The sequence below is a fragment of the Sporomusa sphaeroides DSM 2875 genome (genome assembly GCF_001941975.2).
GTDB lineage: Bacteria > Bacillota > Negativicutes > Sporomusales > Sporomusaceae > Sporomusa > Sporomusa sphaeroides.
The window spans coordinates 452,501-510,171 of the sequence record NZ_CP146991.1 but is presented as its reverse complement, the minus strand read 5'-3'; the positions used below and the strand labels follow the sequence as shown (position 1 = coordinate 510,171).

Annotated in this window: 50 protein-coding genes, 6 tRNA genes, 2 rRNA genes and 2 other annotated features (1 of these 60 cut by a window edge); of the genes, 9 read left to right on the top strand and 49 right to left on the bottom strand. The window is 47.7% G+C overall.

Annotation, left to right across the window (positions count from 1 at the left end):
• From rpoC to gltX, 32 genes are all read right to left on the bottom strand, one after another.
• On the bottom strand, positions 1-1,342 hold the beginning of the coding sequence (rpoC, locus tag SPSPH_RS02280) for a DNA-directed RNA polymerase subunit beta' (protein WP_075752810.1). It extends 2,615 nt beyond the left edge of the window; only the first 1,342 of its 3,957 coding nucleotides appear in the window; it begins with the start codon at positions 1,340-1,342; its stop codon lies beyond the left edge, outside the window.
• A gap of 21 nt (positions 1,343-1,363) precedes the next feature.
• Entirely contained in the window at positions 1,364-5,176 is a 3,813-nt protein-coding gene (rpoB, locus tag SPSPH_RS02275; protein ID WP_075752808.1) for a DNA-directed RNA polymerase subunit beta, read from the bottom strand.
• Positions 5,177-5,644: 468 nt separating this feature from the next.
• Positions 5,645-6,019, bottom strand: coding sequence for a 50S ribosomal protein L7/L12 (rplL, locus tag SPSPH_RS02270; RefSeq protein WP_075752806.1), 375 nt, complete (start codon positions 6,017-6,019; stop codon positions 5,645-5,647).
• A gap of 60 nt (positions 6,020-6,079) precedes the next feature.
• Positions 6,080-6,610, bottom strand: a complete 531-nt coding sequence (gene rplJ, locus SPSPH_RS02265) for a 50S ribosomal protein L10 (RefSeq protein WP_075752804.1) — start codon at positions 6,608-6,610, stop codon at positions 6,080-6,082.
• 25 nt (positions 6,611-6,635) lie between these two features.
• Positions 6,636-6,792: a sequence feature (ribosomal protein L10 leader region), on the bottom strand.
• Positions 6,793-6,833: 41 nt separating this feature from the next.
• On the bottom strand, positions 6,834-7,538 hold the full coding sequence (rplA, locus tag SPSPH_RS02260) for a 50S ribosomal protein L1 (protein WP_075752802.1): 705 nt from the start codon (positions 7,536-7,538) through the stop codon (positions 6,834-6,836).
• An 87-nt stretch (positions 7,539-7,625) separates the two neighbouring features.
• Entirely contained in the window at positions 7,626-8,051 is a 426-nt protein-coding gene (gene rplK, locus SPSPH_RS02255) for a 50S ribosomal protein L11 (protein WP_075752800.1), read from the bottom strand.
• A gap of 15 nt (positions 8,052-8,066) precedes the next feature.
• Positions 8,067-8,609, bottom strand: coding sequence for a transcription termination/antitermination protein NusG (gene nusG, locus SPSPH_RS02250; protein WP_075752798.1), 543 nt, complete (start codon positions 8,607-8,609; stop codon positions 8,067-8,069).
• A gap of 37 nt (positions 8,610-8,646) precedes the next feature.
• A complete protein-coding gene (gene secE / locus SPSPH_RS02245) occupies positions 8,647-8,862 on the bottom strand; it encodes a preprotein translocase subunit SecE (RefSeq protein WP_075752796.1) in 216 nt (71 codons plus the stop codon).
• Between the two features lie 25 nt (positions 8,863-8,887).
• Positions 8,888-8,963: transfer RNA gene (locus SPSPH_RS02240), tRNA-Trp, on the bottom strand.
• Between the two features lie 31 nt (positions 8,964-8,994).
• A complete protein-coding gene (gene rpmG / locus SPSPH_RS02235) occupies positions 8,995-9,144 on the bottom strand; it encodes a 50S ribosomal protein L33 (protein ID WP_075752794.1) in 150 nt (49 codons plus the stop codon).
• 221 nt (positions 9,145-9,365) lie between these two features.
• Positions 9,366-10,568, bottom strand: coding sequence for an elongation factor Tu (gene tuf / locus SPSPH_RS02230; RefSeq protein WP_075752792.1), 1,203 nt, complete (start codon positions 10,566-10,568; stop codon positions 9,366-9,368).
• Positions 10,569-10,919: 351 nt separating this feature from the next.
• A tRNA-Met gene (locus SPSPH_RS02225) sits at positions 10,920-10,996 on the bottom strand.
• Positions 10,997-11,010: 14 nt separating this feature from the next.
• A tRNA-Thr gene (locus tag SPSPH_RS02220) sits at positions 11,011-11,086 on the bottom strand.
• Positions 11,087-11,200: 114 nt separating this feature from the next.
• Positions 11,201-11,276 (bottom strand) — tRNA-Met (locus tag SPSPH_RS02215).
• 6 nt (positions 11,277-11,282) lie between these two features.
• A tRNA-Tyr gene (locus SPSPH_RS02210) sits at positions 11,283-11,367 on the bottom strand.
• Positions 11,368-11,473: 106 nt separating this feature from the next.
• A tRNA-Thr gene (locus SPSPH_RS02205) sits at positions 11,474-11,549 on the bottom strand.
• A 102-nt stretch (positions 11,550-11,651) separates the two neighbouring features.
• On the bottom strand, positions 11,652-12,452 hold the full coding sequence (locus SPSPH_RS02200) for an undecaprenyl-diphosphate phosphatase (RefSeq protein ID WP_075752790.1): 801 nt from the start codon (positions 12,450-12,452) through the stop codon (positions 11,652-11,654).
• Positions 12,453-12,465: 13 nt separating this feature from the next.
• Positions 12,466-12,978 (bottom strand): NUDIX hydrolase, encoded by a 513-nt coding sequence (locus SPSPH_RS02195; RefSeq protein WP_075752788.1) that lies wholly within the window; start codon positions 12,976-12,978, stop codon positions 12,466-12,468.
• Between the two features lie 87 nt (positions 12,979-13,065).
• Complete coding sequence (locus SPSPH_RS02190) at positions 13,066-13,770, bottom strand: DUF421 domain-containing protein (protein WP_075752786.1); 705 nt, start codon at positions 13,768-13,770, stop codon at positions 13,066-13,068.
• Positions 13,771-13,842: 72 nt separating this feature from the next.
• Entirely contained in the window at positions 13,843-14,940 is a 1,098-nt protein-coding gene (locus SPSPH_RS02185; RefSeq protein ID WP_075752784.1) for a 6-phosphofructokinase, read from the bottom strand.
• Between the two features lie 66 nt (positions 14,941-15,006).
• Positions 15,007-15,747 (bottom strand): RNA polymerase sporulation sigma factor SigH, encoded by a 741-nt coding sequence (sigH, locus tag SPSPH_RS02180; RefSeq protein WP_075752782.1) that lies wholly within the window; start codon positions 15,745-15,747, stop codon positions 15,007-15,009.
• A gap of 173 nt (positions 15,748-15,920) precedes the next feature.
• The gene (locus SPSPH_RS02175; protein WP_075752780.1) at positions 15,921-16,439 is read right to left on the bottom strand and encodes an NYN domain-containing protein; all 519 of its coding nucleotides are present in this window, start codon (positions 16,437-16,439) and stop codon (positions 15,921-15,923) included.
• Between the two features lie 19 nt (positions 16,440-16,458).
• Positions 16,459-17,877: a VanW family protein gene (locus SPSPH_RS02170; protein WP_075752778.1), complete on the bottom strand. Its 1,419-nt coding sequence runs from the start codon at positions 17,875-17,877 to the stop codon at positions 16,459-16,461.
• On the bottom strand, positions 17,874-18,626 hold the full coding sequence (gene rlmB / locus SPSPH_RS02165; protein ID WP_075752776.1) for a 23S rRNA (guanosine(2251)-2'-O)-methyltransferase RlmB: 753 nt from the start codon (positions 18,624-18,626) through the stop codon (positions 17,874-17,876). Before rlmB ends, SPSPH_RS02170 begins: the two co-directional genes overlap by 4 nt.
• Positions 18,627-18,857: 231 nt before the next feature.
• Positions 18,858-19,913 carry an HD-GYP domain-containing protein gene (locus SPSPH_RS02160; protein ID WP_075752774.1) on the bottom strand — a complete coding sequence of 352 codons (1,056 nt, stop codon included), beginning with the start codon at positions 19,911-19,913 and terminating at the stop codon, positions 18,858-18,860.
• 196 nt (positions 19,914-20,109) lie between these two features.
• The gene (locus tag SPSPH_RS02155) at positions 20,110-21,258 is read right to left on the bottom strand and encodes a phosphatase PAP2 family protein (protein ID WP_233138632.1); all 1,149 of its coding nucleotides are present in this window, start codon (positions 21,256-21,258) and stop codon (positions 20,110-20,112) included.
• Positions 21,259-21,284: 26 nt separating this feature from the next.
• Complete coding sequence (locus SPSPH_RS02150; RefSeq protein WP_075752772.1) at positions 21,285-22,910, bottom strand: putative polysaccharide biosynthesis protein; 1,626 nt, start codon at positions 22,908-22,910, stop codon at positions 21,285-21,287.
• Between the two features lie 101 nt (positions 22,911-23,011).
• The gene (thyX, locus tag SPSPH_RS02145) at positions 23,012-23,689 is read right to left on the bottom strand and encodes an FAD-dependent thymidylate synthase (RefSeq protein WP_075752770.1); all 678 of its coding nucleotides are present in this window, start codon (positions 23,687-23,689) and stop codon (positions 23,012-23,014) included.
• A 21-nt stretch (positions 23,690-23,710) separates the two neighbouring features.
• On the bottom strand, positions 23,711-24,196 hold the full coding sequence (locus SPSPH_RS02140; RefSeq protein ID WP_075752768.1) for a Mini-ribonuclease 3: 486 nt from the start codon (positions 24,194-24,196) through the stop codon (positions 23,711-23,713).
• Positions 24,193-25,632 (bottom strand): cysteine--tRNA ligase, encoded by a 1,440-nt coding sequence (cysS, locus tag SPSPH_RS02135; protein WP_075752766.1) that lies wholly within the window; start codon positions 25,630-25,632, stop codon positions 24,193-24,195. Before cysS ends, SPSPH_RS02140 begins: the two co-directional genes overlap by 4 nt.
• Positions 25,622-26,293: a serine O-acetyltransferase gene (gene cysE / locus SPSPH_RS02130; RefSeq protein WP_075752764.1), complete on the bottom strand. Its 672-nt coding sequence runs from the start codon at positions 26,291-26,293 to the stop codon at positions 25,622-25,624. The genes cysS and cysE overlap by 11 nt, the downstream gene beginning before the upstream one ends.
• A gap of 143 nt (positions 26,294-26,436) precedes the next feature.
• Positions 26,437-26,645 (bottom strand) — a binding site (T-box leader).
• A 140-nt stretch (positions 26,646-26,785) separates the two neighbouring features.
• Entirely contained in the window at positions 26,786-28,246 is a 1,461-nt protein-coding gene (gene gltX / locus SPSPH_RS02125; protein WP_075752762.1) for a glutamate--tRNA ligase, read from the bottom strand.
• Between the two features lie 316 nt (positions 28,247-28,562).
• Here gltX and SPSPH_RS02120 point away from each other — a divergent pair, with 316 nt between their 5' ends.
• Positions 28,563-29,429: an IS1380 family transposase gene (locus SPSPH_RS02120; protein WP_075752760.1), complete on the top strand. Its 867-nt coding sequence runs from the start codon at positions 28,563-28,565 to the stop codon at positions 29,427-29,429.
• Between the two features lie 105 nt (positions 29,430-29,534).
• Here SPSPH_RS02120 and SPSPH_RS02115 read toward each other — a convergent pair whose 3' ends face one another.
• On the bottom strand, positions 29,535-30,710 hold the full coding sequence (locus SPSPH_RS02115) for an IS110 family transposase (protein ID WP_075754228.1): 1,176 nt from the start codon (positions 30,708-30,710) through the stop codon (positions 29,535-29,537).
• A 321-nt stretch (positions 30,711-31,031) separates the two neighbouring features.
• Between SPSPH_RS02115 and SPSPH_RS02110 the strand changes: the two genes are divergently transcribed.
• Positions 31,032-31,463, top strand: a complete 432-nt coding sequence (locus SPSPH_RS02110; protein ID WP_075752756.1) for a transposase — start codon at positions 31,032-31,034, stop codon at positions 31,461-31,463.
• A gap of 269 nt (positions 31,464-31,732) precedes the next feature.
• On the opposite strand, the gene SPSPH_RS02105 is transcribed toward SPSPH_RS02110, so the two are convergent.
• Together SPSPH_RS02105 and SPSPH_RS02100 are read right to left on the bottom strand one after the other, a co-directional pair.
• Positions 31,733-32,008, bottom strand: coding sequence for a hypothetical protein (locus SPSPH_RS02105; RefSeq protein ID WP_075752754.1), 276 nt, complete (start codon positions 32,006-32,008; stop codon positions 31,733-31,735).
• A 128-nt stretch (positions 32,009-32,136) separates the two neighbouring features.
• On the bottom strand, positions 32,137-32,625 hold the full coding sequence (locus tag SPSPH_RS02100) for a flavodoxin family protein (RefSeq protein WP_075752752.1): 489 nt from the start codon (positions 32,623-32,625) through the stop codon (positions 32,137-32,139).
• Positions 32,626-32,795: 170 nt separating this feature from the next.
• Between SPSPH_RS02100 and SPSPH_RS02095 the strand changes: the two genes are divergently transcribed.
• Positions 32,796-33,431, top strand: a complete 636-nt coding sequence (locus tag SPSPH_RS02095; protein WP_075752750.1) for a LysE family translocator — start codon at positions 32,796-32,798, stop codon at positions 33,429-33,431.
• A gap of 114 nt (positions 33,432-33,545) precedes the next feature.
• On the opposite strand, the gene SPSPH_RS02090 is transcribed toward SPSPH_RS02095, so the two are convergent.
• Together SPSPH_RS02090 and SPSPH_RS02085 are read right to left on the bottom strand one after the other, a co-directional pair.
• A complete protein-coding gene (locus SPSPH_RS02090; protein WP_158027037.1) occupies positions 33,546-35,648 on the bottom strand; it encodes a putative bifunctional diguanylate cyclase/phosphodiesterase in 2,103 nt (700 codons plus the stop codon).
• A gap of 364 nt (positions 35,649-36,012) precedes the next feature.
• Positions 36,013-38,058 carry a methyl-accepting chemotaxis protein gene (locus SPSPH_RS02085; RefSeq protein WP_075752748.1) on the bottom strand — a complete coding sequence of 682 codons (2,046 nt, stop codon included), beginning with the start codon at positions 38,056-38,058 and terminating at the stop codon, positions 36,013-36,015.
• 189 nt (positions 38,059-38,247) lie between these two features.
• Here SPSPH_RS02085 and SPSPH_RS02080 point away from each other — a divergent pair, with 189 nt between their 5' ends.
• Positions 38,248-38,544: a helix-turn-helix domain-containing protein gene (locus tag SPSPH_RS02080; RefSeq protein ID WP_198930879.1), complete on the top strand. Its 297-nt coding sequence runs from the start codon at positions 38,248-38,250 to the stop codon at positions 38,542-38,544.
• A 485-nt stretch (positions 38,545-39,029) separates the two neighbouring features.
• On the opposite strand, the gene ispD is transcribed toward SPSPH_RS02080, so the two are convergent.
• Both ispD and SPSPH_RS02070 read right to left on the bottom strand, forming a co-directional pair.
• Entirely contained in the window at positions 39,030-40,205 is a 1,176-nt protein-coding gene (gene ispD, locus SPSPH_RS02075) for a 2-C-methyl-D-erythritol 4-phosphate cytidylyltransferase (RefSeq protein ID WP_075752744.1), read from the bottom strand.
• A 62-nt stretch (positions 40,206-40,267) separates the two neighbouring features.
• A complete protein-coding gene (locus tag SPSPH_RS02070) occupies positions 40,268-41,392 on the bottom strand; it encodes a PIN/TRAM domain-containing protein (protein ID WP_083945495.1) in 1,125 nt (374 codons plus the stop codon).
• 298 nt (positions 41,393-41,690) lie between these two features.
• On the opposite strand from SPSPH_RS02070, the gene SPSPH_RS02065 reads away from it, so the two are divergent.
• From SPSPH_RS02065 to SPSPH_RS02055, 3 genes are all read left to right on the top strand, one after another.
• Positions 41,691-42,089, top strand: a complete 399-nt coding sequence (locus tag SPSPH_RS02065) for a DUF1573 domain-containing protein (RefSeq protein WP_075752742.1) — start codon at positions 41,691-41,693, stop codon at positions 42,087-42,089.
• 205 nt (positions 42,090-42,294) lie between these two features.
• Positions 42,295-43,467, top strand: a complete 1,173-nt coding sequence (gene spoIIP, locus SPSPH_RS02060; protein WP_075752740.1) for a stage II sporulation protein P — start codon at positions 42,295-42,297, stop codon at positions 43,465-43,467.
• A 12-nt stretch (positions 43,468-43,479) separates the two neighbouring features.
• The gene (locus tag SPSPH_RS02055) at positions 43,480-43,800 is read left to right on the top strand and encodes a stage II sporulation protein P (RefSeq protein ID WP_075752738.1); all 321 of its coding nucleotides are present in this window, start codon (positions 43,480-43,482) and stop codon (positions 43,798-43,800) included.
• A 19-nt stretch (positions 43,801-43,819) separates the two neighbouring features.
• Here the strand turns inward: SPSPH_RS02055 and disA are convergent, their stop codons facing one another.
• The 8 genes from disA to SPSPH_RS02015 all read right to left on the bottom strand — a co-directional run bounded on the left by disA (position 43,820) and on the right by SPSPH_RS02015 (position 52,752).
• Positions 43,820-44,911 (bottom strand): DNA integrity scanning diadenylate cyclase DisA, encoded by a 1,092-nt coding sequence (gene disA, locus SPSPH_RS02050; protein WP_075752736.1) that lies wholly within the window; start codon positions 44,909-44,911, stop codon positions 43,820-43,822.
• Entirely contained in the window at positions 44,908-46,272 is a 1,365-nt protein-coding gene (gene radA, locus SPSPH_RS02045) for a DNA repair protein RadA (RefSeq protein WP_075752734.1), read from the bottom strand. The genes disA and radA overlap by 4 nt, the downstream gene beginning before the upstream one ends.
• A gap of 95 nt (positions 46,273-46,367) precedes the next feature.
• Complete coding sequence (locus SPSPH_RS02040) at positions 46,368-48,818, bottom strand: ATP-dependent Clp protease ATP-binding subunit (RefSeq protein ID WP_075752732.1); 2,451 nt, start codon at positions 48,816-48,818, stop codon at positions 46,368-46,370.
• 39 nt (positions 48,819-48,857) lie between these two features.
• Positions 48,858-49,928, bottom strand: a complete 1,071-nt coding sequence (locus SPSPH_RS02035; RefSeq protein WP_083945359.1) for a protein arginine kinase — start codon at positions 49,926-49,928, stop codon at positions 48,858-48,860.
• A gap of 1 nt (position 49,929) precedes the next feature.
• Positions 49,930-50,484, bottom strand: coding sequence for a UvrB/UvrC motif-containing protein (locus tag SPSPH_RS02030; protein WP_075752730.1), 555 nt, complete (start codon positions 50,482-50,484; stop codon positions 49,930-49,932).
• A gap of 17 nt (positions 50,485-50,501) precedes the next feature.
• Positions 50,502-50,951, bottom strand: a complete 450-nt coding sequence (locus tag SPSPH_RS02025) for a CtsR family transcriptional regulator (protein ID WP_075752728.1) — start codon at positions 50,949-50,951, stop codon at positions 50,502-50,504.
• A gap of 225 nt (positions 50,952-51,176) precedes the next feature.
• Positions 51,177-51,704 (bottom strand): hypothetical protein, encoded by a 528-nt coding sequence (locus SPSPH_RS02020; RefSeq protein ID WP_075752726.1) that lies wholly within the window; start codon positions 51,702-51,704, stop codon positions 51,177-51,179.
• A 109-nt stretch (positions 51,705-51,813) separates the two neighbouring features.
• Positions 51,814-52,752: a nitronate monooxygenase gene (locus tag SPSPH_RS02015; protein ID WP_075752724.1), complete on the bottom strand. Its 939-nt coding sequence runs from the start codon at positions 52,750-52,752 to the stop codon at positions 51,814-51,816.
• A gap of 360 nt (positions 52,753-53,112) precedes the next feature.
• Here SPSPH_RS02015 and speD point away from each other — a divergent pair, with 360 nt between their 5' ends.
• Positions 53,113-53,562, top strand: a complete 450-nt coding sequence (gene speD, locus SPSPH_RS02010; RefSeq protein ID WP_223226417.1) for an adenosylmethionine decarboxylase — start codon at positions 53,113-53,115, stop codon at positions 53,560-53,562.
• 158 nt (positions 53,563-53,720) lie between these two features.
• On the top strand, positions 53,721-54,212 hold the full coding sequence (locus SPSPH_RS02005) for a rubrerythrin family protein (RefSeq protein ID WP_075752720.1): 492 nt from the start codon (positions 53,721-53,723) through the stop codon (positions 54,210-54,212).
• A 131-nt stretch (positions 54,213-54,343) separates the two neighbouring features.
• On the opposite strand, the gene rrf is transcribed toward SPSPH_RS02005, so the two are convergent.
• A 5S ribosomal RNA gene (rrf, locus tag SPSPH_RS02000) occupies positions 54,344-54,460 on the bottom strand.
• 176 nt (positions 54,461-54,636) lie between these two features.
• Positions 54,637-57,553: ribosomal RNA gene (locus SPSPH_RS01995) — 23S ribosomal RNA — on the bottom strand.
• Positions 57,554-57,671: the final 118 nt, after the last annotated feature.

Genomic DNA, 57,671 nt, shown 5'->3' with positions numbered 1-57,671 from the left:
CGTTGTAAGCTGTACATACTAACGGGTGAATCTTGATGGCCCGCCCTTCTGACAGTACCGGTTCAAAAGCCTGAATACCAAGCCTGTGCAGGGTCGGGGCGCGGTTTAAGAGCACCGGATGCTCTTTGATAACTTCCTCCAGTACGTCCCAAACCTCCGGACGTACTCTTTCCACCATGCGTTTCGCGCTTTTAATATTATGCGCGTGGCCGGCATTAACCAGCTTTTTCATTACAAACGGCTTGAATAATTCCAATGCCATTTCTTTGGGCAGACCACATTGGTGCAGTTTAAGTTCAGGACCGACAACGATAACCGAACGGCCTGAATAGTCAACCCGCTTACCTAACAGGTTCTGACGGAAACGGCCCTGTTTGCCTTTAAGCATATCACTTAAGGATTTTAACGGGCGATTGCCGGGGCCGGTAACCGGCCGGCCGCGTCTGCCATTGTCAATCAGTGCGTCAACGGCTTCCTGGAGCATCCGCTTTTCATTGCGGACAATGATATCCGGAGCCCCTAAGTCTAATAGACGCTTCAGCCGGTTGTTACGGTTAATTACCCGGCGGTACAGGTCATTGAGGTCTGAGGTGGCAAACCGGCCGCCATCCAGCTGAACCATCGGTCTTAATTCAGGCGGAATAACCGGCACAACATCCATAATCATCCAGGTCGGATTATTGCCCGACTTGCGGAAAGCTTCAACCACTTCTAAGCGTCTAATGGCCCGGATTTTGCGTTGTCCGCTGACCTCTTTCAGTTCTTGCCGGAGTTCACGACTCATTTTTTCCAAGTCGAGTTCTTCCAGCAATTTCTTGATGGCTTCAGCACCCATCCCGACTTTAAAAGCATTGCCGTATTTGTCCCGGTGTTCGCGGTATTCATTTTCGTTGAGCAATTGTTTCTTCATGAGCGGCGTATCGCCAGGCTCAATCACGATATAGGAAGCAAAGTATAAAACCTTTTCTAACGAACGCGGGGAGATATCAAGGATCAGTCCCATGCGGCTGGGTATACCTTTGAAGTACCAGATATGTGAAACAGGGGCGGCTAATTCGATATGCCCCATCCGGTCACGCCGAACCTTGGAACGAGTTACTTCAACACCGCAGCGATCGCAGATAATGCCTTTATAGCGAATCCGCTTATATTTACCGCAATGACATTCCCAGTCCCGGGTAGGTCCAAAGATTTTTTCGCAAAACAAACCTTCCCGTTCAGGCTTCAAGGTACGATAATTAATGGTTTCCGGTTTTTTTACTTCGCCATGTGACCATTTGCGGATTTGTTCCGGTGATGCCAGACCAATACGCATCGAATCAAAGTTATTTACATCCAACAAGGGGGTATCGCTCCCTTCTACCTAGTCCAAATCCTCGTCTATGATGTCGTCAATATAGTCATGCGGATCAGACTTCTTAGCATTTTCCCTGAACTTTTTCGAGTCATTTTTTTTAGAATGGAAATCAAATTCTTCGTCGTCTGCCTGCCGGCCAATGTCTGTATCCATTTCAGCAACTTCAGCAATAATGTCAAGTTCTTCTTCCAATGGATCAATATCGTCACTGGCTTCAAGCTCATCAACCACATCGGCCTCTAAATCCGCGTTCTTACGCTCAGCGGACGGCTGTGGCGCAGTATCTCCGCCGATATTCAATTCCAACTCTTTTGCCGTTTCGTTGATGTCTTCATCTGATTCGCGAATCATAATTTCCTGAGCATCTTCGGTGAGTACCTTGACGTCAAGACCAATGCTCTGAAGTTCCTTGATAAGTACCTTGAACGATTCAGGCACGCCCGGTTCCGGTACATTTTCGCCTTTGACAATTGCTTCATAGGTTTTAACACGGCCAACAACGTCGTCAGACTTGACGGTAAGCAGTTCCTGCAAGGTATAGGCGGCGCCATAAGCTTCCAGGGCCCAAACTTCCATCTCGCCGAAACGCTGCCCACCGAACTGGGCCTTGCCGCCAAGCGGCTGCTGAGTAACCAGCGAGTACGGGCCAGTAGAACGGGCGTGAATCTTATCGTCAACCAAGTGAGCTAATTTGAGCATATATACATAACCGACAGTAACGTGATTATCAAAGGGTTCGCCTGTTCTGCCGTCAAAAAGTTCCGTTTTGCCATCTTCAGAGAGTCCGGCAGCCTGCAGGGTTTTGATTACCTCAGTTTCTGTCGCACCGTCAAATACCGGAGTGGCCAAATGAATCCCGGCAATATCCGGTTTAGGCATGCCATGTTTCTCATGGTCGTAACCGACTTCTTTCAGACGGTCAATCAGGGTCGAATCACCCATTTTAACCTGCATGCCCATGGCGGCAGCGGCACGGCCTAAGTGTGTTTCCAGCACCTGACCAATATTCATCCGCGACGGTACACCCAGTGGATTTAGCACAATCTGCACCGGTGTCCCGTCAGGCAGGAAGGGCATATCTTCTTTAGGCATAATCCGGGAAACTACCCCTTTGTTACCATGGCGTCCCGCCATCTTATCGCCTTCGGAAATCTTCCGTTTTTGGGCAATATAGCAGCGCACTAACTGGTTAACACCTGGCGGCAGTTCGTCGCCATTTTCCCGGGTAAAGACCTTTACGTCAACAATTTTACCGGCTTCGCCGTGGGGTACTCTCAGCGAAGTATCACGGACTTCACGCGCCTTTTCACCAAATATGGCTCTGAGAAGACGTTCTTCTGCCGTCAGCTCGGTTTCACCTTTGGGTGTTACTTTACCAACCAGAATATCGCCTGGGCGGACTTCAGCCCCCACCCGGATAATACCACGATCATCCAGGTCTCTGAGTACATCTTCAGCCACATTCGGGATATCGCGGGTAATTTCTTCCGGCCCCAGCTTAGTATCACGGGCGTCACATTCATACTCTTCAATGTGAATCGAAGTAAAGACATCTTCCTTCACCAGGTCCTGGCTTAACAGAATGGCATCCTCATAGTTGTAGCCTTCCCACGGCATAAATGCAACCAGCACGTTATAACCCAGCGCCAGTTCACCTTTATCTGTGGACGGACCGTCTGCTAGTACCTGACCTTTAACGATTTGTTCACCTTTATAGACAATTGGCTTTTGGTTAATGCAGGTTCCTTGGTTGGAACGCAGATATTTGAGCAGTTTGTAGCTATCCAAGCCGCCTTTTTCGGTACGGATATGGATATCGGTTGCCGTTACTTTTTCAACAACACCGGCATTTTTGGCTAAAGCTACGACGCCCGAGTCACGGGCGGCTTTGTATTCCATACCTGTGCCGACAATCGGAGCCTGTGTCCGTAAAAGCGGTACCGCCTGACGCTGCATGTTGGCGCCCATCAGGGCCCGGTTGGCATCGTCATTTTCCAGGAAGGGAATCATCGCCGTAGCAATAGACACTACCTGTTTCGGCGAAACGTCCATGTAGTCGACCTTTTCTGCCGGAACTACCAAGGTTTCATGCCGGTAACGGCAGGTAACACGCGGCTCTTTGAATCTGCCGTCTTTGTCCAGCGGTTCATTCGCCTGAGCAACAATCATTTCATCTTCTTCATCTGCCGTTAAATAGAGTACTTCGTCTGTTACCTGGCGTTCAGCCTTATTCACTTTCCGGTATGGCGTTTCAATAAAGCCGAATTGATTAATCCGGGCAAAGGTAGACAAAGAACCGATAAGACCAATGTTTGGTCCTTCCGGTGTCTCAATCGGGCACATCCGGCCATAGTGCGAATGGTGAACGTCACGAACTTCAAAGCCGGCGCGTTCACGGCTGAGACCACCAGGTCCCAGGGCACTGAGACGGCGTTTATGAGTAAGTTCAGCCAGCGGATTGGTCTGATCCATAAATTGTGATAACTGGCTGGAACCAAAAAATTCTTTTATGGCTGCCACAACAGGTCTGATGTTAATTAGTGCCTGGGGCGTAATAACATCAATGTCCTGAATGGTCATACGCTCTTTAACCACCCGTTCCATCCGGGCCAAGCCGATACGGAACTGGTTCTGCAGCAGTTCACCAACTGAGCGCAGACGGCGATTGCCTAAATGGTCAATATCATCGGTTGTGCCATGACCTTCCATTAGATTAAGAAGATAGCTGATGGAAGCAATGATATCTTCTTTGGTAATGGTGCGATGGGAAAATGGCAATACTGAGTTGAGTAACAGTTTTACGGGAGTTCCGTCTTTTTGCTTAATCCAGGCAACATGCAGACCCGGGCCGTCAAATATTTTTGCAGCCCCAATACGGTCAAGCACATCCTCTTCCAGGACGGTGCCTTCTTCTACTACAATTTCGCCTGTTTCCTTGTCAACCAACGGCTGACCCAGGACTTTGCCTAGCAGACGGCGGCGCCATCCCAGCTTTTTGCCGAGTTTGTAGCGTCCGACAGTAGCCAGATCATAGCGTTTGGAATCAAAAAATAAGGTTTCCAACAGTTGAGCAGCATTTTCCACTGTTGGCGGTTCGCCTGGGCGCAGGCGCTTATAAATTTCAACAAGGGCTTCTTCCCGTGAGTCGCTATTGTCCCGTTCCAGCGTAGCCCGGATGCGTACATCATCATGAAAAAGCTCCGATATTACGCCATTGGAAACAAAGCCCAGTGCACGAATAAGAACAGTTACCGGCAGCTTCCGGGTCCGGTCAACCCTAACGGACACAACATCATTGGCATCGGTTTCCAGTTCGAGCCACGCGCCGCGATTCGGGATAACGGTAGCATTGTACAGCTTTTTGCCGGTAGTATCGATGGTTTCGTTATAATACACACCCGGGGAACGAACCAACTGACTGACAATAACCCGCTCGGCACCGTTAATAATAAACGTGCCGTTGTCAGTCATGAGCGGAAAGTCGCCCATAAATACTTCCTGCTCTTTTATTTCCTGTGTTTCCTTGTTGTACAGGCGGACGCTAACGCGAAGCGGAGCGGCATATGTAACATCCCGCTCTTTGCATTCTTCAACCTCATATTTAGGTTCGCCCAATGTAAAGTTTTCAAAAGACAGGACCAGGTTGCCGGTAAAGTCCTGGATAGGAGAAATATCATGAAATATTTCCTGCAAGCCTTCCTTAAGAAACCAGTTGTAGGAATTCTTCTGAATTTCGATAAGGTTGGGCATGTCCAGCACTTCATCAATTTTGGCATAACTATACCTGAACCTTTTGCCCACCGGAACAGGATTAAACATTAACCCCTTCACCCCTTAGCCATTTTACACTGACATATCGCGTAAGCTCACTACATATCTTAGCAGCATTCCGCAAATACTAAGTCAGCAAATGAATGATTAAATATACACAAAACAAAGCAAGGCTCCATATCTTAATTAAAGACCTTGCTTCTTTTTTGATGAAAACGATTCATCCTCCATTATATTACTATATCCTGCCATTTCATAATTTATACAGTCCTCAGCTAAAATGTAAAGCAATGGAAACAAGAAAAATATAAACATGTACGGCGATATATAATGGTATCATATATTATTTGCTATGTCAAGAAATTTTACCCAGCTATGTATATTTTTGAGATAAAATAATTTTCTATAGCAAATAAAGCGAAAGCCGTTCTTGCCTTATCCTGTTTTTCGTTATAGTTTTGCTGTCAGGAAAATAAAAGGAGCACCGAAAAAGGTGCTCCTTTTGGTCAAGCTATCTTACTTAACTTCAACAGTTGCGCCAGCTTCAACAAGTTTAGCTTTGAGAGCTTCTGCATCGGCTTTGGAGATTTTTTCTTTGACAGCTTTAGGAGCACCGTCAACGAGCTCTTTAGCTTCTTTGAGGCCAAGACCGGTAACTTCACGTACCACTTTGATAACGTTGATTTTGCCGGCACCAGCGTTGGTGAGGACTACATCAAATTCAGTTTGTTCTTCAGCAGCAGCGGCAGCACCGCCGGCAGCAGGAGCAGCAGCTACAGCAACAGGAGCAGCAGCAGATACGCCAAATTTTTCTTCAAGGGCTTTTACCAGCTCGGACAGTTCGAGCACAGTCATTTGCTCAATGGCTTCCATAATTTGTTCTTTAGTCATTTTAAAATACCTCCATAAACTTTCATTTAAAATTTTTTCTAAGTTAATCGGGAAAACGGGTTATGCGGATTCCTTTTGCTGGCGTACAGCTTCAAGCGCATACACCAGATTGCGCATAGTACCGGAAAGTACGTTGACGAAACCGGCGATAGGAGCTTGGAAACCAGCCAGAACCTGTGCAATGAGAACTTCGCGCGGCGGCAGGCTCGACAGAGCCTTAACCCCGTTAGCGTCAATTACTTGACCTTCTACAATACCGGCTTTTACTTCCAGAGCCTGCAATTTGTTTTCTTTGACAAAGTCTGAAATAATTTTGGCCGGAGCTACAGGATCGGTATAGGAAATTGCGATAGCGGTCGGACCTTCAAGATACGGGTCAAGACCTTCAATGCCAGCTTCTTTAGCAGCAATGCGAGTCATGGTATTTTTAAATACGCGATACTCTACCCCTGCTTCACGCAGTTTGCGGCGAAGCTTGGTATCCTGAGCAACGGTTAAACCACGATAGTTCGTCAAAACGGCACCTTTGGTAGTGCTGAGTTTTTCTTTAATCTCAGCAACTGTCTGAATCTTTTCTTGAGTTACAGCCATTTATATTACACCTCCTTAATCAAGTATCCTAAATTAAAAACGGCCTCCGGATGTAAACACCGGAGGCCGCGTTATAACGTAATTTACGGTTACACGCTGCAAATCCCCGGCCTCGGCAGGCAAGCTTTACGCTTTTTCGGCAATCATGCACCTGCTGTCTACAGCCTTACAACTACTCGCCAATGCCATTTACAGCCTTGTTGAGTAATAGTCTATAGTAATGTTATTCTTTTTTGCCGGGAGCTTTGAGCGGGTTAACCCTTACACCAGGACCCATTGTTGTGCTTAAGGAAATGTTCCGCATGTATTGGCCTTTGGCCGCAGCAGGCTTAACCTTAATCAATGTATCAATCAGGGTGTGGAAATTCGCAAGCAGTTTTTCGTTATCGAAAGATACTTTACCGATAGGAGCGTGGATATTACCCGCTTTATCGGTACGGTATTCAATCTTACCTGCTTTAATTTCGTTAAGAGCACGGACTACATCAAGAGTAACGGTGCCAACTTTGGGGTTAGGCATTAAGCCTTTAGGGCCAAGGATTTTACCAAGGCGGCCTACCAAACCCATCATGTCAGGCGTAGCTACTGCAACATCAAAATCAGTCCAGCCACCCTGGATTTTTTCCACCATATCTTCAGCGCCAACAAAATCTGCGCCGGCAGTTTCAGCTTCTTTAGCTTTTTCACCTTTGGCAAATACCAGCACCCGCTTGGTTTTACCGGTACCAAAAGGAAGCACAACAGCACCACGCACCTGTTGGTCGGCGTGTTTAGGATCAACACCAAGTTTAACAGCAACTTCTACAGTTTGGTCAAACTTAGCACTAGCAGTTTTTTTAACAAGTTCTACCGCTTCTTCCGGCTCGTACAGTTTATTGGCATCAACGAGCTTAGCGGCTTCAACATACTTCTTACCATGTTTCGGCATTTAGTTTTCCTCCTTTGTGGTAATAACGGAAGCACTTAGTCCTCCCACATTCGTCCCACCATAAACCAGACCGTATGGTACTGTTTATTAGTCGACGATTTCGATGCCCATGCTGCGGGCAGTACCTTCGATCATCCGCATGGCAGCTTCAACGCTGGCAGCGTTAAGATCTTGCATTTTGGATTGAGCAATTTCCTGAACTTTATCGCGTTTAATTTTGGCAACCTTCTTTTTGTTAGGTTCGCCAGAAGCAGTTTCAATACCGGCAGCTTTTTTAAGAAGAATAGCAGCAGGCGGAGTTTTGGTGATAAAAGTAAAGGATCTATCTTCAAACACCGTAATTTCCACCGGAATAATGAGACCAGCTTGCTGAGCTGTTCTTTCATTAAACTCCTTAACAAATGCCATAATATTGACACCAGCCTGACCGAGCGCCGGACCTACGGGAGGAGCCGGGGTGGCCTTACCGGCAGGAACTTGCAGTTTTACAAGCTTGACAACCTTTTTAGCCATATATATTACACCTCCTTAATCTACTTTGACAACTTGCATAAAATCAAGCTCTACTGGTGTTTCACGTCCGAACATGTTGACAAGCACTTTGAGTTTGCCGCGTTCCGGATTGATCTCAACCACAGTGGCTGTCCAATTTTCAAAAGCCCCTGAAGTGATGCGCACCAATTGATTAAGCTCAATATCAATTTTCGGTTTAGTTTCTTCCATTCCCATGGACTTGAGAATATGTTTGACTTCACTTTCGCTCAGCGGAATAGGCTTGGTTCCTGACCCGACAAAACCTGTAACACCCGGCGTGTTGCGCACAACATACCAAGAGCGGTCAGTGACAATCATCTCTACCAGCACATACCCGGGGAAAACTTTTTTCTTGGCAATTTTCTTCTTGCCATCTTTTATTTCCACTTCATCTTCCATCGGCACAAGTACCCGGAAGACTTCGTTTTCCATTCCCATGGAGTGAACTTTCTTTTCCAGGTTGGTCTTTACCTTGTTTTCATAACCGGAATATGTATGGATAACATACCAATGTTTTTCGAGTTTTTCGGATTCCATAGCCTTAAGGGACGTATTAGGCCCCCCACCCCCTAGTCTACTTGATGATAGCCTTTAGAACCTGAGTGAAACCAGCATCAACCACCCAAATTAGGACCGCAACAAAAGCAACCGTTACAAATACAATCCCTGTAAAGGAAATAAGTTCTGTTCGGCCCGGCCATGTTACCTTTTTAAGTTCAGCTTTTACTTCCCGAAAAAACTTCTTCCAGCGCGATGCATTCGTCTGGACAGCTGTTTCCTGAGCGGCCATTCTCTCACATCCTGTGCTTACATTTTGGCAGGGGCGGCAGGAATCGAACCCGCAACCAACGGTTTTGGAGACCGCTACTCTACCAATTGAGCTACACCCCTACGCATTGTGACAAACCTAATTATACTAGGCCTACTTGGTTTCTTTATGTGGAGTTTGCTTCTTGCAAAATTTGCAGTATTTGTTAAACTCCAATCTATCCGGGTCGTTTTTCTTGTTTTTATTGGTCTGATAATTGCGTTGTTTGCATTCTGTGCAGGCCAATGTTACCGCGTTGCGCATCCTGTACACCTCTCTTACCAGTAAATATAGCGCTATGAGTCTATTTTGACAAAACTTCTATTAATGTCACTAATACAATTTATCACAATTATATCAGTGTGTCAATAGTCCACACGTTCGGGTATGTCAATAAATAAGCAGGGGTTGTTCCCCCGCTTATTTATTATATCATAGAATCTTCCTTTTATGCAAATACATCAGCTAAAAGACCGTTTGCTCGCCTACTCGGTAACAGCGGTTACAACGCCGGCGCCAACAGTACGGCCGCCTTCGCGAATAGCGAAACGCAGACCTTCTTCGATAGCGATCGGGGTGATGAGCTCGATGCTCATTTGAATGTTGTCGCCAGGCATTACCATTTCTACACCTTCCGGCAGATTTACAACACCGGTTACGTCAGTTGTTCTGAAGTAGAACTGCGGACGATAGTTGGTGAAGAACGGGGTATGGCGGCCGCCTTCTTCTTTGGACAATACGTATACTTCGCCTTTGAATTTGGTGTGAGGTTTAATGGAACCAGGCTTGGCAAGTACTTGGCCGCGCTCGATTTCTTTACGCTCTACACCACGCAAGAGCGCGCCGATGTTGTCGCCGGCTACTGCCGAATCCAGAAGTTTCCGGAACATTTCTACACCGGTTACTACTGTGGATTTCGGTTTATCGGTCATACCAACGATTTCGATGGTATCACTTACTTTTACCACACCGCGTTCTACACGGCCGGTGGCTACTGTACCACGACCGGTGATTGTGAACACGTCTTCTACAGGCATCAGGAAAGGCTTGTCGGTAGCGCGTTCCGGGGTCGGAATGTATTCGTCCACTTTTGCCATAAGCTCGTGGATTTTACCGCACCATTCGCATTCGGCTTTAGCGCAGCCGCAGTTAAGAACTTTAACGGCAGAACCGCTTACTACCGGGATGTCATCACCAGGGAATTCGTAGCTGGAGAGAAGTTCGCGAACTTCCATTTCTACCAGTTCCATCAGTTCTGCGTCATCAACCAGGTCGGCTTTGTTTAAGAATACAACCATGGCAGGTACGCCTACCTGACGGGACAGCAGGATGTGTTCACGGGTTTGCGGCATCGGGCCGTCGGCGGCCGATACAACCAGGATAGCACCGTCCATTTGGGCTGCGCCGGTAATCATGTTTTTTACATAGTCGGCGTGGCCCGGGCAGTCAACGTGAGCATAGTGGCGGTTTGCAGTTTCGTATTCCACGTGTGAGGTGTTGATGGTAATACCGCGTTCTCTTTCTTCCGGGGCTTTGTCGATTTGGTCATAGGCCATGAATTCTGCGCCGCCTTGTTTTGCCAGGGTCATGGTAATTGCGGCAGTCAGTGAGGTTTTACCATGGTCAACGTGACCGATGGTGCCAATGTTAACGTGGGGTTTGTTTCTTTCAAACTTTTTCTTAGCCATTAAGTGTTACCTCCCTTAGTTATCGTTTTTTGCATTAATCATTTTTTCTGGATATACCTGGAATAGACTATCTCTTCTTATATATTGGCATAAATCTTGTTGAGTATACGTGTTGCGCTGTCAGCAGTCTCTGCCTGACAAGCCATATGAAATCCAATAAAGATTTTATCTCAGCCTGCTGTCAACAATGCTCTGCCGCCGGCATTGGACTTGCGTCTATAACAACACAGCCGAATAATCCTTATTGGATGCTATATAGGGTATTCTATCCGACCTATAAAAATCCTCCCGCATTTTGTACTAAAATAAAAAACCTCGCAGCGGTTTGCTGCGGGTTTATTATTACCGGCATGGTGGCGGCGCAGGGATTTGAACCCCGGACACTTCGGGTATGAACCGAATGCTCTAGCCAGCTGAGCTACGCCGCCATATATAGAATTAATGGAGCTAGTGACCGGGATTGAACCGGTGACCTTATCCTTACCAAGGATACGCTCTACCGACTGAGCTACACCAGCATCCTGAAGGCAGATAGTTGGCTTGTCACAGATTGGGGAAACATGTTGTATTCTTTATAAAGCTTCGCTTTATAAAATCAGATTTGATTTTAATATAAGCGAAGCGATAATTCATGGTTGCGGGGACAGGACTTGAACCTGTGACCTTCGGGTTATGAGCCCGACGAGCTACCAACTGCTCCACCCCGCGATGTTATGGTGGAGGGAGGTGGATTCGAACCACCGAAGTCAAAGACGGCAGATTTACAGTCTGCTCCCTTTAGCCACTCGGGAATCCCTCCATATTGACTCACTGCTAAGGATGTTCCGCGCGTTCGCTTGGAACTAAGCGACTCACACGGGTTCTTATTTCGCCTGTCGGCTCGCAAGAACCCGGTTCAAGGCTTGTGGAGCTGGCGATAGGAATTGAACCCACAACCTGCTGATTACAAGTCAGCTGCTCTACCTATTGAGCTACGCCAGCAGCTTTTTTTTGCTCCTAACTCAGTGACAGAACCTATTATATAATAACTGGCGACCTATGTCAACAGCTTTCACGCAGGTATTTTCAACCTATAACCGTAAATCAGCGCATGAAAAAATAGTAATATGATACCCCGGCAATAACAAACCGGTAATAGGCGAAAGAAGCCAGTGTCGAGTTATTCAGGAAACGCAAAAACCAAACAATTGATATGTAAGCGGTAATGAACGCAACAAAAAAACCAATGGCAAACATGACAATATCATCCATACTCAGCTTGTTCCAGATCTTCAATAAGTCATACAGGCACGCCACCAGCATCAAGGGTACCGCAATAATAAAGGAAAATTCAGCAGCAGCTTTGCGGCTCATTCCCAAAAACAAACCACCGGCAATGGTTGAACCGGAACGGGAAAAACCCGGCCATAAAGATAAAAGCTGAAACAATCCGACCCAAAAGGCCTGTTTTATCGTCATTCTGTCAACATCGCAAGTCACCGGACGTTTTGCCGTCTTTTCAGCCACCAGCATCAGGACAGCCCCGGCGACCAAGCCAATAATCACTGTATAAGGAGAGAATAAATAACTCTTTATCGGGCTGTGCAGGAAAAAAGCCACTCCCATTACCGGTACAATGCCAGCCAGGACATGCAAAGCTGTCAGCCCGTTACCGTAAATGTTAATCCTCCTGGGCCTAAGCATGGCCAAAAACTTGTCCCGGTACAAAATGAATACCGATAAAATAGCACCTAATTGAATAAACACCTGAAAAACGCTGGCTTTTTCTCCCTCAAACCCCAGCAGCGACCCAACCAGAATCATATGCCCGGTAGAAGAGATGGGCAAAAACTCGGTTAAGCCTTCGACAATACCAATAATTATTGCAATCATATTTTCACTCATGTAATTACACCTCTTACTTATTTTTCATGTCCGCCTGCAGCATCCTGATGACGTCATGATCGGTAGGAAAAGCCAAATCCGGCACTGAATCGAGCGGAAAATAGTCTACCCGGTCTAAATCATCACCCGGACATAGCGCACCGCCGACGACTTTTGCCTCAAACCATACACCTACAGTGTGAACTGCCGGATTGTGAAAGTTGGATAAAACAGCATATACTTTTCCGAGCTCAATAACCAAACCGGTCTCCTCCAGGAACTCCCGTTTGGCAGCATCACGGATATCTTCATCATATTCAACATAGCCGCAGGGTATGCACCACAATCCGGGATAGCTGGCGGCAGCCGCCCGGCGCCCCAGCAAAATAGCATCATTTTGCCGCACAATAGCGGCTACGCCGACAATTGGATTTTCATACATCGTGGCAGCGCAATCGGTACATACCAGGCGCTGCCGCTCACCAACCGGACGGTAATGCAATTTGCCGCCGCATTTAGGACAAAAGGTATATCGTTGCTTTCTCATTATTGCCTCCTAAAAAAACACTGTTACTATTTTACCATATTTAATCCAAAACCTATACCCACTATGGAATAATAAAAAGCCGGGGCTTCAGTGTAGAAAAACACTTTGCTCCCGGACATCATCATGAATCACGTGTAATTGTTTATTCTGATCCATAAAAGCAATAAAAACATTATGAATAGTATCCTGGTGCAGACGGCGGAACTCCTCAATCTGCTGCGCGGAAAGCCCCATTTTAGTCAGGGCAGCTTCCTGCAGTTTCCCCTCCAAAATTACCGGTACCAGGATGCTGTTAGAGCTGACGTTAAAATTGACCTGACTGGGCGTCAGCGGCATATGCTCCGCTTTTTTAAGTACACTTACCCTGCCATGCGGCTCCAAGACGGCAAGCTCGACTGTAGTTATATCAAATACGTCTCTTTCCCGCAAAAGCTGCAGTAATATCTCAACAGGCATATGTACTCTGCGTAAGTTTTTTTTAATAATCTGCCCGTTTTCCACCAACAGCAGAGGTTTAAAATTCAGTTTGTAATTTACCGGACGTATTTTAATACTAAGCCAGCCAAAAAACAGTTGCAAACCACCAAGCGCCACAAGGGCGATAAGCGAACTGACAAGTTCTGTTTGATGGTCCACAATCAGCGAGCCGGCCACCGCACCAATGGTAAGCGATGTTATAAAGTCAAATGAGCTGAATTCGCCCAACTGCCGGCGTCCGGTTGCCAGCATCATAATAAACAAAACTCCCATACCTGCAAGTACCCGAAACAGGGTAATGCCCAAGGTTTCCATTGCAGCCCTCCATTGCACAGGTACAGCAAACTATGCAAAATTTAGGCTTAGTGTAACCAAAGACAGCCGTTTTTAATCGCCGAAGCAAATACCGATAGACCGGCCTGCCCGTAAGAGTTCATTATCGGCAGTAATATTGTTGGCTTTGCCGGCAATATCATCAATCGGCCTGCGAATAATCCGGTCTTTTTGCAGTGCCACCATATTGCCAAATGCGCCTTCCAGTACACATTCAGCAGCAGCCACACCATAACGGGTGGACAGGATCCGGTCAAAGGCAGTAGGCGTCCCGCCACGCTGCACATGCCCCAATACCGTGCAGCGAGATTCTACGCCTGTGAGCTGCTCAATCGCTCTGGCTAATTTTTCCCCTGCGCCGCCTAAACGGATTTTTTCATGACTGCCTTCCACAATGCGGGATACCGAGACTTCACCGCCTTGCGGATAAGCACCCTCAGCAATAACAATTAAACTGAACTGGCGTCCATGTTGCTGACGTTCCTTAATTTTAGCGATAACCGAATCAATGCTAAAAGGTATCTCCGGCAGCAAAATACAATCCGCACCACCGGCCATACCGGCATGCAAAGCAATCCAGCCGGCATAACGCCCCATAACTTCCAGCACCATGACCCGGTGGTGGGATTCGGCCGTAGTATGCAAACGGTCCAGCGCTTCTGCGGCTACACCGACAGCAGTGTCAAAACCGAAGGTTCGTTCTGTTCCCGGTATATCATTATCAATGGTTTTCGGGACAGCAACTACCGGCAAACCCAGTTGGTAAAATTCCGAAGCAATCTTGAGACTGCCATCACCACCGATAACAACTAAGGCTTCGATACCTGCCTGCCGCAAATTAGCCAGCGCTTGGCCTGACAGATCTTCATAAATAACCTGCCCGTCCCGGACTACAGGATAATGAAACGGATTGTCACGGTTAGTTGTTCCCAGTATCGTGCCACCCCGCGGCAAAATCCCGGCAACACTGTCATTTGTCAGTTCAACCAACTGGTTTTCCACCATACCGCCGAAACCATTCTTAATACCCCAGACCTTAAGTCCCTGACCAAGAGCGGTTCTCACAACAGCTCTGATAACAGCATTCAATCCGGGTGCGTCCCCGCCGCCTGTAAGTACGGCAATTGTTTTCACCTTGTCAGCATTACCCATGCGCTCACCTCATTTATAGTGTGCAAATAAAAATGACACCGGCTGTGGTGTCATTTTTTTGCTGCGTTACTCTTCATAATTATCGCTGTAGCCGGCCAGCTCTGTTGGAGTTTCTTTATTAAGACCGGTAAGGCCTTTATACATTCCACGAATATCGCTATCCTCACCGCGATTTTCCAGATAGCGTTCCAACTTGCGTTTTACCCGTTGCAGTGCGTTATCAATGGATTTGACATGGCGATCAAGCTCAACAGCAATTTCCTGATAGGATTTGCCGTCAAGATAGGACATAAGTACTTTCCATTCAAGATCACTCAAAATCTCGCCCATTTTTTCTTCAATATCAACAAATTCCTCGCGACTGATGACCAGTTCCTCCGGGTCAGTCACTTTAGAACCAGACAGTACATCCAGAAGCGTACGGTCAGAATCTTCGTCATAAATAGGTTTATTCAAAGAAACATATGAGTTCAAAGGAATATGCTTTTGCCTGGTAGCCGTTTTAATAGCAGTTATAATTTGTCGCGTCACACATAATTCCGCAAAGGCTCTAAAGGATGAGAGCTTATCATTGCGAAAGTCCCGGATGGCTTTATATAGGCCAATCATGCCTTCCTGGATGATATCTTCCCGCTCAGCGCCGATTAAAAAATATGATCTGGCTTTAGCCCGCACAAAATTGCGATATTTATTAATCAAATACTCCAGAGCGACCGTGTTGTCATTATCCTTGGCGTCGAATACTATTTCTTCATCAGTTAAGTTGTCAAAACAACTGTACAGATCGCGTTGAGTATTAACCCGCATCGCATCGCCCCCACCAGTGTTATTTTGCTGCCTATAAACGGCCATCGTTGTTTTTTTTAAATAACGACCATTTGTACACATAGAAAAAATAAAAGTGCACTAAACAAAATTTTAGTGCCATACCCGTATTGGTACATGTCTTAACATACTAAATTATACTTGCTGGAGCAAAGTTAGTCAAGCCCATCACGCCGCATAGCATCAAGGCGTTTTAAGATATCTTTGTGCAAACGGCTGCCCAGTTCATGGCGATCCCGTGCCAACACCTTCCGGGAAATATTGGCAGTAATCTCACCTTTAACGGCGGCAACCTCATGTTTCAGCTCCCGCGCCGATATTCTGAAAGCCCCTGCACCTAAAATAAACATTTGCTCAGCCCCGTCCGAAGTAACAACATAGATGCGTTCACCTTGGCGGACAAGGTAGTATACCATTTTCTCAATACAGCTGTCAGCAGTTTCGCCTTCTTTGGTATAAATTACCTCTAAATCACCGGCCTGACTTTGCACAACACCTCTCCCGGGTGTCATATGGGCATCAAATACAACAATTGTCCTAAAGCCCTTATAGGCTCCATATTCACTAAGTATGTCCACAAGCCGGTCACGGGCATATTCTAAATTTTCCTTAACTTCAATGAGTTCAGGCCAAGCATTAATAACATTGTACCCATCAACAATTAACAAATCCATCAGGAAAAAATTCTCCAATCTATTGTGTACCGGCGGCTTCAGGCAGATTTTCCGAAACCCCGGCAGGAACAAGGGGCTTTGAAGCTTGCGGCACTTCTGACTGTACTGCTTTAGGCTCCGGTCCAAATCGCACTACGGTATTATCGGGTGCATACTTATCCCGGGACAATATTTCCCGTTTCAGTTCTTTACCGGTGCTATCGCGAATAATGCGGACAACGGTTACTTCATAGCCTGATTTGCCGGGCTTCTCGATTTTACTTTGTCCCGGCGCCAGCGCGGGATCAGCTTTTTTTACAATCGTCGGTGCAATGGCCTGCTGACGGGTTATCGCAATCTCAATATTTTTATCAAGTGCCCGTTGGCCAAAAATACCCACATTCAGTTTATTACCGATGGCTTCAGCCATAACCATAACCGGAGCCGGACTATTATTAACAAATTTAAAATCAATTGCATTATAAACAACAGTGGCATCCCGCCCCAACGGTACATAGGTGAGCGGTTTGGAATGGTTGGTGCGTTCGACAATGGCAAGGCCTGACATAATTACCGCATTATACAGCGTAGACGAAACCTGGCATACCCCACCGCCGATTCCCGGCACAAATTCACCATTGATGATCTCCATGGCCTCTTTAAAGCCTTGCGATTTTTCTCTTGGACCAACCGTATCGTTATAGGAAAAGATTTGCCCGGGATAAAGCAGCTTGCCATTAATTTTCTGGGCAGATAATCTCACATTGGCGGTTCGGTTGGCATCTTCGGCATTAAATTCCGTGGTGTACACGGCAATCAGTTCTTTAATGCCGTTTTCAGCCAGCTCAGTGCCGGTAATTTCAGGATAGACCGGCGTAACCGGCAGCACAATCGTTCCGGCATCTGCCCGATTAAGGGCGGCCAACACCCGTTCTTTAAGCACGACTATGTCTAGCCGGCGGCCTTCTTCTTCCGGCAGAATGCCGCCTGTCCTAAGACTTAAAGTCGCGTTGCGCGGGGAACGGTTGACGGTTTCTTGCAGTTGTTCTATGATGCTGTCTAATTTATTTTCATTATACTTGATTGCCAGTGGAATAGACCAGCCCTCATTTTTGGCCATACGGATTTTTTTAATCCGTTCCCAAACAGAGCCCTCACGTCCAAACTGCCAGACAGCATCTGCGGTTGCCTCAATATTGATAACATAGTCGATATGTTCCGGCTCAATCCTAAAGACAGCCGTCTCATGGGATAAAAGAATGGGCTTAAGCAGCTGGTCTTGCTGCCAGCCGGCCAAGAGCTGCACTACTTCAGCCCGGGTTTTTCCGCCAACTTCCATCTTACCGACCTTAACGCCGGTATATACTGTTTGGGCAAACAGCGGCTGGGCCAGCCAAAAAGCGACTGCCCCTGTTACAATTACTGCCACTGCTAAAGTAATGCCCGCCCAGCGTCTCATTTTTCCTTCATCTCCCTTTGTCTAAGAGCTTCGTAAAGCAATAACGAACAGGCTACCGAAGCATTAAGTGAAGAAATTTGCCCCTTCATCGGAATACTGACGACAAAGTCACAGGCTTCTTTGGTCAATCGGCCCATCCCCTGTCCTTCACTCCCGACAACAATGACAACAGGGCCTGTAAGATCGGCTTCATAATAGTTCTTAGTTCCGTCCATATCGGCGCCCACTATCCACATTCCCTGTTTTTTCAGGTTTTTTAAGGTTTGGGCCACATTGCCGATCCTGGCAACAGGCACATGCTCAACGGCTCCGGCCGAAGTTTTGGCCACCGTCTGGGTAAGGGGACAACTGCGTCTTTTGGGTATCAAGACACCATGCACACCGGTAGCATCGGCTGTGCGCAAAATAGCACCAACATTATGGGGATCAGCCAACTCATCCAGGAGAACCAAAAATGGCGGCTCATCTTTGGCATAAGCAGCCGATAAAATATCATCAACTTCAGCATACGCCACCGGGGCGGCCAAAGCCACCACCCCCTGGTGACGCACCCCCTTTGACAGTTGCTCAAGTTTAGGCATTTCCACCTCTTGAATCACCAGTCCTTGCTCCTTGGCCTGGCCAATGATATCACGAATAGACCCCTGACGCTCACCTTTGGCGATGAGAATTTTATTTAACGAGCGCCCGGCCTTCAGCGCCTCAAGCACACTATTGCGTCCAACAATTATTTCTGCCTCATCTGACATTATTATCGCTCCTTCGGCATCAGCCGTTTTTTTCTCTGCACTTACATTATTGATAACCACAGTTTTTATTTTTATTAAGGAAGTTCCGCGCTCCGCTTGGAACTAAGCGATTCACACAAGTTCTCGCGTCGCTAACGCTCCTAATAACTTGGTTCTCTGCTTATCTGCTTATATATACTATGAAAAAATGGCAGAATATAATCCTGCCATTGTTCTACAATTATCGCTTTACTACGATACGTCGGCAATATACACAGCCGGGCTTGCTGCCACATCAATGGTCAGCATAGTGTTTACACGGTTGCCGGCTTCATCTTGTGTAATATGAATAATAGGCTTGGTTCTTAATTCATCGGCATAATCATTGACAATACCTATTGACTGATTGTTTAAACGAACAACAGCTCCTAACGGGTAAATAGCTACATTGCTGACAAATACACGGATAAGCTCCGGATTAAAATAAGCGGCTCCCGCTTTTTCCATAATGGCCAGCGTATCATAAACAGACAAGGCTTTGCGGTAAGGCGTATTGGCCGTCATAGAAGAATACACATCCGCAAGCGCGGTAATTTGGGCAAATTCATGGATACTGCTTTCTTTGGCTCCGCGCGGATAGCCGCTGCCGTTAAACCGCTCGTGATGCTGGAGGGCGCAATTGGCTGATGACAGGCTAATGTCCGGATTGCGTTGCAGGATTTCATACCCTTTCTCCGTATGCAGCTTGACAATTGCCATTTCTTCCGGGGTTAACGTCCCCGGCTTGTTGAGTATATCACGCGAAATCGTAATCATGCCCACATCCCGCAGGAGAGCTCCCAGCCCCAGGTCCCGGAGCCGCTGCCCCTCTATGCCGCAGCTCATTCCGGTCATCATCGCGAAAAAATAGCCGCAAACGGCATGATTGAATAAATAGTCATTACAATTTTGCATAGCAATAAACAGGGGCTGTATCTCTTTATGCATACAACACTCGTCCAAAAGGGCCAATACCTTGCTTTTAATCCCCTGTGTCTCGACATACTTGCCCACACGCACTTCATCCAGTGCCTGATGCGCGGCCAGCACAATTTCGTTTTTGGCATGTTGAGCGGCTGCGTCATTCGGGTCAAACATCTGAGATTCACCCTGAATATAGATATACCTGGCATCAAGTTCAGCAATCTTGGAAATATGGAACTCTGTCAACTCAATCCCACTATTTAAGATAATCTGGCCATTAAGTCCATATACCGGCTGAGCCAGCGTCATTCCTGCCTGAATACTCTCCCGAAGCACACGTCGCACGATAACTACCTCCACAAAAACACAACTTGTTATTTCTACTTACTTCTATGTATGATTTATGTCTTCTACTTTTTCATGTTAATTCCTGCCAGATACTGCAGGATGTTTCCTTTTTTGTCGAATATTCGTCGAAGATCTGCCGCCTGATTACATTAATGATAACCACAGTTTTTATGAAGAAAGTTCCACGCTCTGCTTATCGCTCCTTTTCCCACCACATTAGCAGCGAGATACAGAAGGCCAGCCACATGGAACCGGCAGCATAGCCGGCCGCTATATCGGTAGGATAATGAACACCAAGATAAACCCGGCTTACACCAATAGCGGCGATCAGTAAACCGGCGGCACTAATAACCAGCACCCGTCCCTGCCAGCGCTTAAGCCCGCGCGCGAGCAAGAAAGCCGCCATACCATAAAAACATAGCGATACCATGGCATGGCCGCTGGGAAAACTATAGCCTGTGGCTTCAACCAGCCGGAATAGCTCAGGCCTGGCCCGTTCAAACAGATTCTTAAGCAAAAGATTCAAAACAGCACCGCCGGCAAGGCAAATAGCAAGCCCGGCTGCTTCCCGCCAGCGTTTCAGATAGAGGATTAGCAAAAATATCGCAGACACAATGAGAAAATAGGGCTTACCATAACCCAAGTCGGTAATGAAAATCATCACCTGGTCAACACGCGGGCTGGCAAAATAGCGCGTCAGCCAAATCATGACCATATCGAAAACGTCTGTTGTCTGTTGAAACATGGTTTCCCAAGCCAGTTCGACAAACGCCGTTAACATCATCGCACTGATCAGCAGGGTCCCCAAAATATACAAAACCGGCCACTGATGCTGCACAGTAAAAAAAATTGCCGCCACTTTGTTGTAAAACGGCACTTTTTTTAATAAACGGGCAAACCACCAAAGCGCGGCAGGCAGAATCAGCAAGCCGGCTGCTGCCAGGATAATTAAACTGCCTGCCAGCAGGGAAGCCAGCGGAAAGTTTTGCCGTGGTATAACCAGTGCAGTTTCCTGCAGGTCAGCGGCTGGCGAAAAAGCAGCCGTACCACCGATAACCAGCACCTCACCGCTAATCCTGGCCCCCGGCTTTACCGTTAAATTCCCGTCAACAAGAATTATTCCGTCAGTCACCTTGCCTTCCACGATGACATCCGCGCCTTCAGCCAAGAGTTTGCCTACAGTTTGCCCGGCAGCAACAGTTATACTTTCTCTGGCGAAAATATCCGGATGCTCTCTTGCCGTGCCGTTTGCGGCAACCGGCGAAATACCGCCTGCAAGTACAGCACTACTCCAAAGGATAGCTATTAGCATATAGAAAAAACCAGTTCTCAGTGTAACCATTACCACCCTCCCGGATTTTACCTGAGTTACTGCCTGTAACGGCGGAAAATCACCGTAATTTTTGCCAGAAACTCACCGACAAACGGCACTCGCCGCAGGTCCTGCTCAGTAAGTTCCCCTAAAACCATCAGAATAATCCCATATACACCGGCGGCAAGCAATATATCGGCAAAGATAGCCGCCGTTGCCCCGATAGTGTCGAACAGCACAGCATTGGCTTCATATAACACCACTCCCATCACGGCAGCGGCCGCCACAATCTTGGCCAAAACGGCAATATCCACGCGAAAACCAGTATAACGGTACACATAAACCAGGTTAAGCATGGCAGCCACGACAAAATCAGCATTAGTGGCCCAACCGGCACCTAAAATTCCGAGGGACGGCAAAGCGGCTAAAGACCAGTTCAACCCTACCTTTACCACGGCGGCAATCCCCATATTGATCAAAGGCAGTACTGTATGCCCCATACCTTGCAGGATACTTGTCGTCACTTGATGGATACCTAAAAAATATACGCCGCCAGCCAGCACCTGCACCACCGGACCTGCTGCCGGCGCATGATATACAGCAGTGGCAAGCGGTATGGCCAGCACACCCATTCCGACAGCTGCCGGAATGGTCACCAGCGCAGTCAGCCGGAGCGCAGCTGTTGTATGTTGTCTGATCTGCTGCGTATTCCCCATCGATTGTGCCTCAGCTACCGCCGGCACCAGGCTTATTGCCAAAGCAGCCGTGATAATTGTGGCAAGATTGATAAGCGGCACCGCCATGCCTGTCAAATACCCGAATAGCTCAGTGGCCTGCTCAATAGTATATCCTGCCGCTTCTAACCTGACAGGCACGACAAGCAGATCAAGATTGGCTACCAGCGGCAGCATGAGGCTGGATAACGACACCGGCAGCGCCAATTCTACCAGGCGCGTTGCTAAACCGGCATTGGTTTCCGCCCGGTTCTCCAGGTCCCTGATGCTGCCATGGTCATGCCTGCGCTGCAGCCTGACATAATAGTAAAGGAGTACAACCAGCCCTGCGGCGGCTCCCACGCCAGCGCCGATGCTGGCTCCGCCTGCCGCATATTCAAGCCCCCATGGCAGCAGCCAGGCAGCGAAAGTCAGCATAGCCCCAACCCGAAACAACTGTTCAAGAATTTGCGACACAGCTGTTGGCACCATCATCTGCCAGCCTTGCAAATATCCGCGAAAGCTTGCCAGCATAGTAACAAGAAAGACAGCCGGAGCCAGCGCCAGGATAGCCGGATAAGCCCTGGCATCTCTGATAATCTGCTGTTCAATCAGCCAGCCGGCGCCAAAATACACCAAACAGCTTAATACCAGTCCGGAAAAAGCCAGGAAGGCTAATGACAGCTTAAACACCCGGTTAGCCCCCCGGTAATCCCGGAGAGCCACTTTTTCAGCCGTAATAATCGAGATAGCCGTCGGAATACCGGCAGTAGACAAAGTTAGCGCCAACAGATAGATGGGAAAGGCCATTTGATACAAGCCAATCCCTTCCCCGCCCAGAACCCGCGAAAGAATAATCCAGTTTAGCGAACCAATAACTTTAACTACCACACCGGCAACCGTTAAAATCAAAGTTCCTTTCAATAAAGAACCGGATTTACTATTGTCTTGGTTATTAACCCTATTCACCGATTATCTATCCTCTCGGCTAACGAGCCGGCACTTCATAATGTAATAGAAACGAGCGCCCTGCTCACCTTCAGGCAGGGCACTCGGCAGTGATATATCAATTAAAGCGGCTTCTCCCTGTTGACACGCCCACAGGATAAATCGCCTTCTGTACAGTAGCCTCCGGTTACACAAGTCGGCCCGGCTTTGGCAAACAACCGGGGCGCGACAGCCTGCACTGCCGCCAGCATGGCATTGGCCAGGTTGCGGATTTCCCATTGCGCCCGCAGACAGCAGCGTTTTTCAAAAAAGTGCAACAAGGAACGGGCATTCATGGTTACAACAATTTTCGTTTCTGTGGCATTGCCCAGCACATAGCGGGCATCCTCCTGATGGACATCCAAAGCGACCAGTTCGTCATAGGTTTGCTGGATTTGACGCATAAGCGCTTCATATTTGACTTTAGCCTCAGGCTTATTAGCTACGGAAGGCGGCATAATATACTCAAAGCCGTGTTCGGCAACATATCGCTGCGACTGCTGCGAGTAGGAGGCAATGCGGTGACGGACAAGCTGGTGTGTAAGTACCCGGGAAACACCTTCGATGGCAAAGGTAAAGCTTACATGTTCAAAAGTCGACAGATGTCCCATAGTAAACAGCTTCTCGATTAACTTATCCACTTGCGCCTCAGACATGGTTTTTGCCAACTCTTCCGCCCCGGCGGCCGAATAACAGAGACGGGCCGACATGGCTACAGCCCGTTCAGGTTCTGGCGTGTATTTAATCAAGGTTACCTTCATGGCGGCAATTCTCCCTTTTCGTTATTTTTTAGCACCGGCTGTCATTTCCCGGGAAATAATGACGAAAGCCTTGTCGACAATTTCCGCTAAACGGTCTTGCTGCTGCTGCAAATACAGATAACCCACCAATGCTTCAAATCCGGTAGCATAGCGGTATTCGGCAATGGATGCACTCTTAGGCACCGTTGATTTGGCATTACGCCCCCGCCGCACAATATCGGCTTCTGCCGGTATGAGCCCGGCTTCCAGCGCTTTCATTGCCTTGGACTGCATAACCGCCGAAACCATCTTAGCATCAAAGGTATGCAGCACCCTTACCTTGTTCTGCTCATAGCCTAAAAGCCGGGTGCGCACATATAGCGTAAAGTAAGCATCACCGACATATGCCAACACCAGGGCCGGTAAACGTTCAACCGGAATATCGGTATATTTAGCCGGGGATAATTCCCCGGCTTCATTTATAGTAAAAAGATTATCTACCAGTGTTTGAAAATGGTCAAACCTCACTGTTTTTTCCACCTTACGCCCTGGGGTGAGTCTTCCAGGACAATACCTGCTGCTGCCAGCTTATCACGGATTTGGTCGGCTGTAGCCCAATCCTTTTTCTTGCGGGCTTCTTGTCTTATGTCAATAATAATATTCATTAACCCGTCTACCAGACCGGCATTGTTATCCTGAGCGCTGTCACCGGTAATCGAAATACCAAGAATATCGGCCAGCTCGCTGTAGTTTTTGGCAGTCTGAGCCAAAGCGTCGGCATCCAGCCCGGCTTTGCCGCTAATGACCTTGCTGTGATAAATATTAATCTCTTTGGCTAAACCAAACAGCACACTGATGGCCAGCGCCGTATTGAAATCATCGTCCATAGCGGCCTTAAAGGCAACAAGGGCATCGGCTGCGGCTTTAGCTAAGAGCTGCGAGTCTTCGTTGGCACCGGCTGGCGGCAAGCTTGCCAAATGCTTCAGGTTAGCCTCAGCCGTTTTTAATCTTTCCAGACTGCGCCCTGCCTCCTGCAGGCGTTCGTCGCTAAAATCAAGCGGACTCCGGTAATGGGTTGACAGGATAAAGAAGCGCAGTACTTCGGGTGAAAAATGCTCCAATATATCAATTACCAGGAAAAAATTTCCCAGCGATTTACTCATCTTCTCTTCAGCAACAGTAATAAAGCCGTTATGCAGCCAATAGCGGACAAAAGGCTCAATGCCGGTATAGGCTTCCGACTGGGCTATTTCATTCTCATGATGCGGGAATATCAGATCACTGCCGCCGCCATGAAAATCAAAGCTGGTACCAAGGTATTTACAGGACATTACCGAGCATTCAATATGCCAGCCCGGCCGGCCCGGCCCCCACGGGCTATCCCAGGACGGCTCACCCGGCTTGGCGCTTTTCCATAAAGCAAAGTCCATAGGGTGATGTTTGCGTTCGTCCACGTCAATCCTGGCCCCTGCCTTCATATCATCAAGGCTCCGGCCGCTCAATCTTCCATAACCGGGGAACTTTTCCACACTATAATACACATCACCGGCCACAGCATAGGCAAAGCCTTTATCGATGAGCTTTGCGACCATAGCCACAATATCGGGGATATGTTCGGAAACCTTGGGATATACATGGGCCCGGCGAATGTTAAGCTTATCCATCACCTCAAAGTAAGAGGCAATATACCTGTTGGCAATGACGTCCCAGGTAACTTTCTCACCGTTGGCGGTATTAATAATTTTGTCATCCACATCAGTAAAGTTCTGAACATGGTAGACTTCATAGCCGGAGTATTCCAGGTACCGCCGGATTACATCCCAGGTAATAAACGGACGGGCATTGCCGATATGGGGGTGATTATAGGGAGTTACACCACAGACATACATTTTGACTTTGCCAGGTGTTTGTGGCGTGAATTCTTCTTTTTGCTTGGTTAAGGTGTTATACACCTTAAGACTCATGCTGCTTCAACTCCTTTTCCAACTGTTCAATACGAGCTTCCATTCTTTTCATATTACGCTGCATGCATAGCAGCATTTCCGCCACAGGATCCGGCAGGTCATCATGTTCGAGATCAATGCCTTCCTCGGTGCGGCCTACTTTTTGTCCATCATGCCAGACTACCTTGCCGGGAATGCCAACAACGGTGGAATTTGGCGGGACCTCCCGCAGCACTACCGAACCTGCACCAATTTTTGAGTTATCACCGACAGTGAATGAACCTAATACTTTGGCCCCGCTGGCGACAACTACATTATTGCCGATAGTAGGGTGCCGCTTGCCTTTTTCCTTACCTGTGCCGCCCAAGGTCACGCCCTGGTACAGGGTTACGTTATTGCCAATAATACAAGTCTCACCAATAACTACGCCGGTAGCATGGTCAATAAACAAGCCTTCGCCAATGGTTGCACCCGGGTGGACATCTACGCCGGTTAAAAAACGATTAAAATAACAAATCATGCGCGGCACAAGCACCCAGCCGCGTTTAAACAGGTAGTTAGAAATGCGATACAGCCAGATGGCATGCAGCCCAGGGTAGCAAAATAACACCTCAAGCACACTTTTAGCTGCCGGATCACGCTCAAACACCACTTGTATATCCTTTTTTATCCGGTCAAACATAGTATTCCCTCCCATAGCTTAATTTAGAATAACTAAAGAAACCACGGCTTGCACCAAATCTGGCAAAAATGACCGCCAATATTTTCCTGTTCTGCCAAAAGGCAAAGCTTTGTCAGAAAAAGAAAAAGAGCCGCCTTCTCCGGTACAGAGACGATGGCTCGCGGTTCCACTCTGCTTGGGCATAATGCCCCTGCTTGAACTGGTAACGGCAGCAGCCGGGATGACCTACTTCCATTCAGTCAACCTGCTACCAGGTGCATTTCGGCGGAGCCCAACCCAGCATCGCTTACAGCCGGTGGCGATGCCTCTCTGAGGGGGGTGAACGCGTACTTCTCCTGGTCTTCGCATTTAGCTGCCGGCTGCAAACAATGCTAACCGGCAACTATTAAATTATGGCAGTGTTTTTGCACGGCACTTTTATTCCCGAGTATCTGAATCGGTTTTACGAGTAAATTATACTAACAGTGCCTTGAACATGTCAAGAAAATCCGGCTAAATCTTGGCAATCAGACTGTCTATTCTTGCCAGTGTACGGTCTTTGCCAATAAGCGGGATGAGGTTAATCAGTTCAGGGCCGTGCATTTTGCCGGTAACAGCAATCCGCACAGGCATATATACCTTTTTGCCACCCAGCTTTAATTCTTTGACAATACCCTTTAAAATGGCCTGGACGGCAGCCGGTTCAACGGTTTCCAGTGCAGCCAGCTTATTCTTAAAAGCCGCCATGACCTCCGGAATTGCTGCATCCTTCATAATCTCGTGTGCTTCTTCATTTTCAAAGTCAATAGTATCATTAAAGAAAACATCAATATGTTCCGTGATTTGCGCAGCATAGCTGATATAGCCCTGGAGCTCGGCAACCACTTTTACCAGCCACGCTCTCTCCTCTGCAGACAACGCCTCACCAACATAGCCTGCTGCTTTAAGATGCGGCAGAGCCAGTTCGGTAATCAGTTCAGGGCTGGCTTGTTTGATGTAATGGGCATTGATGTGGTTAAGCTTATCAATATCAAATACTGCCGGGTTTTTAGCCACCCGGTCCATAGAAAACTGTTCAATCAGTTCTGTCGGACTGAATATCTCCTCTTCTCCCGGAGGAGCCCAGCCCAGGAGGGCCAGGAAGTTAACAATGCCTTCCGGCAGATATCCCAGGTTTTTGTACTGCTCCACCGAGGTTGCGCCATGACGCTTGCTCATCTTAGTACGGTCTTTGCCGAGAATGAGCGAGATATGACCAAACTTAGGCAGTTCCAGGCCAAGCGCCTGATAAAGCAATATTTGCCTTGGCGTATTGGACAAATGTTCTTCCGCCCGGATAACATGCGTAATTTTCATAAGTGCATCATCCAGCACCACCGCATAGTTATATACCGGGATACCATCAGATTTCACGATAACAAAATCCCCGACACCATTAGAGTCAAAGCTTACCGTATCCCGCACCATATCTTTGAAAATAATTTGCCGGTTTTCCGGTACGCGGAAACGCACGGTCGGCTTACGACCCTCGGCAATAAACCGTTCACGGTCGGCTTGGCTCAACTGGCGACAGCGGCCGGCATAATGCGGGTTTTCCCCTTTATTCATTTGCTCCTGACGTTCAGCCTCAAGCTCTGCTTCGCTGCAGTAGCAGTGATAGGCTTGTCCGCTTGTCAGCAGTTTATCGGTGTACTCACGGTAAATATCCAAACGCTCGGTTTGACGGTATGGGCCATATTCGCCGCCTGCGTCAATGCCTTCATCCCATTCGATTCCTAACCAGCGCAAGGATGCTTTGATATTTTCTTCTGATTCCCGGGTGGAACGTTCTAAATCAGTATCCTCAATCCGTAAAATAAGCTTTCCGCCCTCTTTACGGGCCAACAGCCAGTTAAACAGCGCCGACCGCGCACCGCCGATGTGAAACGGCCCTGTCGGACTGGGGGCAAACCGTACTCTAAGTTGTTGTTCCATGTATATGTACCCCTTCCATGCACTTTGCGAGTAATGCTTTATATATTTCAGTGTCAATCATTGTATATTTTAACAGATTCTGCGTCGTCATGCAAAATATATGTTTCCTTATTAAGATAGGCTTGCAAATAAAAAAACACGACTTGCGCCGAGCCTGTGCGACAGCGAAAGCCGATGTTGCCCTTATCCTGCTCTTAAGAAAGTTATACCTGAATCCGTGAAATAAAAATTAAACAAAGCTAGGAAATAGCCTACGGCACCACGAAAATCAAGGTAGGTGCTTATGGCGAGGGCACCACCCTGGAGGTGCAAAAAAGTGAACCAACGCTTTGTTTTCAAAACTATTGAGGAAAAGCTGACTCCTATTGGTGGTATGACAGCAGTAGGAGCCTGGATTGCGCAAACCAAGCTCAATGCACGGCTCAATGCGCAGGTCTTATCAGGCAGGCCGAAGCCTCAAATTCCCAATGGTGATGTCGTAAGTTCCTATGTGGGACTTCTTTGCCAGGGAAAAAACGACTTTGATCATATAGAGGCCTTTCGGGATGATGAGTTTTTTCAGCTGTCACTGGGCTTGACGGCAATACCATCCAGTCCCACTTTACGGCAGCGATTAGATGAAGGAGCGCAAAATCCTAAATGGATGACAATCATACAGGAAGAAAACACTCGGTTGCTCACCCAAGCAAAGCCTCACTTGCAGGAAATTACCGCATCTGGTCATATTCCGTTAGATCTTGATGTATCGATCTTCGACAATTCCGGCAGTAAGAAAGAAGGGCTTGGCTGGACTTATCTACGGACAATGGGGTATGCCCCAATGTTTGCTTATCTGGGAAAAGAAGGTTTTTGTGTAGCTGTTGAGCTCCGTAATGGCAGCACTCATTGCCAAAAGGGAACTCCTGCGTTTTTGCGAAAAGCGATCCAACAAGCCCAGCAAATCACCAGCAATCCTCTAGTAGTGCGGTTGGATAGCGGACACCATAGCCGAGAAAATTTAGCTATCTTTTTTGAACAGAATGTAAATTTTATTGTCAAACGCAATTTGCATAAAGAAACTCCAGAATCCTGGAAAGCCATAGCCCAAGAACAAGCAGTTGTGGCACAGTCCATGAAAGATGGGCTTACTCGGTACTATGGAAAAGTTACCTGGTGGTTTGTCTTAAGAGAGACTAACTATTAAAAGTCAAGCCCGAATTTGAGGATGGAGGACAAAAAACAGATGGTTCAAAAAAGGGTATAGCAAAACAGACGTCCACAGGACGCCATGCGGGCTATCGAGAGAGAATCAGGCTGCCAGACGATAAGGCTCGCCGGATTTCTCCAGAGCATAAATGAGCCGGACCAGCTTCTTGGCAGCATGAGAGATGGCCACATTGTAATGCTTTCCCTCGGCGCGTTTCCTGGCGAGGTAAGCGGCAAAGACAGGGTCCCAAAGGCAAACAAATTTTGTGGCATTGAAGATGGCATAGCGTAGGTATCTGGAGCCGCGCTTCTCCATATGGGCATAGCAATTTTTAAGCTGCCCGGATTGGTAGGTAGAGGGCGACAGGCCGGCATAGGCCAAAATCTTGTCAGGGGAATCAAAGCGTGAAAAGTCACCCACCTCAGACAGAATCATAGCCCCCATCCTGTAGCCAATGCCGGGAATCGTGGTAATAGGCGAAAGCATCTTGTCCATGATGCGTTGGATGACCTGTTCAATTTCCGCAATCTCGGCATCGAGTTCACGGATGAGCCGGATGGTATGCCGCAGTTCCAGTGATTTCGCGGTCGTCACAGAGCCAATCGATTGCCTGGCGGCTTCACGTATCTCTATGGCTTTGTCCCGTCCGTAACGGCCTTTGGAGGATTCGGCAAGCAAATGGGTGAGCCGCGTCAGATGTGCCGCTGCAATCTGCTTAGCCCCCGGGAACTCATCGAGCAAGGCGTAAACAGAGGCCATATGGAGTGACGATACCAGCTTTTCCAGCTCCGGGAACAGGATGCATACCAGCCTGGCAATTGAGGACTTCAGCTTAGCGCGTACCTTCACCTTGTCGAACCGGTATCTGGTGAGTGACTTTAGCTCCTCATTGTGGTAAGCTGTGTCTGTGTAGGGCTTGAGGCCCACATCAGACATGAGCATAGCCGCAATTGTTCGCGCATCGACACGGTCAGTCTTCGTCTTTCGCAGGGTGAGGCTTTTCCGGTAAAGATTGGTGTGCAAGGGGTTAATGACATAGGTGTCCAGACCATTGTCAAGGAGAAACCCGAGAATGTTGTAGCTGTAGTGTCCGGTAGCCTCAAGCCCTACCTTTATTTTGTCCAGGGGCAAAGAACAGGCACGGATTTTTTCCAACAGGTAGCCAAATCCTTCCATGCTGTTTTGGATGGTGAACACATTTGCAAGGACTTTACCCTCCGAACTGATGATGAAGCAGTCGTGTTTATCCTTAGCGACATCAATCCCGACACAAATCATAGCAAGACCTCCAACGGTATTATTTGATGCTGTACCCACAGAACACTTTGCTCTTGTAACCTTGTTCTACATCAACCGTCTGGCGGTATCTAACTGATTAACAAACCTGCAAAGGGCTGCGGTTGGAGCCTCTCTTGAACCATCTGGTGGTAGGAGATAAAACCAATCCACAGCATCCTTTACAGTGTAGCATATAGCCCTTGGAGAGGGGCTCTAATAACTACTACTCTATAATACAAGGATGGCAAAGTCAAACGGGTCAAGGAAACCCATCCTGAGGCAAAGGCTGTTCACATTGTGTATCGAGTTCAGGAGCGCACAGTGGATCACGATGGGCACCCGCTATTATTTCCTTTATTGGATGCAGACACATGGTGGACCGATCTGGAATCAGATCCGGCTACCATTGATAAGCTATACTGCGAGCATGGAACTAGCGAACAGTTTCACAGCGAAATCAAAACAGATATGGATTTAGAACGTCTGCCCAGCGGTAAAATGAATACCAATGCGCTCTTGTTGAATCTTGGGATATTTGCCTATAACATCCTGCGGCTGATCGGGCAAAAAAGTCTTGAGAAGGAGTCGCCGCTTCGCAAAAAAGCTCAACGCCGTCGAATTCGTACTGTTATTCAGAACCTGATTACGATTGCTGCCCGCTTAATCCGTCATGCTAGGCAGACGGTGCTCGGGTTCGCAGATGGGAATCCATGGTTTTTCCCATTACAAGAAATCTACCGAGCAATTGGTTAACAGGTAAAACATTTTATTTAGAAACTCCTACGAGCAACTGCAGTAAAACGCTGTGGCTGCTTTGCTGTTCATTTCTTGCAGTGGATCATGAAGTTCTGAGTTTAAAGCGACTAATGTCAGTAACTTCGATCAAGTAATGCTGGTTTTACTGCCAGTTTTTTCTTGCTTATCAACGTTTTCTTAGTGGTTCACGGATTTAGGTTATACTTTCTGGTAGGAAAAAAACATGTGCTGCCGTTTTACCGGCAGCACATGTTTGTATTTACCATTTACTCTACTTTAACTACAAACATCCCATGCACAATGCTAGGAACAATAAAGGTGGTATTGGCGTCGGCAAAGCCGCCGGTCACCGGTTTGACGGCATTTGAGAATAACGCCAGCCGCCATACCAGCTTGTCATTGACCCACAACTCACTGCAAGCAGTCCCATCCTGGCGCATAATATTTATCGTAAAGTCTGCCGCCAGCGCCCAGGACGGCAAGCAGCTCATCATCACCCCAAGCAGAAGCGCAACGAACAATTTCCTATTTTGTTTCTGCATAATCAGCCCTCCAAATCCAACATATACTTATTCATAATATGTGTTTTTGTACAGCTTTTATGCACTTCATTTCCCGCTATTAAACTTTAGCCGCCGTGATGGATGCTGTGGGGTAAGCGATGAACCGTTTATTGGTAAATCTCCAGCGTTTTGGTAGCCATTCGCTGCCCATAGAGCAGGAAAGTATCTTTGCTTTCTTCCAACTGGCCATCTAAGGCGACAGGCCCCAAATGAATTACCGGCTTGCCATAAGAACCGCCACCCGAATAAGTAAGCATTCCATACACCAGCATGTGATCAAGAATCAGACGTATACCAAGCTCAGCGCCGCCGTGGACGTAATTAGCAGTGGCAAACGCACCGCCAATTTTCCCTGCCAAGCCATAGGCTTTACAGGGGCCTTCCAGCCAATTCTTGATGACGCCGCATACACTCGCCATGTAAATCGGCGTACCCAAAACCACACATTTGCTTTCCTTGATCCAGGCTTCATCCACCGCTTCAATGGGAAAAGCTTTGGCTTCCACGCCATCCACGGTTTGCATCCCTTCGGCAATCACTTCGGCCATTTGCTTAGTGTTGCCTGTTTTAGAATGGTATAGCACGGTCATTTTCATTGTACATTCCTCCTATTAGTTGCGGTAGTACTCTGGACTATTTCAATCATTCGACGGCGTTATCCTGCCGCCGTCCGCAACATGCAGGTATGTTAATTTATCTTAGCTTCTCATTTTGAGATGGCAGAGAGTATGTTATAATGACACTAAAAATGAGGGAAGGCAGTTTCATGAATATTAACCTGGATAGTCTCGCCATTTTTATTGCGGCATCGCTAGTCTTAGTACTAATGCCGGGACCCAATACTTTGTATGTTATGACGCGGGGAATAACCCAAGGACGAAGGGCTGCTTTAATCTCGGCATTGGGGGCAAGTTCCGGAGATTTATTGTATGCGTTGTCGGCAGCACTAGGCTTAGCATTTATTCTTCAACAATCTGTCATGCTTTATAGTATTATCAAGATCGGCGGTGCACTGTACATGCTGTTCATTGGAATTCAACTTATGCAAAGTAACAAGACTGTTATCGGCGATATTCAACCGGCTAAGCAAGAAGAGTGTAAGAACTTATTTGTAAAAGGGTTTTTGACTTCCGCGTTAAATCCTAAAACAGCAATATTTTTTGTAAGTTTTTTTCCGCAATTTATTGATGCCAATAGTGAGTTTGCCGCCTTTACCATGCTGTTATATGGATTTACTTTCTTTTTACTGGGTTTAATTGTTCTTATTCTTTATGCACAGGCATCAAGTTTTGTTCGGCAGCGGTTACTGTCTAAACAGAAAGTAGAACAATATTTTCGTTGGCTAACAGGAGGATTGTTTATTGGCTTAGGTATTAAGCTAATGGTACCAGACTCCAGATAAAATAACCTGCAAAAAAACAGAGGCATTCAAGCCTCTGTTTTTTGCAGAGAAAACAAGCAAAAGCTTAGCTGCTGGCGACTAAGCCGCCGTGATGGACACTGCGGGGTCAGCAGCTTATCGAAAGGCCAGAAACCTTTCCTCATATTCTTGAATGGGGATTGGTCGGCTAAACAGATAGCCCTGTGCCTGTTCACAGCCGTTTCGCTTTAATATACCAAATTGTTCTTCTGTTTCAACACCTTCCGCAACTACCCGAATATCCATTCTACGACAAATATCCATAATAAACGCAATGACCATCTGCGTTTTTTTGTTCGCCACAATGTTGTCCACTAGACTTTTGTCAACCTTCAGTTCATCGAAGTTGGTGGAGCCAAACAGCGAGAGGTTTGCATAACCAACCCCAAAGTCATCAATAGAGATGGCGAAACCCGCATCCCGGATACTGTCAATCAAGCTGGTGAAATCCATTCCTTCTATGCCCTTGACACTCTCGGTAATCTCAATGATCACCCACTTTTTATCAATGCGGTATTTGCCAAATACCGCTTTCAATTGAGCGAGAAAATCCTGCTCCGCCAGCGTGTACCGTGAGAAATTGACAGATATAGGCACAATTTGCCTGCCTGCTTTGATCCACTCGGAGAGTTTAGCACAGATGAAATCAAGTATGAAAATGTCCAGAATACTGATGATTTTTGCATCCTCCAGAACAGGCAGAAACTGTACCGGCGCTATGACGGTGCCGTCCTCTGCCTGATAGCGCACCAGCGCTTCCGCACCACTCACCGAACGGTCTGCAAAGGATACCTTAGGTTGCAGATATACGATAAAACGCCCTTCCTTAAGGCTTTTTTTTAGTGCGCCGAGTTCAACCAGATCATCGTTATAGTGACGATAACGGTCGCTCGACAGGCTTTTGCAGTAATGCTGCTTCTTATCCTCGTACATCCATGCTTCCGCCGTATGCAGCAAGTGCTGAATATCGTCCGCCCGCTCCGCCCATTGATACCCGACAGCCACATGGAAATTTGTGCTGGCCGCACACTGTGCCTTAAATGAGCGAATCTCCTGCTCAAATTGCGCTTTCGCAACATCCCTGCAAATCACAACAAACTCGTCTCCGCCGATACGATAAAAAAAACCCGAACTGAAAGTCTTTTCGAACCTACGGGCGCACTCAGTCAGCATTTTGTCTCCATATGCATGTCCGAATGCGTCGTTGATACCTTTCATGTTGTTTATATTGACATACACAATCCCTATGTTTTTGGCGCCCCTAAACTTTACAATATCCTGCAAATAGCAATTCCGGTTGCGAATACCTGTCAGACTATCCTCAAAACTCAGCTTTACCAAAAATGCTTCGTATTCGATCCTGTGCATCGCAGATAGCTGGAAATAGCGCAGAGAAACCAGCAGCGGCACAATGCTGCCAATTTTTTCTGCAGAAGGGTTTTCCACCCATCCAACCCCGACAAGCCTTCCGTCCCGTTCCAGCGGCATAATCACCAGGTTTCGGACTCCCCGCAGGCGAAGGCTTTGATGTAGTGCCTGATCCAGTTCCTTCATTTGCTCCATATCTTCTATAACAATGTATTCCTTGGTTTCAAACAGCGCCCTCCACTGAGCAAAGCGGGAAATGTCCAGCTCCCGGAATAGTTCCTCTGGTGTGAGCTGCGGCACACACCATTCGTTGGTCATGAAAAGCTTGTCCCCGGAAGCCTGAAAGAAATAGGCTCTGTCTGCGCCAAAATACCCACCTGTCCGCTTAAGCACATCGTCCATTGCTTTGCTTAACGTTCCCATTTCGTAAGGCAGGCCGATGCAGTGCTTTACAATCAGTTCGTCTTCCTGTATATTTTTCAGCTTATTGTGCTCAGACTCCCGTTCTGTAATGTCTGTTGCAATCTGTATGCGCGCTTTCCTGCCGTTCCAGTACACAAACCTGTTCTTTAAAAGAAAATGCCTGCACAGTATCTTATTTGTGAATTCCCACGAGTAGACACTGTCAAACGTCAAACTGTCATTGACACAAAAAGGACAGGGTTCATCAAGCCCCTGCAGCAGCTTATAGCATTTGGCTCCTTTCCGATTGCCAATCCGATATTTCTCCCGCCCGGCCGAATTGATATATAAAAGCTCGTAGGTTTCAATGTCCACGACATATATCAGTTCCAGCATCTGGTCGAGCATAGCCATTAATATCTTTTGCATAAGACAACCACCTTTTCTCTCTGATATTCCCGGAGTATCTATCTTATCCCCACGGTAATCTATCGCTGTGGGGCAAGCAGGATGTCTGACAAAGGATTTTACCCCCACGAACAATCGCTGGATTTGGGACACGAAAACATGTACGCTGAAGATGAAACCTGGCATCAGCGGCATACAGAACAGCCCGGAAGTAAGCAGAGACGCTGACAGTGGCGTAAGATAACCTGTCAGCGTCTTTATTTAAACTACGTCTTATCCATGTGCCTCTGTTTTTCTGACGACATTCCAGACAGCCGGCAAAAAAACACCAGTAATTATCATTACTATATAATTATTTATTTTGAGTATCCAAATGAGGTGCATATTATAACTGGAATTTAGCTATTGCAGCCTCTAAATCGGCCGCCAAATTCGCCAGGCTTTGACTGGAAGAAGCGATTTCCTGCACCGATGCGGACTGCTCCTCAGTGGCTGCCGAAACCGACTGGGTCTCAGACGCCACTCCTTTGCTGGCGGTATCGATGTTTTCAATTGCTGCGGCCAGCGTCTGATTCTCTTCGGCAATTCGGCGGATTGCAACAGTAATATCCGTAACCTGGCCGGACAGCCGATGGATGGCATCCTCAATTTGTTTAAAGGTTTCTCCTGTATCATTCGCCAGCGCAATGCCGCTTTGAATGCCGCTGATTCCATTCTGAGCGGCAGCCACGACTTGCGTGAGATTAGTCTCGTTTTTCGCCACCAGCGAATTGATTGTTTGCGCGGCTTGATTCGATTCCTCTGCCAGTTTCCTAACTTCTTCGGCAACAACAGCGAAGCCGCGTCCCTGCTCGCCTGCCCTGGCAGCCTCAATGGCGGCATTTAAGGCCAGCAGATTGGTCTGTCCGGCGATAGTGGAGATCAGGGTGACCATTTCCTGAATATCCCGGGAACTGGTATTAAGCTCGGTTATATGGTTCTGCATGGCGGCCGTTTGCTGACCGATTTCATTCATTTGCCGTATAGTTTGCTGCACAACCTGCCCTCCTTGCTCAGCCGACCGGGTAGTGACGGCGGCTGCGCCAGTCACTTCTTCTGCCGCCTGAGACATTTGGGCGACCTGCTCGGTCATGGTCCGGGAAATGGTCAGGATTTGAGCTGCATGCTCCGACTGCATATCCGCAGCGCGGGCAACCTCGGTTATGGAGCCGGCGACTTGATTAGCGGCGTCAGCCGACTGATGAGCACTGGCTGTCAGTTCCTCGCTAGCGGCAGCCATTTGCGAGGACTCGGACTGTACCTGCTGCACCAGTCCTCGTAGATTGCGGTTCATCAGCAGCATGTTGTCCGCCAACTCGCCCAGCTCACTTTGCGACTGAATCGTCTTAACCCGTTCACGCAAATCACCTTCGGCGATTTCTTTGGCAACCTGGTTGATGTGTAGAATCGGGCGGACAAATGACCGGCTAGACCAGAAAGTTAAGCCTAACACCAGTAGTAAACTAAAACCGGAAAGTCCTATAAGCATCCTTGATAATGCCGTAATTTCGCTAGTGGCGTCAGCTTCCGTCGTCGTCATCAGCAAAATCCAGCGTCGGTCGCCAGGCATATCAATGGGAATAAAGGAGCCAACCTGTTCAACATCTGAGGAAGTTGGCTTATACTGCATGCGGATACGGCTGTCCGTCTCTAAAGCTTGCGTGAAAGCGGCACTCAGCCGGGGATCAATGCCATTAATCATATTTCCCTTGTTTTTCAGCTCTGCTGAAATTTCACCGTTTTTCAGGTTCATGTTGCCAGCAAGTTCCGGGCGGGTGGGGTGTACCAAATACAGGCCGCCATCCTCCAGCAAGGCACCGTAGCCGTGTTGTTTAAATTTGATGTCCTGTATAATCGGCTGCAGCTTGTCCAAAGAATACATGCCAAACAACACACCGATCAATTGCCCGTTGCGGCTGACCGGCACGCACAGCGCCACAGCCTGTTTCTGGTTAGTACGTGATAGGAATATCTCAGAAATGTAAGGTTTTTTTGTATTAATCACTTTTTGGAAATATTCCCGGTCGCTGATGTTAATTGAAAAACCAGCATTGTTGATGGTTACACCATCCAAGGAGGCAAAAAGAATATCATCAAATTTGCCAATCCGCTGGTGCGCTTCCTGCAGTGCCGGCTGGATCTGCGTTTTGTCACCACTTTGCAGCCTGGCTATGCTGGCAAGATCCTCAAGCTGCGTAATGGACATCGCAAGCTCCGACCGGACGTAAGCGGCCGCCTTGCCCACTACCGCCTCTTCCGTCTGCTCCATGCTTTCGCGCAGATATTGTTGCGAAAGATAATAGCCGGCACCAGATACCACCAGCAAAGTGCCGATGACCAAAGCACCGATCAGACACATCAACTGAAACCGTATACTATGGATAAGCTTCATAACATGTTCATCTCCTCATTGATTAATTAGCAGCTTCCTGCCATGCCTCCACTAACAGTGTCTCTTTTACTCCCCGGCCATTGGGTAAAAATAACACATAATATGTAGATTTTTAGTAATACTAACATAAGTATATTGCCTACTAATAGTCTACGTCAAGCGGTTACTCTGATAAAAGGAGGGATGTTCATGTATGACTTTGGAGCTCGTCTCCGAGAACTGCGCGAAGCTAAGAAACTAACACAAACCCAGGTAGCCAAACGATTAAACCTTCATAAATCCAGTATTTACGGCTATGAAAACAATATTCGAATCCCTTCCGTAGAAGTCCTCAGCCAACTGGCTCTGTTCTACAGAGTGACGACTGACTATCTACTTGGCCATGACAATCGTCACATCATTTATGTTGACGGTCTTACGGAAAGACAGTTGGAAATTGTAAACCTACTACTCTTGGAATTCAAACAGGGTAAAGGGCGTACCTAAGTACCGCCCATTTCGGTGTGCAAAGGTCAGTCAAAGCCGCTGGAGCAAAGCTCTTTTCACTATCGATAATATTAATCCGGGGCGGAGTATCGCATTATCTTGACAATCTCCAATACAACCGCACCGGCAACAACTCCGGCGTTTCCTGACCTTTCCAACATATCCCGCCAGTCGTCTCCGCGGCGAATGGCAACGGCAAAATCGGCGATAGATAAACCAATTCTTCATGCTGTACATCTATCGCCGAAATTCCGATTCATAACAAGAAAAGACGTCTCTGGTACTACTGCAATAGTAGTACCAGAGACGTCCTATTTGGATGGTATCCGGAAAGGATACTGGCGTGTCGAATTTACTAGAACCGAGACAACTCGGCCTACTGCAAAGAACATGGATACAACTGAGTGGTCCACACTTAGAACGGCCCGTTATCAAAAGGGCCAGAATAGCTATAACCACAAAAGCAGCACTTCATTTTCCCGCTATTAAATTTTAGCCGCCGTGATGGATGCCGTAGCGTAAGCAGCCATGCCCTGGCCCTGGCCGGCAAAGCCTAATCCTTCGGTAGTGGTGGCCTTTACATTGACTTGGCCAACAGTAAGCTGCAAGGCCTCAGCAATATTCTGGTTCATTTGTGCTATGTACGGAGCTAATTTAGGTTTTTGCGCCACAATGGTGGCATCAATATTATTAACGCAATAGCCGTGCCGGTTCAATATTGCGCCTACTTCCACCAGCAGCTTCAGGCTGGAAATCCCTTTATACCTGCCGTCGGTATCGGGAAAATGCCTGCCAATATCGCCTAAGCCGGCCGCTCCCAACAGCGCGTCTTTAATGGCATGCAACAGCACATCGGCATCAGAATGACCGTCAAGTCCCAATGTATAGGGAATCTCCACCCCGCCAAGGATTAGTTTGCGTTCAGGCACCAACCGGTGCACATCATAGCCAATACCGCTGCGAATCATCGTCTTTACCTCCTGCTCTTTAGCCAGCAACACTTCGGCCAACCGCAAATCTTCCGGTGTAGTGATTTTTAGATTTTCGTAACTGCCAGGAACAAGCTTGACCGTAATCCCCAGCCGTTCGACCAGAGCAGCATCATCGGTGCCAAGATACCCGTCCTGCGCCGCCTGTTGGTAGGCACTTCTAAGCACCTTGGCACTAAAAGCCTGGGGTGTCTGTACCGCCCACAAGGTCCGCCGGTCAGGCGTACCTGTTACCAGTCCGGTGTCATCTGCCGCTTTGATCGTATCTTTGACAGGTACGGCTGCAATGGCGGCCTGATGCTGCCGCGCGGCAGCGACAGCCTGGTCAAACAGCGCCGTTTGGGCCAGCGGGCGGGCGCCATCATGTACAATAATCATGTCCATATTGTCCGGGACAACGTTGAGCGCATTGGCAATAGAATATTGCCGTTCGCTGCCGCCGGCGACAACCTGCCAGGAAATAGTCAAAGCCAGCTCTGCCAGCAGCCGGGAAACTGTTGCTGTTTCTTCTGGCGCTGCCGTTACAACTATATGGGTAACACCCCGGGCGGTACTGGCGGCTAATACCGAATACGCCAACACCGACTTGCCAGCCAACGGCAAAAAGACTTTATTGACACTGCTACCCATGCGCTTTCCCTGACCGGCAGCGGCAATAATAACACATACCATAAATTATGCTCCCCCCTTATATTGCAAAAGCCTTCAAGCCTGTAAGGCTTGAAGGCATATAATTACATTAGCACTTTAGGCTTAGCAAAAATCATTCGTCCGGCGGCAGTCTGCAATACCGAAGTTACCAGTACTCCGACCGTTTCGCCAATGTGTTTTTTACCGCCATCGACGACAATCATCGTACCGTCATCAAGGTAAGCTACTCCCTGCCCGAACTCCTTGCCATCCTTTACTACATGTACTACCATTTCTTCCCCTGGCAGTACTACGGGTTTGACGGCATTAGACAGTTCATTAATATTGAGAACAGATACACCTTGAAGTTCGGCCACTTTATTCAGGTTATAATCATTCGTTATGACTTTGGCCTTGAGCACCTGACCTAATTTGATAAGCTTCGAATCTACTTCAGTAATATCATCAAAATCACGATTGTCAATCTGTATATTAAGCTCAAGTTCTTTCTGCATACGGTTTAAAATATCCAGTCCCCGCCGCCCCCGGTTGCGTTTGAGCAGATCAGAAGAATCAGCGATATGCTGCAGTTCTTCCAAAACAAACACCGGGATGACAAGAGGCCCCTCAATGAATCCGCTTTTACAAATATCAGCGATACGTCCATCAATAATAACGCTGGTATCCAGTATTTTCGCCTGGCAAATGCTGTCCGTCTTATCCTTTGACCGCTCTTTGCCATCCCGGCTGAGCCAAGGCAAAGCCGGCAGATTAGAAAACATATTAAATAATTCCTCGCGTTTTCTAATGGCGACATTGATCCCCAAGTATCCCAAAATAACACTAAGTATCAGCGGAACATATTTCCCAACAATAGGAATCGGCATGAAAGCCGGTCCAAGTAAATTAGAAATTATTAGTCCAGTGGCTAACCCCAAGACACCTGCCAGAACATCATATCCAGGCATCTTGTTTAAGCGTAGCTCCAGCCAGTAAGTGAAGTTCCATAAATATTTTAAGAGCAACGGCGCTACCACAAAACCAACAATTCCCCCAACCAAACCACCAAACACAAATGTGAGAATCGTAGTCATGGTAATGCCAAATACACCAATCCTCAAAAATTCTTCACCTACGACAGTAGCCAGCAGAGGAATAATCCTATCGGTTATCATAAGCCCACCCACTGCCGCCAAAAAAGTAATCAGTAGTCTAAGTGTTTTATCAATCACAGTCTCTACCTCCTTTCTTAATAAAAATTTATTTCATCCAAAAAGTGGAAACACACATTTTAATTATGTCCTACTTTGAATAAAAAAATACGTCCAGATGAAACTTCACCTTGGGTGTACTAATTTTTAGTATAGCATACTGCTTAATCTTTTGTCAAAATTAGTTATTGTAGCATGTATAATTAACTCTTGTCAATAATATGTCTCAAATGTGAGAAAATCTTTCTTAATCACCACACATTGACAACTAGGGAGAGCAGTTTATATAATAAAGGCAAAGCGAGGTGTACCCAACATGCATGATAATAAATGTTGTTCAGACTTTCAGTCTGCTGTAGACGAATACTTAATCCGCCACCGCAGTGTACTTGACGTTTTGACAAAATATCAGGAAGCGTCGGCCCGGGTAAACAGAGCTGTTGCCAAAGCGGTTACCGGCTGCGGCTGTGTCCAGGTTGCGGCTGCACGCCAATCGGCTCCCGAAACAACAACCTACAGCGAACTCAAAGAGCATATGTCTTCCCATCTGGTAGGCGAACCCTGCGCGCAATGCCGGGAAATCATCGCCACAGAAATAGGCCACAGTATGTTTTATCTGGCCGCTTTGTGTAATGCTACCGGATTGTCTCTGCACCAGGTAATGCAGCAAGAATATAAAAATGTTAAAACATTGGGTGCCTTTCATTTGACCTGATACTTACAGAAACACAGTCTTTTACATAAGGCTGTATTTTTTTTGTCCTGTAATCAATGAATATGGCTTTTCCGGCAACAACAATATAGCTTGAAATAAGCTAAGCCGTTCTAACTCCACTTGAAAAAACTGGGAGTATTAGAACGGCTTAGTTATCGGATAAACATTTTTCCTGCGGGAATGATACTGGTAAAGGGGGGTAAATATGCGCTATTTTTTGCGAATTATACTGAATGTAGTAGTGGTGCTAAGCCTTGGCAGCCTGCCTGCGGCCGCTCTGCCTGAAGCGGAACTGTTAGACGGCGGCGAATTGCTTTCCGGTTATATGACTGTAATGGATGAGCAGGGAATTATTGTGCTGCAGACAGGTCACGAAGTTCACTTAGGTGATCAATATATTGCTGAAGATGATACCTTGTATGAAATTACTGAGGTGGAAGGCGCAATAGCCCGCTGCCGGACCATGGAAAAGGTTTCGGCCCAAGCTCCTGATGACGCAATTTTCGTTCAGGCGCCACCACCCAATGCACCTAAGCCCAAAATTGCTATCTATCATACTCACACCGACGAATCCTATACTCCTACTGACGGCAGACCTTCTCAAAAAGGCAAAGGCTCAATCATGCTTGTCGGCGATGCCTTTGAAAAGAGATTAACCGAACTGGGCTACCAGGTTATTCATTCCAAGACCCTGCATGACCCGCATGATGCCAATGCCTATCATCGCTCCCGGCGTACTGCCATGAAACTTTTGCAGCAGCAGCCGATCGCCCTGTTTGATCTCCACCGCGACAGCGCTCCGCTAAAAGTATACAGTACTACCATCAATGGACAGTCTGTCTGCAAATTGATGCTGGTGGTGGGACGTCAAAATCAAAATCAAAAGACCACCCTGGACTTTGCCAGAAGCATTAAGCGCGCCACTGACGCCAAATATCGCGGACTTATCCGCGGCATATTCATTGCCCGTGGTAATTACAATCAGGATTTAAGCCCCAGAGCAATATTAGTGGAAGTAGGAACCGAGCATAACAGCCGCGAAGCTGCCGAGCGCAGTATTACGCTATTTGCCAATGTAGTCCCTTCGTTTCTGGGACCGCCCGGCGGCAATAGCGGCGGCAAAGCCGAGGCCGGTCAGGCTGGTACCTATACGGAAATAAACGATAATAATACCGGTGGTACGGCCACTTCTTATGTTCCTACCGACACAGCCCCCGGGTATGATATTTTGGTAATGGTGGCGGTATTAACTGTTGGCATAGCTGCCTTTCTGTTTCTTAGCACCGGCAATTGGCAGGAAGCCAAGAAAAAGCTCCATCACTTTTTCAAATATGAGTTCACTAATTTTTTGGGGTCGCGTAAAAAACGGAAAAAGTAAGGGGGAAGCCGTTTGAGTAAAAAGTTTTTGATCAAACTGGTTTGCTTCCTGGTTTTAGCTGCCGTTGCCACGGCAGGAGTGCTTCATTATCTGCCCCTGAGCCTGTTTTCCACTCAGCAAAAACCCGAACAAGCCCCGCAAAAAATGTATGACCACTATATTATACATGATGAAGCTACCAACGAAGTCCTGATGTATGTCCCGCTGGTGGTCAGCGTTGGCGACGAACTGATCAGTGATAAAAACAAACGCTATAAAATTGTCAAAGTGGAAGAAAACCAGGCTTACGCCCGGTTTGTGGAAGACTTAAATTTAGAGTTATATCAAAAGTGACCAACATAAAGCTACCAGCCTACAGATGGCGGTCTAAAAGGGCCTGCTCCCGCACCCTCTTTAGTCCGTCTTTTACTGCTTTGGCCCGCACTTCGCCAATGCCTTCCACTTCATCAAGCTCTGCCAGGCTGGCATTATAAATCCGCTGCAAGGTTTTAAAATGCGTCACCAGCTTTTCCCCCACTAAGAGCGGCAGGCGGGAAATCTGTCTCAGCACCCGGTAGCCGCGTGGCACAACAGGAATATCCATGGCGGTGGGACTAACACCATATCCCAGCATCCGGCATATCGTGAACGGCTCAAGGTTCTCTTCAGGCAGTTCGGCAATTTGTTCTCTTACCAGTTCATAGTCTTTTAACTCAGTAGTATTGCAATAATCTTTAATTAATAAAGCGGCGACATCTACGCCGGAAATAAGTTCTTCCATCTGCATGCTGACCAGTTTTCCTTCTGAGCCCAGCTCAATTACATTACGTTCAATTTCCATCGCAATCCGGTTGACCTGCTCGGCCCGGATAAGCACCAGGGCCACATCATAGAGGGTGACCAATTCCTCAAATTCCAGCGCACTTAAATTAGTAAGACCTTTATCCAGCACATTGCGATACTTTTCCAAGGTTTGCAGCGCCTGATTGGCACGATTGAGTATTACCGGAATATCCTTCAGCGTGTACCGCAATTGCCCCAGGTATACGGTAATAATATTACGGCGCTGGGAAATGGCTACCACCAGCGCACCGGTCTGTTTGGCCGCCCGTTCGGCGGTACGATGGCGTGTGCCGGTTTCAGTGGTTGGAATACTTGGATCAGGCATCAGCTGGGTATTGGCAGACAAGATTCGTTTGCCGTCCTGGGAGAGCACGATGGCTCCATCCATTTTAGCCAGTTCATAAAAACCGGCCGGTGTATATTCTGAATTCAGCTCAAACCCGCCATCAACAATTTCAAGTGTGGCCGGGTTATCCCCCACCAGCACCAAGGCTCCCATCTTAGCTCTAAGAATATTTTCCAGGCCATCCCTGATGGGTGAACCTGGCGCCAATGTTTTTATGGTTTTGACAAAACGGGAATCCCATAAACGTTCTGAACGTTCTTCCCGGCTTTTTATCATACAAATACCGCCTCCATGGCCTCGCTGACACTAGCAACACCAATAATATCCAGCCCTGCTGTCCGGGGCAACTTAAGGCCGGAAAGATTCCCGGCAGGAATGACAAAACGTTTGAAACCGAGGGCTGCTGCCTCGGTAATTCTGGCTTCAGCCCGGCTAATCATCCGAACTTCGCCGGTAAGGCCCACTTCTCCCATAACTACGGTACTCGAATCCACGGCAATATTGCGAAAGCTTGACACTATCGCCAATGCCACCGGTAAATCGGCTGCCGGTTCGGCAATTTTAAATCCCCCTACCGCATTAACATATGCATCCTGGTTAGCCAGCATGAGTCCTACCCGCTTTTCCAGTACTGCCAGGAGCAGAATCAGGCGGTTATAGTCAAGCCCCGCCGCCATACGGCGTGGCATGCCAAAGCAGGTAGTACTCACTAAAGCCTGGATTTCAATTAACAGGGAACGAACACCTTCCAGGTAGGCTAATACTACCGAACCGGGCGCACCCTGCGGCCGTTCGGCCAGCAACAGGCCGGAAGGGTTGGCTACTTCAGCCAGGCCATGTTCCTCCATAGAAAAAATACCACTTTCATTAGTTGAACCAAACCGGTTCTTAATGGCTCTGAGAACCCGGAACGCATAACTGCGTTCGCCTTCAAAATAAAGAACAACATCCACCATGTGCTCTAAGAGCCGTGGTCCGGCAATATTGCCGTCTTTGGTAACATGGCCGATGATTGCCGTGGGAATGCCGCTTTCTTTGGCAAAGCGCATCAGCTTGCCGGTACTTTCCCTGACCTGGCCGACACTGCCCGGAGCTGACGGAATCTCCGGACTAAACATCGTCTGAATGGAATCAATGATAACAAAAGCCGGTTTTTGCTGCAAGGCCTCCAGGACAATGGTCTCTAGGTTATTCTCTGTAAAAATTAACAAATTATTACTTATTTTTCCCAGTCTTTCGGCTCTTATTTTAATTTGGGCTGCTGATTCTTCACCAGATATGTACAAAACAGGCCCATAGGTATTGGCAATACCTGCGGCTACCTGTAAGAGCAGCGTCGATTTGCCAATCCCCGGATCACCACCGATTAAGAGCAGCGCACCGGGTACTATACCGCCGCCAATTACCCGGTCAAATTCACTTATACCTGTTAACAACCGCGGCATAGCCGACGTATCTACCATATTGATGGGACGCGGTTTCGGCGCAGGTGCCGCTGTCAAACGGGCTTCGGACTTTTTGACAGCCACTTCTTCTGCCATGGTATTCCATTCACCGCAACCCGGACATCGTCCCAGCCATTTACTTGCTTCTGAACCACATTCCTGGCACACAAATTTTGTTTTAATTTTGGACAAGCGAATTCTCCTTTAATAGCGGCAATGCTGGTAATACAGCGAAAAGCACTCATTTTGAGTGCTTTTTCGCGCTTATAAGCCAATTTTCCTGCTAATTAGGCTTTTTTGGCAAACTTTAATTTACCATTCTCAGCAGCATCCACCAGTACGGTATCACCGCCGGTTATGGATTGCCTGATAATCATCTCAGATACTTCGTCTTCGATCATTTTTTGAATGGCACGACGCAGCGGACGGGCACCAAAAGCGTGATCACGGCCTTCTTTTACTAATTCCTGCTTGGCTGAATCGCTCAGCTCAAGCTTGAGATTAGCATGAACCAGGCGTTTGGTTACTTCCTGAAGCATGATCTCTACAATTTGCTTAAGGTCATCGTCAGTCAGACTGCTAAAGACTATGATCTCATCAATCCGGTTTAAAAATTCCGGTCTAAATACCCTCTTAACCTCATCCAATACCCGGCTTTTAGCTGCTTCCCCCTCATTGGCTTTAGCGCGTTCGCCTGATAAAAAGCCAAGCGCGGCCGCATCTTTTTTCAAATGCTGTGAACCAACATTAGATGTCATGATAATGACAGTATTCTTGAAATCAACCGTCCGGCCCTGACTATCGGTTAAACGGCCGTCTTCCAGTACTTGCAGCAACATATTGAAAACATCATAATGGGCTTTTTCGATCTCATCCAAAAGAATAACCGAATAGGGTTTGCGGCGTACGGCGTCAGTCAGTTGACCGCCCTCCTCGTAGCCGACATAGCCGGGAGGAGCGCCAACAAGCCGGGACACCGTGTGTTTTTCCATATACTCAGACATATCAAGACGAATCATCGCGGTTTCATCGCCGAATAAGGCCTCGGCCAAAGCGCGTGACAGCTCGGTTTTGCCCACCCCTGTCGGCCCCAGGAACAGGAAGGAGCCAATAGGCCGTTTAGGATCTTTAAGTCCGGCTCTGGCGCGGCGTACGGCACGGGCTACCGCCTGCACGGCCTCATGCTGGCCGACCAGCCGGTTATGGAGAATTTCCTCCAGCTTCAGCAGCCGTTCGGATTCTTCTTCGGCTAATTTCTTAACCGGAATGCGCGTCCAGGTAGACACCACATGAGCAATATCCTCAGCGGTAACAACAATACGTTCATTACCGCGCTGTTTTGCCTGCTTTTGCTTGCCGCCAAGCTCTTCACGGATCTGCTGCTCCATATCGCGAAGGCTGGCTGCCCGCTCAAATTCCTGCGCGGCGATGGCTCCCTCCTTTTCCGTCCGGACCTGTTCCAAGCGTTTTTCTATTTCTTTGACATCAGGCGGAATGGAAAATGCCTGCAAACGTACCCGTGAGGCGGCCTCATCCATTAAGTCAATGGCTTTGTCAGGCAAAAACCTGTCAGAAATGTACCGGTGAGACAGATTTACCGCCGCGTCAATGGCCTCATCGGTAATTTGCGCCCGGTGAAAGGCCTCATATTTGTCCCTGATTCCTTTTAAAATGGCAATGGCATCTTCCACAGCCGGTTCGCCAACCGTGATGGGTTGGAAGCGCCGTTCCAGCGCCGCATCTTTTTCTATATATTTTTTGTACTCATTGAGAGTGGTTGCGCCAATAACCTGCAATTCGCCCCGGGCTAATGCCGGCTTCAGGATATTGGCCGCATCAATGGCTCCCTCGGCAGCACCGGCGCCGATCAGGGTGTGCAGCTCATCAATGAACAATACGATATTGCCGGCTTCACGAATTTCGTCAATTACCTTTTTCAGACGTTCTTCAAACTCACCCCGGTACTTGGTACCAGCCACCATGGATGCCATATTGAGCGAAACAACGCGTTTATTACGCAGAATCTCGGGCACCTGACCTTCAACAATGCGTCTGGCCAAGCCTTCGGCAATGGCGGTCTTGCCAACCCCCGGTTCGCCAATCAGCACCGGATTGTTTTTAGTGCGTCTGAGGGTAATCTGAATAACCCGCTCAATCTCGGCATCACGGCCGATAACAGGATCAATCTTGCCTTCCTGCGACATTTTATTCAGATCACGGCCGAATTCATCCAATAGCGGGGTATTACTGGATGCTGCCGGTTTAGCTCCCTGCACTTTGGGCTGGGGCGTCTGCCCTGACATCGCAAAACCGCCCAGCATTTCAATGACCCGCTGACGCATAAGGTTAATATCCACTCCCATACCTGTCAGTACCTGAGCGGCAATACCTTCTCCCTCCCGGATTAGCCCCAGCAGAATATGTTCTGTTCCCACATAATTATGACCCAGCCGCAAGGCTTCCTCCATTGCCAGTTCAATGACTTTCTTGGCCCGCGGCGTATAACCGATATCGTTGGCTTGCTCCTGGCCGGTACCCAGAATGGTTTCTACCTGTTCCCGTACGGAATCCACCTCTAATCCCAGCGAAGCCAGCGCCTTAGCGGCTACACCCTCGCCTTCACGCAAAAGTCCCAGCAGCAAATGCTCGGTGCCGATATATCCATGTCCGTATCTGGCCGCTTCCTGCTGTGCCAGTATTAATACTTTGCGGGCTCTGTCGGTAAATCTGTTAAACAATGTCTTTCCCTCCTTTATGCTGTCAGCTTATAGCAGTCATTACGATTTTTGCAAGCTTGAACGAATTAGTTTGGCCCGTAATTTATTGCTGTCGGCTTGATGCAAGACGGTATCACCCGCCAAATTCTGCAAGAAACTTGGCCTGGTCATTACCAATAGCTTGGTAAATACTTCAGGCAGTACTTCGTCAATAACCCCCAGATCAATCCCCAGCCGCACCTCGCTTAACAGCGACAGAGCTTCATTGGCACAAATGCTTTGGGCATAACGGAGTACGCCATACGCCCGCCATACCCTGTCAGCCAGCAGATCGGGCGACTCATTGAGCAGCAGCTCTCTGGCCATACGTTCCTTATCCACGATATGTTTGACAACCCCGTTTAAACTGGTAACAATATCTTGTTCATTACGGCCCAAAGTAACCTGGTTGGATATTTGAAAAACATTGCCGGCCGCCTCAGAGCCCTCCCCATATAAGCCACGTACCGTTAGACCCAATTGGGTGGCTATAGCCACCATGCGCCCCATCTGTTTGGTTAATACCAAGGCAGGTAAATGAACCATTACCGAGGCCCGCAGGCCGGTACCGATATTAGTGGGACAAGCGGTAAGATAGCCGATAGTATCCATAAACGCAACATCGTGCTTAGCTTCAATGATATCATCAACCGCATTGGCCTTATCCAGCGCATCGCCAAGATTAAGTCCGGCCTCCAAACACTGCAAACGCAGGTGGTCTTCTTCATTAACCATAATACTGACACTGGCATCGTCACGGACAATGAGCGCGCGATTTTCGGGGTCTGTTATATGACTGGGACTAACAATGTGCTTTTCCACCAATACATTCCTTGCCAGTGGCGACAACCCGTCAAGGGCTGCCAATTCGTATTTATGACCGTCAGCCTCGCCAAGATCTGCCGGTACCTGTTGTAACGCTGCGACAATCTCGCCCAGTTCGGCAGCAGAAGCACGGCCGGGAAAAGGCTGACTTCTTAAGTTGCGAGCCAAGCGGATCCGGCTGGATAACACAATTTCGCCTTCCGGACCGGCTCCGCTCAACCAGGGTACAAGCGGCTGATTTAGCAGGTTTTCCATGATAGTAGTCATGCTATTCCTCCTCACTCATGCCCAGCCTGGCCTCCGGTTCGGCAAGCTGTCTTTCCAATGCTCTGATTTCGTCCCTTAGCTTGGCTGCCTGCTCATATTCCTCACAATTGACATGCTGTTCCAAATCGTGGCGCAGATGTTTAATGCGCTGCTGCAAGCTAAATTTAACGCCGCCGCGTTTCGGCACCTTGCCGGTATGAGCAGCCGTACCATGCATACGTTTAATCAGCGGCTCCAACTGTCCGCCAAAGGCCTGATAACAAGCACTGCAGCCAAATTTGCCGCTGCGGCTGAACTCACTATAACTCAGACCACACTCTGAGCAAACAGGCTCAAGCATTGTCCGGGCATTATCCGGCACTGTATAATTAAACATATCTTTGAGAAAATCATGGATAGAAAATTTATTACTTATGAGATTGTTAATGTTTTTGCCCATCATCTCGCCTGATTTTTGTGCACACTGTTCACACAAATGCTTTTCAATCTTTTGCTGATTAATAATTTTGGTAATGTGCACACAGGCAGTTTCTTTTTGGCATTCTTCACATAACACACCTATCGCCTCCGTACTCATTCATTTTGATCGGCTAACGTCATCAGGAGCGATCGCAGCAGCGGTACGCGCTCTCGCGGTTCCAGCCGCTCATAAAGGAAGGCAAAACATTTATAAATCAACGCAGCCTCACGGTTTGTCATGAGATTATGATTCTTCAGGCGTACAACAATTGCTTTTACCTCTTCCAAACTCAAATCCTCATCAATCTGCTTTGCGGCATCCTGGAAGACAATAGTCTGCACCGGGATGCGGGCAATCCGGACAAAACCGCCAGAGCCACGCCGGGACTCGACGATAAAACCGCGTTCTAACGTAAAGCGTGTGCTAAGCACATAACTAATCTGCGAAGGCGCACAATCAAGCGTTTCCGCCATTTCATTGCGCCGCAAAATGACGATCTCATCCTGTTGATGTGATATCTGACGCAAAATCCATTGTTCAATAGTATCGGCTAAGTTGCTCACATTCCCACCTCCCGCCATCCATCACTGACTTTTACTGACCTTTTGACTTTATTCTACTTTGACCTTTTCCTAATTGCAAGCCCATTATTTACCCAAATTCAGCCTTAAAAACTAATCAGTAACGATTATTGCCAAATATCATGTTTGTTATAAGCATTACTAAGTCATTCTGCTGTCCTCTGGCAAATCTACAGATTTCACGGCACATGAATACCTGCTATGTAATCATTGAATGCTTTTTCGTTTTTTCCACCACTCAGAAACCAAATATATGGCAACCACCGCCATAAGTCCGGTATTAACATAGCCAAATTCCCGAAACCAATGATTACCTTCCCAATAGGACACCGGACTTTCTACTGTGTAAGCTGCCAGCGGATAAAGATAGAAATTAGAATACGCGCCATGGGTAAGCGCATCAAATAACAGATGTGTACCCCAGCCGATAATGAATGGCCGAAAGTGTTTAATTCCCGGCAAAAAACTGAGCAGCAGACAGCCGAGCCAAATGGGCACCGAGTGGCCAATTAGATCAATTTTAACTACCCAGGGAAATTGGGATACAAAGCCCATCAGCACCCTGGGACTTAGATTGCCAAGCTCCGGCCAGGTCACATAGCCATTAGCCATGATAATAATCAGTAATACCACATAAATATAATCAGGCAGCATGGAGCCCAATACAAACTGCCAAACCTTAGGGTGGTGTCTGGTAAAAAAATAAATCCAAAAGCCGTGATGGAGAGTATGCATTTTTCCTCCTGCCATTATCCCTATACTGCTATTGTGCTCCAATACAACACCAGTATGTAAGTCAAAGAGCAGTGCTTATTGGCACTGCCCTTTGACTTATAGCATGACATTACAGCAAATTGGGAGCATTTGCTAACACGTCACGCGCTTCCTTCATTATAGCTTCTACAATTATAGCGGCCGGCTCTACCTTTTTCAGCGGCAACAAGCTTTGGCCAGCCAAAACGGCCCCATTATCCACATCACCTTCAACAGCAGCCAGGCGGTTAGTACCGGTAGCCAGCTTATCCAATTCCGCTTGAGGTGCACACTGGCGTTCCAGAGTCAAAAACTTATCCGTAAATACATTTCTGAGTCCACGGACACCATGCCCGGCTAGCAGGCCTGTAACCACACTATCGGTATCTACAGCATTAATTAACTTCTGTTTAACATTAGGATGAACCCCGCATTCCTCGGCCACTAAAAACCGGGTGCCCATTTGAACACCGGCGGCCCCCATAACAAGAGCGGCTGCCAGCCCCCGGCCATCAGCAAAGCCGCCAGCGGCAATGACCGGGATAGTGATTTGCGGAATAACCTGAGTCATAAGCGCCATACTGGTCAATACGCCAATATGGCCACCGGCCTCCATGCCTTCAACTATAATAGCGTCAGCACCGCTGTCTTCCACCCGTTTAGCCAGCTTAACACTGGGAACAACCGGAATCTTCTTGACCCCGGCCTGAGCAAGCCTTTCGAAGTACGGAATAGGATTACCTGCGCCCAGGGTAACAAACGCCGGTTTCTCCTCACAAATAACATCCACAATGGCCTCTTTATTGTCAGCCATTAATTGTACATTAACCCCAAATGGTTTATCAGTAAGTTGTTTAGCCAAACAAATATGTTCTCTTATATAACTGGCATCACGTCCACCGGACGCAATTATACCGGCGCCACCAGCCTGGGAAACAGCAGCAGCCAATTTAGCGTCAGAAATCCAGGCCATACCTCCTTGAATAATAGGATATCTAATGGCAAGCAACTTAGTTAGTTTCGTATTCATGCTCTGCATATCTCCTTTCAAAAATACCTCTATCTATTTTCTTCACCAGTTGCCAAACAAATCCTGCTATACGACCCTAAAATCAGACATAAAGCACGGCTGTATGAGAAAGTCATTCTATAGTTTGTCCTAAATTTATAAAGAAAACACGACTTGCACCGAGCCTTTGGCGACGGTGGAAGTCGATGTTGCCCTTATCCTGTCTTTAAGAAAGTTATATTTTCTGTTAGGGTGAAATAACCCTTTACAATTTTGTATAATATAACTATAATGAAGTATTGTATAAATTATATCTGAATAGTATGTTATAAGCTTATTCTATCTTAAAATTACATAATTAACCATAAAGGGGCGATAATTGTGAGAGCCATTGGAAGACATCTGTCAGTAGACATGTATGGTTGCAATTTTGACAATCTGGATAACTTTGAACTCATAAAAACCGCTATACTAGCAGCCATTGAAGAAGCCAATATGACACTACTTAATTTATCGTACCATAAGTTTGAGCCTCAGGGGCTGACAGTATTGGCATTACTAAACCATTGCCATATAAGCATTCACACGTATCCAGAGCTTGGTTATGCCGCTGTTGACATCTTTAGCTGCGGCGACTATAGCCGTCCCGATAGAGCTCTTTTGGTATTGAAAAAGGTGCTAAAGCCGGAAAAAACTAAAACCACCAACTTTGTGCGCGGTGACTTCGGCTCACAAAAAGATATGAAACCAAGAATCCGGATCAGTATTGCCCCGTTACGCCGTGTGCGTAATACCAGCGCTAAAGTATGGAGCTATTTACGTAAAAAATAATGGAAAATGTGGATAGAAAATGGACAACTACCTACTAGTTGCCCATTTTTGCTAAATAAATATATAAAATTTGGCTAAACTATTGACAAACAAGGCAAAATGGATAATAATAATCCTTAGATAATTATACTGAGTTAATTTCAAGGAGGAATTTTTTAATGAGCACTGACAAAAATCTATCTGCCGCTTTTGCCGGCGAATCGCAAGCTAACCGCAAATATACGTATTTTGCCAAACAAGCCGATGCTGAAGGTCATGCGCAAGCAGCCAAATTATTCCGGGCTGCTGCTGAAGCTGAACACCTTCATGCCTATGCCGAATTAAAAGCACTTGGCGGCATTAAAACAACAGCTGAAAACCTTAAAGCAGCTATCGCAGGCGAAACCTACGAGTTTGAAACCATGTATCCAGAATTCATTAAAGTAGCCAAAGAGGAAAACAACAACACCGCTGCCCGCGCCTTTCATCTGGCCAACGAAGCAGAAAAAGTTCACGCCGATCTCTACCAAAAAGCTCTTGCCAGCTTAGGCAACAATGAATCCTTTGAATACTATCTCTGCACCGTCTGTGGTCATATTGCCGAAAAAGAAGCTCCAGAAAAATGTCCTATCTGTGGAGCTAAAGCCCAAGCTTACAAAACTGTTGGCTAAAGGCTTCGGCTTACATATACCAGATAATAAAAACCTGACCTAAGTGGTCAGGTTTTTTATTATCCTAATACAGTTATTATCCTAATACAGAACATACAAAACAAAAAGCACTCATTTTGAGTGCTTTTCATAACCAGCAACTTCCTAATCTCCCAGGCCGTTTCCAGCCAAGTACCTTCGGCGTTTATGGGCTTAACTACTGTGTTCGGGATGGGAACAGGTGGAACCCCACAGCTATCGTCACTGGATTTAAGCAGAGAACCAAGTTATTAGGAGTAACGCGACGCTAGAACTTGCGTGAATCGCTTAGTTCTGAGCGGTAGCGAAGAACTTCCTAATTATCACATTCCCTGAAAACTTCACAGAAGAAAAGCATTTGCAATTAGTTCTATCTAATGTTTGCACTTCATGCAAACGAGGTGTTTAAGTCAAGTCCTCGGCCTATTAGTACCAGTCAGCTACATGGATTACTCCACTTCCACATCTGGCCTATCTACCTTGTCGTCTGCAAGGGGCCTTACTTCTTTCGAATGACAGACCTCATCTTAAGGCTGGTTTCACGCTTAGATGCTTTCAGCGTTTATCCTTTCCGAACGTAGCTACCCAGCTGTACTCCTGGCGGAATAACTGGTACACCATTGGTTCGTCCACTCCGGTCCTCTCGTACTAGGAGCAGTTCCCTTCAAGTCTCTTACGCCCGCGATGGATAGGGACCGAACTGTCTCACGACGTTCTGAACCCAGCTCACGTACCACTTTAATGGGCGAACAGCCCAACCCTTGGGACCTACTTCAGCCCCAGGATGTGATGAGCCGACATCGAGGTGCCAAACCTCCCCGTCGATATGGACTCTTGGGAGAGATTAGCCTGTTATCCCCAGGGTAGCTTTTATCCGTTGAGCGATGGCCCTTCCACTCGGTACCACCGGATCACTAAGCCCGACTTTCGTCCCTGCTCGACTTGTTGGTCTTGCAGTCAAGCTCCCTTCTGCCTTTACACTCTTCGCGCGATTTCCATCCGCGCTGAGGGAACCTTTGGGCGCCTCCGTTACTCTTTCGGAGGCGACCGCCCCAGTCAAACTGCCCGCCTGATACTGTCCCGAATCTCGTTACGATTACGGTTAGAACTCCAGTAAATAAAGGGTGGTATCCCAACATCGACTCCATTGAAACTTGCGTTCCAACTTCTCTGTCTCCCACCTATCCTGTACATCATTTACCAAAACTCAATGTCAGGTTGCAGTAAAGCTCCATGGGGTCTTTCTGTCCAGTCGCGGGTAACCTGCATCTTCACAGGTATTTCAATTTCACCGGGTCCCTCGTTGAGACAGTGCCCAAGTCGTTACACCTTTCGTGCGGGTCGGAACTTACCCGACAAGGAATTTCGCTACCTTAGGACCGTTATAGTTACGGCCGCCGTTTACCGGGGCTTCAATTCAAAGCTTCGGACTCAACCTGACCTCTCCTCTTAACCTTCCGGCACCGGGCAGGTGTCAGCACCTATACGTCAGCTTTCGCTTTAGCAGGCACCTGTGTTTGTGGTAAACAGTCGCTTGGGCCTCTTTTTTGCAACTCATTTCCGCTTCATCCGCTTCCAGATTACACGGTGTACAAGCTCCCCTTTTCCCGAAGTTACGGGGACATTTTGCCGAGTTCCTTAACGAGGGTTCTCCCGCGCACCTTAGGATTCTCTCCCCGCCTACCTGTGTCGGTTTACGGTACGGGCACCTATCATCTCGCTAGAAGCTTTTCTTGACAGTGTGGGATTAATGAATTCACCGTTATTGCTAACAGCTTTCCGTCACTCCTCAGGTTCCAGCAGAGCGGATTTGCCTACTCTGCACCCTACAAGCTTAGACGCGACTTTCCATCCTCGCGCTCATCTACCCTGCTGTGTCACTCCATCACTCAAACGACTCTAGGTGGTACTGGATTTTTAACCAGTTGTCCATCGCCTACGCTTTTATGCCTCGGCTTAGGTCCCGACTTACTCTGAGCGGACGATCCTTCCTCAGAAATCCTTAGGCTTTCGGTGGACAAGATTCTCACTTGTCTTTTCGCTACTCATACCGGCATTCTCACTTCTTATCAGTCCACATGTCCTTACGGTCATGCTTCGACCCGATAAGAACGCTCCCCTACCCATGTCATTAGACATGCCATAGCTTCGGTTCCGTGCTTTAGCCCCGGACATCTTCGGCGCACAATCTCTCGACCAGTGAGCTATTACGCACTCTTTAAATGGTGGCTGCTTCTAAGCCAACATCCTGGTTGTTTCGGAAATTCCACATCCTTTGCCACTTAGCACGGCATTGGGGACCTTAGCTGATGGTCTGGGCTGTTTCCCTCTTGACTACGGATCTTATCATTCGCAGTCTGACTCCCAGGTTAAAGTATATTCATTCGCAGTTTGACAAGGTTCAGTAACCTAAAAGGCCCCTAGCCCTATCAGAGCTCTACCGTCTATACTCATTACCTGAGGCTAGCCCTAAAGCTATTTCGGGGAGAACCAGCTATCTCCGCGTTCGATTGGCATTTCACCCCTATCCACATCTCATCCCAAAGCTTTTCAACGCTCACGGGTTCGGTCCTCCACGCATTTTTACCTGCGCTTCAACCTGGACATGGATAGATCACTGCGGTTTCGGGTCTACAATAACTAACTGTCGCCCTGTTTAGACTCGCTTTCGCTTCGGCTCCGTGTGTTCCACTTAACCTCGCTAGTTACTGTAACTCGCCGGTTCATTCTTCAATAGGCACGCCGTCAGCCTCATATGGGCCTTCGACTGCTTGTAGGCATACGGTTTCAGGTTCTGTTTCACTCCCCTCCCGGGGTGCTTTTCACCTTTCCCTCACGGTACTATGCGCTATCGGTCGCCAAGGAGTATTTTGCCTTGGAGGGTGGTCCCCCCTGCTTCCCACAGGGTTCCTCGTGTCCCGTGGTACTCTGGATTCCGGCCATTTCGCTCTGCCTTTCGCTTACAGGGCTTTTACCTTCTGCGGCCTACCTTTCCAGGTAGTTCGACTAGGCCTGACGAAACTTACGCCGGTCCTCAACCCCAAAGAGCTAAGCTCTTTGGTTTGGGCTCTTCCCCGTTCGCTCGCCGCTACTTAGGGAATCTCGTTTGATTACTTTTCCTCCGGGTACTTAGATGTTTCAGTTCCCCGGGTGCCCTCACTACTAAAGTAGTGTGACGGTGCATTACCACCGCCGGGTTCCCCCATTCGGAGATCTAGGAGTCAAAGCTTGCTTGCAGCTCATCCTAGCTTTTCGCAGCTTACCGCGTCCTTCTTCGGCTCTTGGCGCCTAGGCATCCACCGTATGCCCTTATTAACTTGACTTAGCTGCAACTGTCTATTGCGCATCATCTGCTTCGTTGGTCCTCAGACGTTTTGCTTGCGTACGACTGTACGCGGCGCGGCAACGTCTTCCGGTCCGCCTCGCATCTGATACACACTA

Excerpts from the sequence above, each read along its gene's own strand:
- rpoB (WP_075752808.1), bottom strand. The coding sequence starts at position 5,176 with ATGTTTAATCCTGTTCCGGTGGGCAAAAGGTTCAGGTATAGTTATGCC.
- rplL (WP_075752806.1), bottom strand. The coding sequence starts at position 6,019 with ATGACTAAAGAACAAATTATGGAAGCCATTGAGCAAATGACTGTGCTC.
- rplJ (WP_075752804.1), bottom strand. The coding sequence starts at position 6,610 with ATGGCTGTAACTCAAGAAAAGATTCAGACAGTTGCTGAGATTAAAGAA.
- rplA (WP_075752802.1), bottom strand. The coding sequence starts at position 7,538 with ATGCCGAAACATGGTAAGAAGTATGTTGAAGCCGCTAAGCTCGTTGAT.
- rplK (WP_075752800.1), bottom strand. The coding sequence starts at position 8,051 with ATGGCTAAAAAGGTTGTCAAGCTTGTAAAACTGCAAGTTCCTGCCGGT.
- nusG (WP_075752798.1), bottom strand. The coding sequence starts at position 8,609 with ATGGAATCCGAAAAACTCGAAAAACATTGGTATGTTATCCATACATAT.
- secE (WP_075752796.1), bottom strand. The coding sequence starts at position 8,862 with ATGGCCGCTCAGGAAACAGCTGTCCAGACGAATGCATCGCGCTGGAAG.
- rpmG (WP_075752794.1), bottom strand. The coding sequence starts at position 9,144 with ATGCGCAACGCGGTAACATTGGCCTGCACAGAATGCAAACAACGCAAT.
- tuf (WP_075752792.1), bottom strand. The coding sequence starts at position 10,568 with ATGGCTAAGAAAAAGTTTGAAAGAAACAAACCCCACGTTAACATTGGC.
- SPSPH_RS02200 (WP_075752790.1), bottom strand. The coding sequence starts at position 12,452 with ATGAGTGAAAATATGATTGCAATAATTATTGGTATTGTCGAAGGCTTA.
- SPSPH_RS02195 (WP_075752788.1), bottom strand. The coding sequence starts at position 12,978 with ATGAGAAAGCAACGATATACCTTTTGTCCTAAATGCGGCGGCAAATTG.
- SPSPH_RS02190 (WP_075752786.1), bottom strand. The coding sequence starts at position 13,770 with ATGGAAACCTTGGGCATTACCCTGTTTCGGGTACTTGCAGGTATGGGA.
- SPSPH_RS02185 (WP_075752784.1), bottom strand. The coding sequence starts at position 14,940 with ATGGGTAATGCTGACAAGGTGAAAACAATTGCCGTACTTACAGGCGGC.
- sigH (WP_075752782.1), bottom strand. The coding sequence starts at position 15,747 with ATGCGGGTTAATACTCAACGCGATCTGTACAGTTGTTTTGACAACTTA.
- SPSPH_RS02175 (WP_075752780.1), bottom strand. The coding sequence starts at position 16,439 with ATGGATTTGTTAATTGTTGATGGGTACAATGTTATTAATGCTTGGCCT.
- SPSPH_RS02170 (WP_075752778.1), bottom strand. The coding sequence starts at position 17,877 with ATGAGACGCTGGGCGGGCATTACTTTAGCAGTGGCAGTAATTGTAACA.
- rlmB (WP_075752776.1), bottom strand. The coding sequence starts at position 18,626 with ATGTCAGATGAGGCAGAAATAATTGTTGGACGCAATAGTGTGCTTGAG.
- SPSPH_RS02155 (WP_233138632.1), bottom strand. The coding sequence starts at position 21,258 with ATGGTTACACTGAGAACTGGTTTTTTCTATATGCTAATAGCTATCCTT.
- thyX (WP_075752770.1), bottom strand. The coding sequence starts at position 23,689 with ATGAAGGTAACCTTGATTAAATACACGCCAGAACCTGAACGGGCTGTA.
- cysS (WP_075752766.1), bottom strand. The coding sequence starts at position 25,632 with ATGAGTCTTAAGGTGTATAACACCTTAACCAAGCAAAAAGAAGAATTC.
- cysE (WP_075752764.1), bottom strand. The coding sequence starts at position 26,293 with ATGTTTGACCGGATAAAAAAGGATATACAAGTGGTGTTTGAGCGTGAT.
- gltX (WP_075752762.1), bottom strand. The coding sequence starts at position 28,246 with ATGGAACAACAACTTAGAGTACGGTTTGCCCCCAGTCCGACAGGGCCG.
- SPSPH_RS02115 (WP_075754228.1), bottom strand. The coding sequence starts at position 30,710 with ATGATTTGTGTCGGGATTGATGTCGCTAAGGATAAACACGACTGCTTC.
- SPSPH_RS02105 (WP_075752754.1), bottom strand. The coding sequence starts at position 32,008 with ATGCAGAAACAAAATAGGAAATTGTTCGTTGCGCTTCTGCTTGGGGTG.
- SPSPH_RS02100 (WP_075752752.1), bottom strand. The coding sequence starts at position 32,625 with ATGAAAATGACCGTGCTATACCATTCTAAAACAGGCAACACTAAGCAA.
- SPSPH_RS02095 (WP_075752750.1), top strand. The coding sequence starts at position 32,796 with ATGAATATTAACCTGGATAGTCTCGCCATTTTTATTGCGGCATCGCTA.
- SPSPH_RS02090 (WP_158027037.1), bottom strand. The coding sequence starts at position 35,648 with ATGCAAAAGATATTAATGGCTATGCTCGACCAGATGCTGGAACTGATA.
- SPSPH_RS02085 (WP_075752748.1), bottom strand. The coding sequence starts at position 38,058 with ATGAAGCTTATCCATAGTATACGGTTTCAGTTGATGTGTCTGATCGGT.
- SPSPH_RS02080 (WP_198930879.1), top strand. The coding sequence starts at position 38,248 with ATGTATGACTTTGGAGCTCGTCTCCGAGAACTGCGCGAAGCTAAGAAA.
- ispD (WP_075752744.1), bottom strand. The coding sequence starts at position 40,205 with ATGGTATGTGTTATTATTGCCGCTGCCGGTCAGGGAAAGCGCATGGGT.
- SPSPH_RS02065 (WP_075752742.1), top strand. The coding sequence starts at position 41,691 with ATGCATGATAATAAATGTTGTTCAGACTTTCAGTCTGCTGTAGACGAA.
- spoIIP (WP_075752740.1), top strand. The coding sequence starts at position 42,295 with ATGCGCTATTTTTTGCGAATTATACTGAATGTAGTAGTGGTGCTAAGC.
- disA (WP_075752736.1), bottom strand. The coding sequence starts at position 44,911 with ATGATAAAAAGCCGGGAAGAACGTTCAGAACGTTTATGGGATTCCCGT.
- SPSPH_RS02035 (WP_083945359.1), bottom strand. The coding sequence starts at position 49,928 with ATGACTACTATCATGGAAAACCTGCTAAATCAGCCGCTTGTACCCTGG.
- SPSPH_RS02020 (WP_075752726.1), bottom strand. The coding sequence starts at position 51,704 with ATGCATACTCTCCATCACGGCTTTTGGATTTATTTTTTTACCAGACAC.
- SPSPH_RS02015 (WP_075752724.1), bottom strand. The coding sequence starts at position 52,752 with ATGAATACGAAACTAACTAAGTTGCTTGCCATTAGATATCCTATTATT.
- SPSPH_RS02005 (WP_075752720.1), top strand. The coding sequence starts at position 53,721 with ATGAGCACTGACAAAAATCTATCTGCCGCTTTTGCCGGCGAATCGCAA.